General features: G+C 61.8%; 53 protein-coding genes and 2 pseudogenes. 25 read left to right on the plus strand and 30 right to left on the minus strand.

Features of this window, described 5'->3' with window-relative positions; genetic code table 11:
* The 3 genes from B6V72_RS17200 to B6V72_RS17210 form a co-directional block, all read right to left on the minus strand.
* On the minus strand, positions 1-278 hold a 278-nt coding region (locus B6V72_RS17200), incomplete at its 3' end, for a biotin carboxylase N-terminal domain-containing protein (RefSeq protein WP_146696213.1).
* 241 nt (positions 279-519) lie between these two features.
* On the minus strand, positions 520-858 hold the full coding sequence (locus B6V72_RS17205; protein WP_206185808.1) for a hypothetical protein: 339 nt from the start codon (positions 856-858) through the stop codon (positions 520-522).
* Position 859: 1 nt separating this feature from the next.
* The gene (locus B6V72_RS17210) at positions 860-2,212 is read right to left on the minus strand and encodes an acyclic terpene utilization AtuA family protein (protein ID WP_168173073.1); all 1,353 of its coding nucleotides are present in this window, start codon (positions 2,210-2,212) and stop codon (positions 860-862) included.
* 288 nt (positions 2,213-2,500) lie between these two features.
* Here B6V72_RS17210 and B6V72_RS17215 point away from each other — a divergent pair, with 288 nt between their 5' ends.
* The gene (locus tag B6V72_RS17215) at positions 2,501-3,205 is read left to right on the plus strand and encodes a GntR family transcriptional regulator (protein WP_088736124.1); all 705 of its coding nucleotides are present in this window, start codon (positions 2,501-2,503) and stop codon (positions 3,203-3,205) included.
* Between the two features lie 74 nt (positions 3,206-3,279).
* Here B6V72_RS17215 and B6V72_RS17220 read toward each other — a convergent pair whose 3' ends face one another.
* From B6V72_RS17220 to B6V72_RS17250, 7 genes and pseudogenes are all read right to left on the minus strand, one after another.
* A complete protein-coding gene (locus B6V72_RS17220) occupies positions 3,280-3,696 on the minus strand; it encodes a heme-binding protein (RefSeq protein ID WP_088736125.1) in 417 nt (138 codons plus the stop codon).
* Positions 3,697-3,816: 120 nt separating this feature from the next.
* A complete protein-coding gene (locus tag B6V72_RS17225; protein ID WP_146696214.1) occupies positions 3,817-5,430 on the minus strand; it encodes a GMC family oxidoreductase N-terminal domain-containing protein in 1,614 nt (537 codons plus the stop codon).
* 68 nt (positions 5,431-5,498) lie between these two features.
* A complete protein-coding gene (locus tag B6V72_RS17230) occupies positions 5,499-6,251 on the minus strand; it encodes an SDR family NAD(P)-dependent oxidoreductase (RefSeq protein WP_088736127.1) in 753 nt (250 codons plus the stop codon).
* 376 nt (positions 6,252-6,627) lie between these two features.
* Positions 6,628-8,154, minus strand: a complete 1,527-nt coding sequence (locus B6V72_RS17235; RefSeq protein ID WP_168173074.1) for a sugar ABC transporter ATP-binding protein — start codon at positions 8,152-8,154, stop codon at positions 6,628-6,630.
* On the minus strand, positions 8,151-9,158 hold the full coding sequence (locus B6V72_RS17240) for an ABC transporter permease (protein ID WP_088736129.1): 1,008 nt from the start codon (positions 9,156-9,158) through the stop codon (positions 8,151-8,153). Before B6V72_RS17240 ends, B6V72_RS17235 begins: the two co-directional genes overlap by 4 nt.
* A gap of 21 nt (positions 9,159-9,179) precedes the next feature.
* Positions 9,180-10,256 (minus strand): substrate-binding domain-containing protein, encoded by a 1,077-nt coding sequence (locus tag B6V72_RS17245; RefSeq protein WP_088736130.1) that lies wholly within the window; start codon positions 10,254-10,256, stop codon positions 9,180-9,182.
* 963 nt (positions 10,257-11,219) lie between these two features.
* Positions 11,220-11,390 (minus strand): annotated as a pseudogene (locus tag B6V72_RS17250) (ISL3 family transposase); the annotation flags it as partial.
* A 1,112-nt stretch (positions 11,391-12,502) separates the two neighbouring features.
* Here B6V72_RS17250 and B6V72_RS17255 point away from each other — a divergent pair.
* Positions 12,503-12,721, plus strand: a complete 219-nt coding sequence (locus tag B6V72_RS17255; protein WP_088736131.1) for a hypothetical protein — start codon at positions 12,503-12,505, stop codon at positions 12,719-12,721.
* Positions 12,722-12,729: 8 nt separating this feature from the next.
* On the opposite strand, the gene B6V72_RS17260 is transcribed toward B6V72_RS17255, so the two are convergent.
* The 7 genes from B6V72_RS17260 to B6V72_RS19020 form a co-directional block, all read right to left on the minus strand.
* The gene (locus B6V72_RS17260; RefSeq protein ID WP_088736132.1) at positions 12,730-13,005 is read right to left on the minus strand and encodes a hypothetical protein; all 276 of its coding nucleotides are present in this window, start codon (positions 13,003-13,005) and stop codon (positions 12,730-12,732) included.
* A gap of 313 nt (positions 13,006-13,318) precedes the next feature.
* Entirely contained in the window at positions 13,319-13,873 is a 555-nt protein-coding gene (locus tag B6V72_RS17265) for a hypothetical protein (RefSeq protein WP_088736133.1), read from the minus strand.
* A gap of 338 nt (positions 13,874-14,211) precedes the next feature.
* Entirely contained in the window at positions 14,212-14,628 is a 417-nt protein-coding gene (locus tag B6V72_RS17270) for a hypothetical protein (protein WP_088736134.1), read from the minus strand.
* 238 nt (positions 14,629-14,866) lie between these two features.
* On the minus strand, positions 14,867-15,454 hold the full coding sequence (locus B6V72_RS17275) for a hypothetical protein (protein ID WP_088736135.1): 588 nt from the start codon (positions 15,452-15,454) through the stop codon (positions 14,867-14,869).
* A gap of 981 nt (positions 15,455-16,435) precedes the next feature.
* A complete protein-coding gene (locus B6V72_RS17280) occupies positions 16,436-16,855 on the minus strand; it encodes a hypothetical protein (protein ID WP_088736136.1) in 420 nt (139 codons plus the stop codon).
* Positions 16,856-16,936: 81 nt separating this feature from the next.
* Positions 16,937-17,317 carry a hypothetical protein gene (locus tag B6V72_RS17285; RefSeq protein ID WP_088736137.1) on the minus strand — a complete coding sequence of 127 codons (381 nt, stop codon included), beginning with the start codon at positions 17,315-17,317 and terminating at the stop codon, positions 16,937-16,939.
* 192 nt (positions 17,318-17,509) lie between these two features.
* Entirely contained in the window at positions 17,510-17,998 is a 489-nt protein-coding gene (locus tag B6V72_RS19020) for a hypothetical protein (protein ID WP_146696216.1), read from the minus strand.
* A gap of 446 nt (positions 17,999-18,444) precedes the next feature.
* On the opposite strand from B6V72_RS19020, the gene B6V72_RS17295 reads away from it, so the two are divergent.
* From B6V72_RS17295 to B6V72_RS19415, 3 genes and pseudogenes are all read left to right on the plus strand, one after another.
* Positions 18,445-19,869, plus strand: a complete 1,425-nt coding sequence (locus tag B6V72_RS17295) for a hypothetical protein (RefSeq protein ID WP_088736139.1) — start codon at positions 18,445-18,447, stop codon at positions 19,867-19,869.
* A gap of 104 nt (positions 19,870-19,973) precedes the next feature.
* Positions 19,974-20,633, plus strand: a complete 660-nt coding sequence (locus B6V72_RS17300) for a hypothetical protein (protein ID WP_088736140.1) — start codon at positions 19,974-19,976, stop codon at positions 20,631-20,633.
* Positions 20,634-21,030: 397 nt separating this feature from the next.
* Positions 21,031-21,123: pseudogene (locus tag B6V72_RS19415) on the plus strand (amino acid ABC transporter ATP-binding protein); the annotation flags it as partial.
* Here B6V72_RS19415 and B6V72_RS17305 read toward each other — a convergent pair.
* The 4 genes from B6V72_RS17305 to B6V72_RS17320 form a co-directional block, all read right to left on the minus strand.
* Entirely contained in the window at positions 21,124-22,239 is a 1,116-nt protein-coding gene (locus tag B6V72_RS17305) for a LacI family DNA-binding transcriptional regulator (protein WP_240497753.1), read from the minus strand.
* Between the two features lie 47 nt (positions 22,240-22,286).
* Complete coding sequence (locus tag B6V72_RS17310) at positions 22,287-23,804, minus strand: tripartite tricarboxylate transporter permease (RefSeq protein ID WP_088736141.1); 1,518 nt, start codon at positions 23,802-23,804, stop codon at positions 22,287-22,289.
* A 12-nt stretch (positions 23,805-23,816) separates the two neighbouring features.
* Positions 23,817-24,236 carry a tripartite tricarboxylate transporter TctB family protein gene (locus tag B6V72_RS17315; protein ID WP_088736142.1) on the minus strand — a complete coding sequence of 140 codons (420 nt, stop codon included), beginning with the start codon at positions 24,234-24,236 and terminating at the stop codon, positions 23,817-23,819.
* Between the two features lie 78 nt (positions 24,237-24,314).
* Positions 24,315-25,364, minus strand: a complete 1,050-nt coding sequence (locus tag B6V72_RS17320; RefSeq protein ID WP_088736143.1) for an ABC transporter substrate-binding protein — start codon at positions 25,362-25,364, stop codon at positions 24,315-24,317.
* A gap of 242 nt (positions 25,365-25,606) precedes the next feature.
* Here B6V72_RS17320 and araD point away from each other — a divergent pair, with 242 nt between their 5' ends.
* The 5 genes from araD to B6V72_RS17345 are packed head-to-tail and all read left to right on the plus strand — an operon-like array spanning position 25,607 to position 31,261.
* Complete coding sequence (araD, locus tag B6V72_RS17325; protein WP_088736144.1) at positions 25,607-27,349, plus strand: L-arabinonate dehydratase; 1,743 nt, start codon at positions 25,607-25,609, stop codon at positions 27,347-27,349.
* 10 nt (positions 27,350-27,359) lie between these two features.
* On the plus strand, positions 27,360-28,259 hold the full coding sequence (locus B6V72_RS17330) for a dihydrodipicolinate synthase family protein (RefSeq protein WP_088736145.1): 900 nt from the start codon (positions 27,360-27,362) through the stop codon (positions 28,257-28,259).
* On the plus strand, positions 28,259-28,999 hold the full coding sequence (locus tag B6V72_RS17335; RefSeq protein ID WP_088736146.1) for an SDR family oxidoreductase: 741 nt from the start codon (positions 28,259-28,261) through the stop codon (positions 28,997-28,999). Before B6V72_RS17330 ends, B6V72_RS17335 begins: the two co-directional genes overlap by 1 nt.
* Before the next feature lie 22 nt (positions 29,000-29,021).
* Positions 29,022-30,536: an aldehyde dehydrogenase (NADP(+)) gene (locus tag B6V72_RS17340; RefSeq protein WP_088736147.1), complete on the plus strand. Its 1,515-nt coding sequence runs from the start codon at positions 29,022-29,024 to the stop codon at positions 30,534-30,536.
* Positions 30,537-30,550: 14 nt separating this feature from the next.
* On the plus strand, positions 30,551-31,261 hold the full coding sequence (locus B6V72_RS17345; RefSeq protein ID WP_088736148.1) for a ribonuclease activity regulator RraA: 711 nt from the start codon (positions 30,551-30,553) through the stop codon (positions 31,259-31,261).
* Between the two features lie 22 nt (positions 31,262-31,283).
* Here the strand turns inward: B6V72_RS17345 and B6V72_RS17350 are convergent, their stop codons facing one another.
* Positions 31,284-32,210 carry a LysR substrate-binding domain-containing protein gene (locus B6V72_RS17350; protein ID WP_078602679.1) on the minus strand — a complete coding sequence of 309 codons (927 nt, stop codon included), beginning with the start codon at positions 32,208-32,210 and terminating at the stop codon, positions 31,284-31,286.
* Between the two features lie 179 nt (positions 32,211-32,389).
* Between B6V72_RS17350 and B6V72_RS17355 the strand changes: the two genes are divergently transcribed.
* The 14 genes from B6V72_RS17355 to B6V72_RS17420 all read left to right on the plus strand — a co-directional run bounded on the left by B6V72_RS17355 (position 32,390) and on the right by B6V72_RS17420 (position 47,405).
* Positions 32,390-33,283 carry a DMT family transporter gene (locus tag B6V72_RS17355; RefSeq protein WP_078602678.1) on the plus strand — a complete coding sequence of 298 codons (894 nt, stop codon included), beginning with the start codon at positions 32,390-32,392 and terminating at the stop codon, positions 33,281-33,283.
* 198 nt (positions 33,284-33,481) lie between these two features.
* On the plus strand, positions 33,482-34,984 hold the full coding sequence (locus tag B6V72_RS17360; protein WP_088736149.1) for an ABC transporter substrate-binding protein: 1,503 nt from the start codon (positions 33,482-33,484) through the stop codon (positions 34,982-34,984).
* 118 nt (positions 34,985-35,102) lie between these two features.
* Positions 35,103-36,017 (plus strand): ABC transporter permease, encoded by a 915-nt coding sequence (locus B6V72_RS17365; protein ID WP_088736150.1) that lies wholly within the window; start codon positions 35,103-35,105, stop codon positions 36,015-36,017.
* 9 nt (positions 36,018-36,026) lie between these two features.
* Positions 36,027-36,962 (plus strand): ABC transporter permease, encoded by a 936-nt coding sequence (locus B6V72_RS17370; protein WP_240497754.1) that lies wholly within the window; start codon positions 36,027-36,029, stop codon positions 36,960-36,962.
* A complete protein-coding gene (locus tag B6V72_RS17375; protein ID WP_088736152.1) occupies positions 36,955-38,577 on the plus strand; it encodes an ABC transporter ATP-binding protein in 1,623 nt (540 codons plus the stop codon). The genes B6V72_RS17370 and B6V72_RS17375 overlap by 8 nt, the downstream gene beginning before the upstream one ends.
* Complete coding sequence (locus B6V72_RS17380) at positions 38,577-39,551, plus strand: 2-hydroxyacid dehydrogenase (RefSeq protein WP_088736153.1); 975 nt, start codon at positions 38,577-38,579, stop codon at positions 39,549-39,551. The genes B6V72_RS17375 and B6V72_RS17380 overlap by 1 nt, the downstream gene beginning before the upstream one ends.
* Before the next feature lies 1 nt (position 39,552).
* Positions 39,553-40,587, plus strand: a complete 1,035-nt coding sequence (locus B6V72_RS17385) for a DUF475 domain-containing protein (RefSeq protein ID WP_078602672.1) — start codon at positions 39,553-39,555, stop codon at positions 40,585-40,587.
* A 66-nt stretch (positions 40,588-40,653) separates the two neighbouring features.
* A complete protein-coding gene (locus B6V72_RS17390) occupies positions 40,654-41,352 on the plus strand; it encodes an SDR family oxidoreductase (RefSeq protein WP_088736154.1) in 699 nt (232 codons plus the stop codon).
* On the plus strand, positions 41,349-42,512 hold the full coding sequence (locus tag B6V72_RS17395; RefSeq protein ID WP_088736155.1) for a mandelate racemase/muconate lactonizing enzyme family protein: 1,164 nt from the start codon (positions 41,349-41,351) through the stop codon (positions 42,510-42,512). Before B6V72_RS17390 ends, B6V72_RS17395 begins: the two co-directional genes overlap by 4 nt.
* An 18-nt stretch (positions 42,513-42,530) precedes the next feature.
* The gene (locus B6V72_RS17400; RefSeq protein ID WP_206185811.1) at positions 42,531-43,433 is read left to right on the plus strand and encodes a 5-dehydro-4-deoxyglucarate dehydratase; all 903 of its coding nucleotides are present in this window, start codon (positions 42,531-42,533) and stop codon (positions 43,431-43,433) included.
* Complete coding sequence (locus B6V72_RS17405) at positions 43,433-44,368, plus strand: 2-hydroxyacid dehydrogenase (protein WP_088736157.1); 936 nt, start codon at positions 43,433-43,435, stop codon at positions 44,366-44,368. The genes B6V72_RS17400 and B6V72_RS17405 overlap by 1 nt, the downstream gene beginning before the upstream one ends.
* 4 nt (positions 44,369-44,372) lie before the next feature.
* The gene (locus B6V72_RS17410; protein ID WP_088736158.1) at positions 44,373-45,428 is read left to right on the plus strand and encodes a four-carbon acid sugar kinase family protein; all 1,056 of its coding nucleotides are present in this window, start codon (positions 44,373-44,375) and stop codon (positions 45,426-45,428) included.
* A gap of 7 nt (positions 45,429-45,435) precedes the next feature.
* Positions 45,436-46,155, plus strand: coding sequence for a FadR/GntR family transcriptional regulator (locus B6V72_RS17415; protein ID WP_088736159.1), 720 nt, complete (start codon positions 45,436-45,438; stop codon positions 46,153-46,155).
* Positions 46,156-46,232: 77 nt separating this feature from the next.
* Positions 46,233-47,405: an exo-alpha-sialidase gene (locus tag B6V72_RS17420; protein WP_088736160.1), complete on the plus strand. Its 1,173-nt coding sequence runs from the start codon at positions 46,233-46,235 to the stop codon at positions 47,403-47,405.
* A gap of 7 nt (positions 47,406-47,412) precedes the next feature.
* Here B6V72_RS17420 and pdxA read toward each other — a convergent pair whose 3' ends face one another.
* A complete protein-coding gene (pdxA, locus tag B6V72_RS17425; protein WP_088736161.1) occupies positions 47,413-48,372 on the minus strand; it encodes a 4-hydroxythreonine-4-phosphate dehydrogenase PdxA in 960 nt (319 codons plus the stop codon).
* A 16-nt stretch (positions 48,373-48,388) separates the two neighbouring features.
* Positions 48,389-49,270 carry a dihydrodipicolinate synthase family protein gene (locus tag B6V72_RS17430; protein WP_088736162.1) on the minus strand — a complete coding sequence of 294 codons (882 nt, stop codon included), beginning with the start codon at positions 49,268-49,270 and terminating at the stop codon, positions 48,389-48,391.
* A 282-nt stretch (positions 49,271-49,552) separates the two neighbouring features.
* On the opposite strand from B6V72_RS17430, the gene B6V72_RS17435 reads away from it, so the two are divergent.
* Positions 49,553-50,671, plus strand: coding sequence for an iron-containing alcohol dehydrogenase (locus B6V72_RS17435; RefSeq protein WP_088736163.1), 1,119 nt, complete (start codon positions 49,553-49,555; stop codon positions 50,669-50,671).
* Between the two features lie 756 nt (positions 50,672-51,427).
* On the opposite strand, the gene B6V72_RS17445 is transcribed toward B6V72_RS17435, so the two are convergent.
* The 6 genes from B6V72_RS17445 to B6V72_RS17470 all read right to left on the minus strand — a co-directional run bounded on the left by B6V72_RS17445 (position 51,428) and on the right by B6V72_RS17470 (position 57,011).
* Positions 51,428-52,423, minus strand: coding sequence for a TRAP transporter substrate-binding protein (locus tag B6V72_RS17445; protein WP_088736164.1), 996 nt, complete (start codon positions 52,421-52,423; stop codon positions 51,428-51,430).
* Positions 52,424-52,450: 27 nt separating this feature from the next.
* The gene (locus tag B6V72_RS17450) at positions 52,451-53,773 is read right to left on the minus strand and encodes a TRAP transporter large permease subunit (protein WP_088736165.1); all 1,323 of its coding nucleotides are present in this window, start codon (positions 53,771-53,773) and stop codon (positions 52,451-52,453) included.
* Positions 53,770-54,303: a TRAP transporter small permease gene (locus B6V72_RS17455; protein ID WP_088736166.1), complete on the minus strand. Its 534-nt coding sequence runs from the start codon at positions 54,301-54,303 to the stop codon at positions 53,770-53,772. The genes B6V72_RS17450 and B6V72_RS17455 overlap by 4 nt, the downstream gene beginning before the upstream one ends.
* A 40-nt stretch (positions 54,304-54,343) precedes the next feature.
* Positions 54,344-55,264, minus strand: a complete 921-nt coding sequence (locus tag B6V72_RS17460) for an SMP-30/gluconolactonase/LRE family protein (protein ID WP_088736167.1) — start codon at positions 55,262-55,264, stop codon at positions 54,344-54,346.
* 117 nt (positions 55,265-55,381) lie between these two features.
* Positions 55,382-56,116, minus strand: coding sequence for a GntR family transcriptional regulator (locus tag B6V72_RS17465; RefSeq protein WP_088736168.1), 735 nt, complete (start codon positions 56,114-56,116; stop codon positions 55,382-55,384).
* Positions 56,117-56,120: 4 nt separating this feature from the next.
* Positions 56,121-57,011, minus strand: a complete 891-nt coding sequence (locus tag B6V72_RS17470) for a GntR family transcriptional regulator (protein WP_088736169.1) — start codon at positions 57,009-57,011, stop codon at positions 56,121-56,123.
* Positions 57,012-57,031 lie beyond the last annotated feature (20 nt).

The raw sequence follows: 57,031 nt of genomic DNA on the forward strand, positions 1-57,031 counted from the left end.
TCGGGGTTCTCCGACAGCAGGCCATAGCCCGGGTGGATCGCGTCGGCGCCGCTTTCCTTGGCGACGCGGATGATTTCGGGGATCGAGAGATAGGCGGCAACAGGGCCCATGCCCTCACCGATTTTATAGGCTTCGTCCGCCTTGAAACGGTGCAGCCCCAGCTTGTCCTCTTCCGCATAGACCGCAACGGTCTTCTTCCCTAGCTCGTTGCAGGCCCGCAGAATGCGGATCGCAATCTCGCCCCGGTTTGCAACGAGAATTTTGTTGAAGTCTTGCATCTGTCCTACTGCTTTGGAGTAACTTTCAAGGCTCGACTGAGTAATGAGCCGCGGCGGCGCATGAAATGTCGCCGCACGCGGTCCACCATGGCCCGGACCGGCTCAAGGGCAGTCCGAAAGAGGCGTGTCCATCTCGAGAACGACCTCTGCGCCAAGGCGTGATCTGGTGTCCGACAGGGTCGATCTGGCACGGAAGCGTTTGCCTCCTGGGCCGTTGCCCGGTGACCATGATGCGCACAGGTTACGCCGGGATCGACACGACCCCATCGAGAATGAGCGATTGCATTGCCTTGCCATGCCCGTCGACGCGAAGGGACACGGAGATGCCGCCGCCAAGCCCACGACGCATGACGAAATTCAGGGCATGCGTTCCCGGCAACTCGAAGCGTTCGATCTCCCCCGCCACCACACCGTCGTAGAGACGCTGGACCATATCGACCGTGACTTGCTCCCGGATCACCTCCCAATGCTCGGGCCGGTATGCAATCAGGGATACGTTGACGATATCGCCCTTGTCTCCCGAGCGCGAGAAAGCGATCTCACGCAAAGACACTTCCTTGGTTTTAAGATCTGTTGCCATCTCAGGTCTCCATGTAGGTGATGCGGGTGCTGATCTGTTCTACCGGAATATAGACCGGATAGACGCCCAGTACGGGTTCCACGCGCCGCGACACCCCACCCCCACCTGCGGGCCCTTCGAGGAAGAGCCGTTCAACTTCGAGCGAAATTGTTTCGGCCGCTTTCTGTGTGGCGCAGCGCGCCGCGACACGCAGACGAACCTCGACCGGGTCGCTGTCGTTCTTGGCGCGGAAATGATCGCCGACCATCGTGTTTACACCATGCATGTCTATGCGGTGCTCCTGAACGACTTCGCCCATCTTCGTGATCCGCTCCCGAATGACCCCTTCGGCCAGTTCGGCGCGCACGAGACTCCCGCTCGCGGCGTACGAAATCTCGGCGACAACCTTGTATCCCATGTCCACGGCGACGAGGACCTTCGCAAGATCCGGACGCGGCTTGCCGCGCGCACCCTTGACCTCGACCCGATCCGGTCCGACGACCTTTGCGGTCACCTGCGTGAAATCGGCGACGATATCGGGGTTGGTATAGGCTGCGGGATCATGCACTTCGTACGACACTTGAGCCGCGACGATTTGTTCGTCGACACGCCCCCCGGTCCCTTCGAGCTTGGTGATGATCGCCGTTTTGTCACGCACCTCAGCGTAGGGGAACGGGAGGTTGCCAAGTCCTTCGACCACCCGGTACGGCGGATCAGCGAAGTATCCTCCCGTGACATGCGTCGAACATTCAAGCAGATGCCCGACCAGCGTCGCGTGGGCGACCCGATCCCAATCATCCAACGACCAGCCGAGCGCATGACAGATCGGACCGACATAAAGCGCCGGATCACAAAGCCTGCCACCAACGATCCAGTTCGCGCCGTTTTGAAGTGCTTCAAGCACTTCTTTTGATCCAAGATAGGCATTGGCGGAGTTCACCCGCCCGCCAAGTTCACTGACATGCTTTCCAAGTTCGGCAATGTAGGGGTCAGCGCTGCGCACCTGCTCAAGCACATCATCCCCCTGAATTGCCGCGACCTTCAGGCCGTGGTAACCCATCTCGCCCAGCCTCTCGTGGACGATTTTCGCCCCGGCCTCGACGTTCGCGGCACCGAAACTTCCGACGATTTTCAGACCGTTCGCGACGTATGGCGCAAATTTTTCGAGCAGCTCATCGAGCCGGTCATCATACCCTTTGCTCGAGTCAGCGCGGCGTCTGAGGTGCGCGAATGCCAAGGTGCGCTCAGCCAGCGCGTCGAAGCCGAGATAATCGACCTTGCCACTGCGGGCGAGTTCGAGAGCGGGCTCGAGCCGATCCATAGCAAAGCCGGATCCGCATCCGACCCGAGCTACCTTTTCAGCAGATTTGTCCAACACGGCAAAGCCCTCCTCTGTGCACCTGTGTGACCCGCCACCCTTCAGCCAGGCCCCTGCATTGCATGCCAACACTCGGCTCAATGCATGCGATCCTTGGAAAATAGCCGAGTAAATGGCAGCTTCAGCCCAATATTGCATACGATTATGTACAGATCAAGCGATTTTTTGGCCATTGATCGACAAACAAAGTCGAAATCGTATGCTATTTGTAAATTAAAGCGATAGAAGCTTCCGAAAAGCTTCGATATACTGAACCTAGATCAGACAGTGAAAAACGAGCAGCGAATGAACCGTGAAGAAATGACGTCCGACCAAGGGGCAACGAGTGTTGATCAGATTGTTGGCGATGCCCGTTCAGGCGCTCAGCAACTGTACGAGAACATCCGCAGCGCGATCCTTCGGGGCGAGTATTCCTCGGGTCAGCACCTGACGGAATCCTACCTTGCTCGCCACTTCGGCGTCAGCCGGACGCCGGTCCGCGTCGCGCTCGCCCGTCTCGAAGGCGACGGTCTGATCGAAACCATTCCGAACAAGGGCGCCTTTGTCACCGGGTGGACCGAAGCCGATCTTGCTGAAGTCTATGCGATCAGGATCAGGCTCGAACCTCTTGCCTGCAGGATGGCTGTCGGACGGATTGATGAAGCAACGCTCGATCGCCTGGACGAGATCGCTCTGGAAATGCTGCGTCGACTCGACGAGGCTGAACCGGGCTGGATTGAAGCCTGCACGGAACTCAACGCCACGTTTCACGACGAGATCTTGCAGGCGTCCGGTGCAACCCGGCTGATCGGAATCCTAGGTTCACTGACGGAAGTACTCATCGTACGCCGTACGATCAGCCGGTATCCCCGCGAAGCACTGAAACTGAACTTCACACAGCACATCCAGATCGTGCAGGCGCTCAGACAGGGCGACGCGGATTGGGCTGAAGCCCTGATGGCCGCACATATACTAGGTGGCCGTCAGGCCATTCTCGATAAGACGACCTGAGTTTCAGACCGACCCGGCAATCGTCTGGCGCGACTCTCATACCGCGCCCCGATGGCGCGATGTGCTGCCGTGGATCAGCCCATAAGTTCCGAAATGCGGTTGGCAATCATTGTGGCGATCCGCTCATCTTGCTCCAGCGGTCCGCCTGAGACTCCCACCCCACCAGAGAGCTTTCCACCAGAAAACACCGGCATACCGCCCTTGAAGAGAACGAGGGGTTTCGACTGACTCGTTTCGAGCCCGTAAAGCGGCTGCCCTGGGGCGACCAAAGGCAAATATTCGTCCGATGGCGCCTCCAGGGAGACAGCGGAGTAGGCCTTGCCCGAAGAGGCCTCGATGCTGACGATCCGCGCACCATCGAGCTTCGCAAACGCTACCAAGTTCCGGCCTGCATCCAGGACCGTGACAGTATAGGGATCCTCTTCCCCCGCGAGCCACTGATCATGCGCCTCGGCAATCGCCTGAGCGGCGCACTTGTACGGAATATTCATTGTGGTCTCCTCTCATATTCCTAACTGGTAAGCCGGATCGATCATCTTTGTCGGGCCGATCGGCGCCAGAACACTTTTCTTGCAACATCGACGTTGGCCATACCGACGGTCGAGGCGATTTCAGCGCGCTACGTTGTAATCCTCTTTGATAAGATCGGCACATTTTTCCCCGATCATGATCGATGACGCATTTGTATTAGCAGATGTGATGTTCGGCATGATCGACGCGTCGGCAACGCGAAGCCCCATAATGCCGTGAACCTTCAGACGCGGATCAACGACCGTGCTGGCGTCGTCTTCCGGTCCCATCCGGCATGTGCCGCAGTTATGGTAGGCCGATACGCCGGTCTCGCGGATATGATGCATGACCTCGTCGTCGGTCTCGCATTCCTTGCCGGGGAAGGTCTCGGAGACGATGTATTTTCTGAGTACATCGGTGCGGAATATCTCGCGCATGTACCGGAAGCCGGCCAGCGCGACATCTTGATCTGTTTGCGTCGAAAGGTAGTTCGCGCGGATGGCAGGCATCGCCAACGGATCCGCGCTCGTGATGTGAACGTAGCCTGTGCTCTCAGGCCTGTGCTGGTTCGAGATCATTTGGACGCCCGGGAACTTCTCAAGGCTTCCGGTCGAAACGTCGTTCGAGAATGGCCCCATATGGATCTGGACATCTGGCCGGTCGAGATCGGGCCGAGTCTTGACGTTGGCCCCAACCGAGAAGGGGGGCCATGCGAGCGGCCCTTTGCGATCGATGAGGTAGCGCGCCATGGCAAGCGCCTGCTGATGCGTCCGACCGAGTTGGTCATTGAGCGTGATCGGCCGCTTCACCCGGTGAACCACCTTGGAGCACATGTGATCCTGAAGGTTTTCGCCCACGCCCTTGCGGTCGACCCGCACATCGATGCCGAACGACCGGAGCCGATCTGCGTCGCCAATCCCGGAAAGCTCGAGGAGTTGCGGTGATTTGACCGCGCCGGCGCTCAGGATCGTTTCATGCCCCTTGGCCAGACGCTCGACCGATCCCTGCTTGTAACGGATGCCGATCGCTCGGCCGTTCTGAATTGCCACACCGAGAACATTAGCTTTCGTGACGATGTGCAGATTCTGTCGGCTTCGGTGCGGCTTCAGGTATGCCGTCGAGGTCGATACCCGTCTGCCATCACTGCACGAGACGTCATAGTAGCCAATGCCGTATTGCTCGGCGCCGTTGAACCCATCGTTGCGCGGAAGCCCAAGCTGAAGCCCTGCCTCGATCACCGCGTCGTTCAACTCGTTAGGCCAGCGATTGGAGCGGATCTGCATTGGGCCGCTCCGACCCCGGTACTCCGGATCGCCCCTGTCGTAGGACTCGAGCTTTTTCATGAAGGGCAGTAGATCCGCATATCCCCAGCCAGGATTGCCTGCGTCACGCCAGTCGTCGAAATCCTGCCGGTGTCCGCGAATGAAGACCATCCCGTTGATCGAACTGCTCCCGCCAAGCGTCATACCGCGGGGAACATAAGCTCTCCGCCCGTTCATCCCCGGCTCCTCCTCCCCATTATACATCCAATTGTACTTGGGGTTCTGAAAGAGTTTGACGAAACCCACCGGCATCGACAGGAAGATGCTTTTGTCCTGCGGTCCTGCTTCGAGCAGAAGGACCTTCCACTTCGGATTCTCGCTCAGACGTGTCGCAACGACCGCGCCAGATGATCCTGCCCCCACTACGATGAAATCGTATTCTACCTGATCCACTGCGAATCCCTCCTCGTGCCTCGGGTCTGCGCGATCGCGGTGCAATGTGCACCGCGGCTTCCGTTCGATCAGATGAGACCGCCGTCGACGACGATGGACTGACCTGTGACGTAGCTCGACTCGTCAGACGCCAGATGCACGTTGACCTGCGCAATCTCGCGAGGATGGGCCTGCCGCTGCAATGGGACCGACACCTTGAGCATTGAGTCCCTTGCGTCGACACCGCCAAGCGTTTCGATCACGGGACCGTTGAATGCGGTATCGGTCCAGCCCGGACAAACCACGTTGACGCGGATCTTGTTTTTACCGAGCTCCATGGCCAAGGCTCGACCGAAGGCCACCATAGCGCCTTTTGATGCGGAGTAAGCGGTCATCTCGGGCCCGCCACGCAGCCCGGCTGTCGAGGCGATGATGACGATCGACCCTTTTCCGGCTTTACGCATGTACGGAATGGCGTGCTTTGCCGTAAGAAAGGCGCCACCGGCGTTCACCGCCATGATACGGTTCCAATCGTCCAAAGCCAGCGCATCAGCCTCACCGGAAATCTGCATCCCAGCGCAATTGACCATTGCGTCGACCTGGCCGCCAAATTCGCCTGCCTGAGCATACAGTGCTCTGACGTCGTCCTCCGACGACACATCGCATTTCTGAAAACAGATCGAGTCCTGGAACATGTCTGAGAGTTTTGCACCGGCTTCGACGTTCAGATCACCGACGGTGACTAGCGCGCCCTCTTCGATGAGCAGCTTCACCGTCTCGAAACCAATTCCAGTTGCGCCGCCAAACACTACAACGCGCTTTCCATCAAGTCTACTCGGCATCACATCCTCCTCCGATCTGAACGATATTCCGACCTCCCACGCGAACACGTTGCGCTCGACCGCTGGTCTTGCCACTCTTATTGCATGCAATTTCTCTAAAATCAAGCGAGAAATCGCGTAATATTAGCGTAACGTCACCGTTATCGCATACGATACGGGCGGATGTATCTGAAGGATGTCGGGATTTTTCACAGGCTGCGCTCAGGAACGTCTCACCTGCTTCCAACGATCAGCGTCTTGGCGAAATCGACCCAACGCGATGTCCGGCGCGATAGCGGCCCGTCAGGTCGACTTAGAGCCAACTGGGCCTCGCCCTAGAACGCATCAAGCGTTGGAGGGCGGCGCGAGGCGATGTGCCCGCGCCGCCCTGTATCGGTCAGGCAGTAGCGACAACCTCGAAGGCACCGACTTTTCCGGAAGTGGTCGCAGCACGTACGAGTGCTTCGCTGGTGATCTCCGAACCCGTCAACTCGGCGACGATTGTACCGCGGTTCATCACCAGAACCCGGTCAGCCACCGAAAGAAGCTCCTCGGGCTCGCTGACCGCGACAATCACAGCACGCCCCTGATCGGCGAAGCGCCCCAGCAGTTCATGAATGTCTGCACGGGCGCGAACATCGACACCCACCGTGGGGTCATCAAGGACGACGACGCGCGCGTCCGCAAGAAGACACCGCCCGAGCAACACTTTCTGGCGATTCCCCCCCGACAGCGCCCGCAAGGGCTCATGCGCGCGGTGTGCGAGGCCGAGATTTGACAGGACGGAATTGGAAAACGCGTCCTCCATTTCTTGGGTGACGAAACCGAGCCGGCTGATCTGGGGAAGGCTCGCCGTGACCAAGTTCGCGCGTATGCTCATATCGACCATCCCGGCTTTCGCTCGCTCGACCGGCAGGTAGGTCACGCCGCGCTTCAATGCCTCGGCCGGACTGTCGAAACGCATTTCTTGTCCAGCGGCCCTCAACTGCCCACTCACCGGGCTCCGGACGCCACCGAGAAACTCCATTACTTCATTGACGCCAGAGCCGGCCAACCCGCAGAACCCGAGGATCTCACCAGGCCGGACCGAGAAGCTGATGTCGCTAAGGATACGTCCACTGACATTGCGCATCTCAATGGCCGGGGTGGCATTGGGCTGGGCCGGTTTCTCACGCAGCACGCGCTCAGAGAGAGCGCTGTCCTGAACGACCGCCGCGACCAGTTCATCCTGCCGGCAGCGTTCCTTTGATAGTCGGTCCACGGTCATGCCGTCGCGCAAGATCGTTACTTCGTCGCAAAGCTCCTCGACCTCGTTGAAGCGGTGAGAAATATATACGACGGAGTACCCGCTTTCCCGTAACCCACTGACGACCCGAAGAAAAACCTCGGCCTGCGCCGCATTCAAGGCGGCTGTTGGCTCATCCAAGATCAATGTATGTGCGCCGGTATGCAGGGCGCGGGCGAGCATTACGATCCGCTGTTCAGCAGGCTCGATCTCGCCCGCAGTCCGCGCCACGTCGAGCGAAACACCCATCTCACGGAGGAGTTTTCTCGCGATGACCCGCGATCGGCGAGTGGTGGTGAAGCCAAGTACGGAAGGCTCCCGCCCCATGGTGATGTTTTCGGCCACGGACTGATCCGGAACGATTGTGAGCTCTTGCGGCATGGCGACGATGCCTGCCGCGAGAGCGTCGGGAACCGACCTGAGATCTGTTTCCATGCCATTGACGAGGATGCTGCCACCATCGCGGCGCACAACGCCCGACGCAATCTTGATAAGCGTCGACTTCCCCGCCCCGTTAGCGCCGACGACGCCGTGGATCGTGGCCTTCGCAATCCGCAGGTTGCCTTCGCGAAGCGCCGCAACACCTCCGTACGACTTGGTGACGTTCCTGAGTTCGAGTGCTATCGGATTACTGTTCACGCTTTCCGCGCCGCCCGCGCCAGTAAGACCGCCGAAACTAGAACGGCACCTTGGATAAGATCCTCGACCCAGCTGGGAACCTGAAGGATAATAAGTCCGGTCGACAAGGTTCCCATGAAGATCACGCCAAAATAGGTGTATGCGGGGTAGAAACGGCTTGCACCAGCGGCGCTCCACCCAAGGAAGCAGGCAGCGAACGCAGGGAGCAGCAAACTCGTACCAGAACGCGGGTAATATGACGCCGCCTGCGAGGAAAGCAGGATACCCGCAAAGGCTGCAACGACACCCATCAGGACGAAGGTCAGCACACGGACCCTGTTGGTTCTGATCCCAGCAATTCTTGCTGCTTCGTCGCTGCCGCCGACGGCGTAGATACGACGTCCAAAGACCGTGAAGCTGCTCATAAGGCTAAGGGCAAGCACAATCAGGATCGAGATGACGACGAGTGACGGGAACCCCAGGACCTTCGTTCCCGCGATACCGATGAACGCCGAGGGAATGCCGTCATAAATCGTCTTGTCGTCCCAGATCGACCGTTCGAGCCCGAGCGCCATCGAACCGACGGCGAGGGTCGCGATCAGCGCAGGAACACGACCGAAGGCAACAGTGATCCCGTTGAGGAGACCGAACAAGACACCCGCGCCGAGTGCGAGCAGGATCGAGATGGGCACGGGAAGGCCCATTTCTTTCAGACCGAACACGGCAACAGCCCCTGCGAGGCCCGCGATGTTGCCAAAGGAGAGATCGAACTCTCCGATGGCAATCACCAAGGTCAATGCCGCAGCTACGACGCCGAGAACGGCTGCGTCGGCAAGAATGGCCTGCAATGTACCCATCTGCAGGAAGACACCCGGCCTGAGTACGGAGAACGCTATGACCATGAGAACGAACACGGCAAAAACGCCGTATCGCATCATGAATCCCAAGGAAAAGATGGTCCGTTTGTTCCGAGGAACCGCCGTCCGGTTCGCACGGGACGTGCTTGAGTTTTCATTGCTAGCCATTCTACTTACGTATCCAGTTGGTTAGTTATTCGAGAACGCCGTTGCCCAATCGGCAACGTATTCGTCAAGGTAAGGCTGGACGTCATAGGGCGTCAGGAATTCGTCGCTTTCTTCCGGCAGGTTCTCCTTCGTGAAGATCTCATAGGAAATTTTGTGCCGCGGTGCGGCGCTGTCGAAGGGCTCATCGCTTTCGAAATGGCGAACCAGTTGATCGACCGCCATCAGGCTGACGATCTCCACGGGGCCATCTGCGACCGCGACGAGACGCGAGTTTTCGGCCCACATGTAAGGAACGTTCACTGCATCCGCGAAGAACGAATAGACGACGGTATCTTCCGCACCAGCGCTTTGGATCGCATTGCCGGCGGCGGGAGCAAAGAAGTCGTAGACTGCGATCACAGCCGCGAGATCCGGGTTCGCCGTCAGATAGGTCGAGACCGTCTTGCGCGTATCGCCCACTGCGTCGGTCAGGCTGACGGAGCGCTCGCCCACGATCTCAAGCTCCTTGCCCTCGAGCCCGGCCTTCAAGCCATTGCCGCGGATTTCACCGGCAAGAATGGTTGTGTCGCCAAGGATACCGACCTTTGCACCGTCGCCGAGCTCGGCTGCCACGAATTTCCCAAGCGCCTGCCCGATCGCATGATCGTCGATCGGCAGAGACAGGTCCCATGCGGCTTCGTCTGACATCGGGCACCCGATCTGTACGGTCGGAATACCCTTCTCCTTCGCGAGCTGAAGAGCCGGACGCATCGGCGCGGAATCTGCGCAAGACGTGACGAGCGCATCGATTCCTTGGTTGAGCAGACTGATTGCCGCGGTGTTTGCCTTCGTCGGATCGCCGGCGGCGTCCTGAAGTTCAACGTCCCAGCCAAGAGCCTCGGCCCCGGCGACGAAATAGCTGTAATACCTGCGCTGCATGGCCCCCGCAGCGATCAGGTCAACATATCCGATCTTCTGTGGCTTGACGCTCAAGGTATTCGCTTGCGCCAATGCAGGCTGCGCCGTCAGCGTCGCCAAAACTACGCCGGACCCGAGCAAGCTCATCCGCGAAGTGCGGTAAAAAATAGATTTCATACTTTTCCTCCCATTGGTTTTCATTCGGCCACATAACCATCGATCTAGACAGAGCCCTCCGAACACCGGCGCAGTCAAATCAAGGAAGCCCGCAAATTACGCGACCTCGCGCGTTGGCGGTCCCTCCAAGTCGTTGAGCGTTGCACAGCATTCCGAAAGCGGTTTCCCCACACGCCATAGGGGACCCAGATCGATCTCCTCACAGTCCATCTAGCTTGGCAGAAGATTGCACGCACTTTTTGCTGAAAGCAAGCAAAACTTCGCGTTTTATACGTTTTTTTTTAAATATTGTATTCAATAAGGTGTTCCGCGCCCATGACGTAAAGCAATCAGGCCTGATTGCCCCTCATTGAAGTGGGCCGTCGCCATGTCAGAGAAATCTTTGGACCGTATTGGTTACAAACGTCACGTGCACGACGACACTATCACGCCGGCGGAACGGATTGAGGTCATGGCGGACAACCGCCGGAAGTCGTCACCCGTCAAAGGCTTTCGGCCGCAAGACATGTCAAACGGCCCTTTAATTGCGGTTCTGCGTCAAGCCTGCTTTTCTGTCCGTGCCTGGGTCATGGTCCTTTTCGAGGTCATGGCCTCATGTTGATGTTCGGGTCGGGTGCCTTCAACGTAACCAACGCAGGTGCCTTGCTGGCCTGCAGCCGATTGAACGAGGTCACCGCAACCACCGTCCCGGCGGGACATCACAGGCTTGGTGTCAGACCTGTAATCTCGGGGTCGGGTCAAGCGTCGGTCATGCAGGCAGCTCGTTCCCCCATTCAAAGACTGTCCCGTCGACTCAGATGCAGTGGAGGATCACAGCCAACTTCCGGGCGACAGCGACCTGCGCCTTCTTCATTCCGTTGCGCTTGGCGAGGCGCAGTCCCCATGCTTTCAGTGCGCACCATTTCTTAGTCCAGTGTAGCAGGACACTGGCCGCCTCGATGTGAACAGGCATGCAATTTTGGCTCTGACTCAATTTCTGTGGCGCGGTCATGCCGAATGCTGAAGGCGCGCTAGAAGAAGGTCGATACCTGCAGCGCCATACATCTGCCGTTTCAACATCTTCAGCCTGTTGATCTGGCCTTCTGTCTGGCCGTTGGACCAAGGCTCGCGCAGCGCCGCCGCAACCGCGTCCAGATCGGCGGAGAGTCCGCGCGCAAAGGCTGCCAGTCCGGAGGTCTTTGCTTGATCCAACTGACCCGCCATGGGTCTTTCATCCAGCCACGACCGGAGACCGGTTGTGTTGCTCTTGCCTACGTTTTCTAGCCCACCGGACGTCGGAGTTTCCGACCTTTGTCACGATGGGGGGCTGGCTGCGCCAAAGCACGGACACCCGAACCTTGCGGTCCGGGTGTGCCTATTCCCCGCACATGCGGGGGACGCGCCATGCCTTACGACGAGGATAGTCGCTGAGTTCGGGTTCGGGTCATCCCTGCACATGCAGGAAACTCATTCAGGCTGGCGATGGCCTCCGTTGACCGGAGGCGGGCTGAGCGGGATTTTCCGCGGCTCTTACTCTTAAAATAGGTTCGGCGACTCTCCTGCGGAAACCCAATCCGATCCGGCAAGGTCATTTTTTGTTATCACCTAACGTCAACTCTCGTCGGGTCACCGCCTATTCGCTTACTAACTATCCTTCATTGCTTTTGGTGGCGAGAGGCGACGATAACCGCCTCTCCCATGTGACATGGGTCGCTTCATGCGTGGACGGAAATGAAAATTTGGCTCGCGCCGCATTTTTTTCCGTCGTTGCTCCGGCAGTGACCTGCCGAATGAAGCCTGACCCCCACCACCTGTTCGGCGGTCATCCTCGGGTCAGTCCCAGTTTCTTCTCAGCTGCCTATTCGGCGGCCAACGTTATCCCTCATGGGGATGGGGGAGACGACGACAACCGCCTCTCCCATGTGACATGGGTCGCTTCATGCGTGGACGGAAATGAAAATTTGGCTCGCGCCGCATTTTTTCCGTCGTTGCTCCGGCAGTGACCTGCCGAACTAAGCCTGCCCCCTACTTTCGAGATCGGTGATGGACAGGGTTTCAAGTGCCGAAGTTTCTTTGAGGTTGTCGTCCATGTTTTATATCCGTCACCAAGTTCAGCGGTGCGCCCGTTGGATTTATGACGAAGCCGATGTCGTCGGTTCGTTGCATTTCAACTCGATCGCGGCCTGTCGCTCTCGGAATGCGCGAACAAGAATTGGACGGAACCGGTCGGGCCGCCTATCCTGATAGCCACGCATCTGCGGTGGTGCCGCAAGGAATCCGGAAGGCTCAAGATGACGAGACACCCGCACGATACCGGAGCCGAGGCGCGTTCTGTCTCTGAACACAGCGGCGGCGTTGAGAGTGCGTGGCTGGACGCATTTACCGAAGCGATGTCCAAACCGACGGCTCAGGAGATTGCTTTCTTCGAGAGGCGGCGCGCGCTCGGGCTGGGCGTCGGATTGGATGAGAACGGCGATCTTGTTTACGCCCGCCAGTCTTCTCGCGAATAACCCGAACGTTATTGGAAGCCATAAAGGTTGTCGCGGATCTCATCCTCGAATAGGTCCAGTCCGATCAGATCGGCGAATTCCGCGCCTGCATCCGCTGAAATATCCATGAACTCGACAGGTCCATTTTTCAGATCGGTGAGCATTCCGGCGTATGTTCTGTAGCCGAGGCCGCGCGCGGCGAGTTCCATCCTCAGGCTTGGACCGAGTTCTGGGAGGGCCAATGCAAGATGGCGCTTGAAGCGGCGGATGTCAGACATGCCGAGTGCGATGGTGGCGGGTTGCATGGTCTCTCCTTGAGCATGGGGTTCAGGTTGGCCTTTTGGGGGTTGCCGGGGATATGGGACCTGCGCGCGGTTACGGAAAAAAGTTCGCGCGTTTGCGCGAAAAAGTTGGTGAGTGATCGCGCGGGGCGTTGGTGACGACGCAATTTGGCTCGGTAGGTTCAGCGCCACCGTCGGGGGGCGGGCTGGGACGACCACTGACCACGCAGGGGGCCGTGCAAGTTCGAGAGATTTTGTTGGGAGACGGCTGCAAGGCATGACGCAAGTATGCGCACCGACCTACTGAGTTCTTGACCGGGAAGGCGTAAGCTTCGGCCTAGCGCCAATGATAGGCGATCTCGACGAGCAGGCCGTGGTCGCCGGGGTCGCGGGTTTCGCGGAGGTCGATTGCCTGATCGACTTCTTCTTTAACAAAGCTATTCCACCCAAGAAACCCTGGCGCCGTCCCGGAATTCAGCGACGACAGGGCGTCGGCGCGTCTGCTGAGGACGCCATAGTTTTCGTTGCGCAGGTCGTCGAACATCATTTTTTTCAGGACCGGTCCGGCGGATTCGGGATCGCTGCAAATTTTACTGGCAGTGGCTTCGTCCAGCGAAAGACGTTCGGCGGTAATCCTTACCAGAGTTTGGTCCCAGTTCAGCTCTTTGTGGAGCCACTTGGGCGTGGCGTCGCTGTGATCCGCGCACCAGCTCTTGTCCTCGCGCTGCGAACACACACCGATGACTTCGAGGGAGGGGCGTTCAGACTCGCCGAACTGCATTTCGACATAGTCGTAAAGGTGGATTTCAAGGTCCGCCACACTGACGGCCTCACCCAGATCGAGGTCGGCTTCAGTGATGAGCAGGCTCTTATTGCCGTAATGTGAACTCATGATCAGTTTCCTTTTTCTTGCGGCGGTTGCGCGTGGGAGGGGCAGCCGCGCTAAACGTGTTCCGGAGATGGCTAGCCGCACGATCCCGTTTTGGCCACGCTCTGGACTTGGTTTGACCTCTTTTGCGACGGGTTTTTGGAGAGAGGAGCAGGCGCGGTGTTTGCGCGCCTGCAGTGCCGCGAATTTGTCTTCACGACGACGCGGACGGGGTCCGGCTCGATAGGGTGAACCACAGGACCTCAGTGCGACCCTGCCATCATGAACGCTTCGATTGCCGATGGAGAGCCCCGCGCTAACGTCGTCGCATAACGCGTTTCAGGCAGCCGCGCGGGAGCCGATCAGGCGTAGCTATTCGCGACCGGTGAAGGCGCCGGACGAGACCTCTGCATCGGAGCCTTGCATTGGGCCGAGAGCCGCAACTCCTCCTCAAGGGCAGGGCGATGCTCATCGACGAGGCCCATCAAAGCTGCGACCTTCTCGCTATCCGCTTTTTCACGGAAGCTCAGCTGCAGATAGACGTCGGCGTTGGCACAGTAGGCCTTGATGACCAGTGGGCTGAGCTTCGGGTGCTTGGCCTTCCTGGAAGGGGCGCGAACCCTGAGGTCGAGATAGGAGCCCGCGCGGTCGGAAAAGCGGAAGGTGATCCCCCCGCTGCATGTCCGGGACAGGACCCGCAAAATCGGGGCGTCGAAAAGTTTCAAGAGATCAAAAACCGCGAGAAGGTCGGCGTCGTCGAAAGCTTCAAATGAAGACATGCGTAAGTTCCTTTTCAGTGTTGGTGCGGAGGGGGAAGAGGAAGGAGCGCCGATGATCCGACTTGCGCGGGACCTGTCGGTCTCAGAGTTGAAGACTGGGGCGACTTGCTAGCGCCCATGCGGGAACGCGTCCGAACTCGCGTGGCGCGGGCGGAGGTGTTGCCTGCCGACTGAATCTGCAGCAGGCTTTGCGATACCGCGTGAGGTTCTCGTAAATTCGGATGACGTCAGGGTGATGCTACCGAGGAAACGGAGTGCGTTTCCCCGGAACCTGTTTTGCGATGATCAACCTGAATGCGATGCCGCCCCTGTCCGACGCGACTTCAAGGGCGGTTTGCCAGTTTGAATAGTCGCGACGGAAAGTCTCATTGGGATGCTCTTGCGCGAGCTTCGCGTGCGTTTCAAAATCCCTCGCGAGCTTCTTGGCCGTGCTCACCCCCAACGTGCCGCTGCAGGCCGCGAGCTCGATGAGTTGAGAAAATGGCCACAGAGGCCGAATGTGGCACGATTCAAAATATTGAGAGCTGGCATCCGACTTCTCGTCGTTGCTGCCGTATTCGAATTCCTTCTTCGCGATCGCCAGCTTTGCAAGCTCCCTCAAAAAGTCGTTGTTGTAGCAATAGGAGCCGGCTTCGAAGTGGTAATGTTTTTCGAATTTGTAGAATTTGTCGTGTTCGAGATCCAAAGCATAATGTGCGAAATCAGGATCGATCGCGGGAACAAAAGCATCGATTGATTTGCCGGTGCCCATTTCGATCGCCTTATCGCCGTAGGCGAAGGCGTCGACGCGGCGAAGGTTACTAAAAGCGTGAACGGTAAGACCCATGGTGTTTCTCCAGATAATATTGGGTGTTGATTTCGAGAATTTTCTCGATGGGGGGTAGATTTGGACAAGCTGTATCGATCTGGCTCCGTGCAAATCGCGAAGCTCAGCGGCAGATTTTTGAATATCTGCCAATATTGTAAGGCAAGGGGAAAGGGGGAGGCGCCTTGCGTCAGGATATGGCTATAAGAAGCTCTGTCTCCAAAACGAAGATATTACGTCAAAGAGAGAAGCGTTTATATTTGAAACCATACCGGCACATGACTGAAGTGGCCGTTTCTTCGAACGCGAGTCTGGTTTTCCGGCGATCAAAGATGGTTAGTGAGGCTAGTTCATTTTTAGTTTACCTTTCAGTTTGGGAGGATAATTTCCGAGCGAATAGGTTGCGGTTCAGTTGATATTGGTAGTGGCTACCGGTTGCGTTTTCGATTGGCCACAAAAAAATATCTGGTTTGACCTCTCTCTTATCAACGCCCAGGGGCCGGTTAAAAAGGATGGTAACGGGGTAAAGGAGCGACATGATGGGCAGGCGAGGCACGCGCTCCAGCTGCTGTCTGATGGGGTTTGTGATGTCCGGCTGTGGATTCGTAGGCTGCGGTGAAGGTAGCGTGAGCGCTACGGCGGGGTGTTTCTTCATTCATTGGTTTATCTTTTTAGGTTCGGGGCGTTAAACAACATGCCGCGCGGTGTGGTTCGGGTGGTGACGGCGCTCGGAAAATGCCCTGCGCCGAGGGAAGAGATATCGCCGAAAATCGTTTTCGAGAAGATTTTGAGAATGGTTTGACCTCTTTTTTTGGTGACGGCAGGTGACGCCACCTTGGGTGGGACGAAGGGTGCGGCGCGCGTAGCGAACTCTTTTCGCCGCATCCGGATGTGAGGTGGGCCTGGTCGGAGGCCGCGGAAGGAAAAATCTGCAGAAATTTGAAATTTCCTCGACGACGAAGAAGCGCCAGGCCGGGAGATCCCGGCCTGGCGCTCTTTTTATTAAGCTTGGATGCGGCGCCGAAGCGCGGACACCTGACGCTCGGCGGTCAGCTGATCTAGCACCGTTTGACGGAGGTGGCGAAAGCGGCGAAGTTGCTCCCAGAGCCGCCGGATCGCCTCGAGCTCCGGGTCGAGGAAGGCAAAGTCGTCGGTATCGGAGTTCAGCGCGATCTCGCGGTAGCCCGGAACGCGGCTCGCAAGCGTGTCGAGCACCCGGGTTTGCAGCAGGTCCAGAGTGGCCTCATCGCCATCGCGATAAAACTCGCCTGTGAGAAGCGCCTCAAGCAGGGCGCGGATGCGCGGTGCGTCCTGCTTTAGGTCGAGGGGACTCTCTTCAAGAGCAGTCTGGAGGGCGCGCGCCGCCTCGATCGCCGCGCGAGCTGTGGTTTCAATGTTGGGCTGGATTTGTGTAATGGTCATGAGAGACTCCTGTTTCGATCTGCTGGAGCGCAGATCGTTCAAGGTCGCGCCGCCAACTGGTGGGGGCGGCGCGAGGTGCGGTCAGGCCGCTTGCTGGCGTCCGCGCGTGTCCGCGCGCTCTTCCGCCTGCAGATCCGCGAGGCGATCGGTATATTGGTCGGTGAGAAGGCAGATTTCTGCGACGACGGGGTCGTTGGGGTCGAGGTCGGCGAAATATCCCGCCTCGAGGCTGTTGAAGTCGTCCACGAGCTCGAGCGTAAGCAGGTCCGAGACCCACTGGAGCTGCCGCCACAGCGTCCGGGAAATCGGGGTAGGCTTCGCCAGATCGCGCGTGAGGGCTGCTACGCGATGCGCGGCCTGGGGACCGCCGAGGCGCGTGGCGGCGTCGCGAAGCGCTTCACGATTTTCGGTGAGGAACTCGGACATCAAGATGCGTGCAACGGGAATGTGGTGATGGTGCATGGGACAGATCCTTCTGTCGTGCCCGACGGATTTTCCGCGGGCTTCAAGAACGGCCCCGCTAGGGAGCCATTTCGATTGGGTCAGACTGGTGAAACGTGACGCAGCTCAACGGAGGCGAGGTTCGCTTTGACTGGCTGAAAGAGCCGCTGGGGCCGTGTGATGGCGCTTCGCTTCGAGAGCGCCATCGACGGGTCAGGGGCTTAGAGGCGTTTGTTCCTCAAGCGGGGCTTTTTCAGCGGCCGTATGCTGGGCGAGCAGACGTTTTTGAACCAAGAGCATCCGTTCGAACGCCCGGCCTCTCAGAGCGCCAAGCACTGGGGTGCGCAGGTCCGGGCAAACGCAGAGCGCGGGGTCGTTGGTTCGGATCACGCGCGTGCGCGAACCGAGGAAACCGGTCGCGCGGTCGAGGCCGCAAGCCATTGCGGCGTTGAGCGCCAGCGCGATCCCGAGCGGGGTGCGGGCTTTTTTGCGGCTTGACGTTCCGTAGGCAATACAGAGCCAGCGCTGACCGTGCTGGTGTGAGACGGCAAGCACGAGACACGGACGGGGCTTTGGGCGCTCCTCTGTCGCCCCCTCTCGTAGCGGGAAACGATAGGAGATGATGTCGCCCGCTTTGATGGTTTCAGACCAAGGTTTCGGGCGCGGCTGTTTGGCAGGGGGCGTCTTGGAGGTATCAAGCATGTGTCAGTCCTTAGTGTCGGAATGACGCACGAGGTTCGAAGGAGCCGTAATTGGCTTTTCTGTCGCGCGTCACACCGAGCGCGCGACAGAAAAGCCAATCGCAGGCTACTTCTCTATTACTCTCTGAGTTTGCTGCCTGTTCGTGGGTCGCCGTAGTCATGGTCCCATACGGCACGGTGCGGAGGCGGACCGATCAGCACAGCTGATTTTGGCCCGCTAGAACCTTGGCCCGGTGCCCCTCCGCAGGGCGCGTTCAGGCCGATCCGCCGCCATCCTGCGCATCCGTTTCTTTTCGCCAGTCTTCGCACCACGTTTGTCGTTCCGGGGGCCGATTTGATCGATGAAAGGTGTCGATGAAAATTTTTTCGAATTTTTTTTTCATCTTTCGATTTTTGTTTTTCCGCGACCGCTCGACTTCCCCTTCACAACAAACAGGAGAAGTCCTCATGACCATTCACGCCCCCTTCGATAAGCCGACCTGCAAAGTCTCTTCCGCGCTCGATCAGTTCTTCACGCGACCCGAGATTGCCAAAGCCTGTTACGGCCGCCTTGCGGAGCTCTATCCCGTCCAGGCCAGTGATCTCTGGATCGAACCGTCTGCGGGCTCTGGTGCGTTTCTCGATCTGATGCCGAAGACGAGTATCGGGCTCGACCTCGCTCCCGCCGCAGATGGCATCACCTACGCAGACTATCTCGAGTGGACGCCGCCGCGCGGGTTTCAGCGTCATCTGGTTGTCGGCAATCCGCCGTTCGGTCGGAACACGAGCACAGCGGTCGCCTTCTTCAACCGGGCCGCGGAGCATGCGCAGGTGATCGCGATGATCCTGCCCCGCTCGGTGCGCAAACCTTCGGTGCGGCGCAGGCTCGACGCGATGTTCCATCTCGTCGATGAAACCCTTCTGCCGAGCGGGGCTTTCTTGCACGAGGGGAAATCCGCCTCCGTTCGCACGGTGTTTCAGATCTGGGAACGCCGCGACCACCCGCGTGTCGAGGCGCCGGTCTGCACCAGCCATCCGGACTTCGTCTTCTGCGATGCCGCTGAGGCGGAGTTCGCCATCCGCCGCGTGGGCAGCGTCGCGGGCCGGATTTTCGACGATCCTGCGCATCGCTCGCCGAACTCACATCTCTTTGTGAAAGCGGCCGACGGTGTCAGTGCGGAACGGCTGCGCGACCGCTTCGCGCAGCTGGATTTCAGCGAGGTGCGCGAAGATTCTGTCGCGCATTACTCGGTCGCAAAGAGTGACGTCGTTGCGCTCTATGAGGCGCTGGTCGCCGCAAAAGGGCAGACTGCGAGCAGTTTGCTCGATGGCAGTGACCGCGACGCCAAGGACGCGTCTCGCGAGGATCGCCCGAAAGGCGTCGAGAATAAGGCAAGTTGCCAAGCGCGGTGCGAAGCGCAGCGCTCGGAGCCCAAGCTGCGGTCCATCAGCGAGAAAGCGTCGCCCGATGTTCCCCCGCAAAATTCGAGTCAAACCACTCCGGAAACCTCGCCCCGCCTCGCGCGGCCCGCTAGGACCCCGGCTGTGCGCACCTATCACTTTATCAAAACAGGACAAAATATCATGCAAGGCAAAACTAGGGTCTCTGAACTGAAGACTGCAAATCTCTCGGTGCGGAATTTCGAACTCTACGCTCATACCGAGGATCTGCTCTTCCTCGAAGCGGAACTCGTGTTTGAGCTTGCCGCTACGCGCGTGCAGGTCGTCGCGGAGATCACCATCACTGGCGAGAATGTCTCTGTGCACGCCGAACGCATCGAGGACGAAAAGGGCCTGCCTGTCGTGGGAGAGCACTTGCTGGCGGTCGTTATCGCCAATCGCCGGGAGGAGATCGCCGATCTCGTGCGGGCTGCGGTCATGACGCGTGCTTGATGACGAAGGCCTTGCGAGTCCATCGGGTTCGCAAGGCTCCTCACCGGAGGCGCGAGACAACGCTCTGCTTCTCCGATTTCCTGATACCAAACCAAAGGCAATCAATGCTTCAGTATCCCATCACCAACTGTCTTCTGCTTCCCGAAGACACTATCGATGAAGGTCAATTTGACATCGATCCCGTCGAACGGCGTGACGATCGCTGCTACGACGCAGAAGAACTCGAAGATTTTCGTTACGAGATCGAGTTCCACCTCAATATCCTTCTCGACAACAAGGCAGGCTACTGCTGTGTGCTCGGCTTCGCCTCGGAATGGCTCGATATCTCATTCGTGGAGCCGCCTCCCGCCTATTGCTCCCACATCCCCGTCGCTCCGAAATTCATCAAAACCGGAGAAACCTGGGACGAGACGATGAACGCTGTCGATGCATATTTCGGTGCAGATCCTCAGTGCGGCGCGAAAACCTTGGAAGAATACGAGCGACAGACGCGCGAATTTCGTGAGGAGCAGAAAAAGCTGGACCGGGCCATCGCGCATCTTCGCATCGATGAAGAATGGGAAGAGGCGAAACGTCTCGAAAGGAAATGTCGAGAGTTGGCCGAGCCGGTTCGGCCGGGGTTTCATCGGCTCGACGCCTTCACGGGGGACCCGGTCGAATGGGCGATCGATTTCGGCACCGTCTATTCACGCGAGCGGCTCCTTCTCGAGGTCACCTTCGAAGATTGGCCGGTACTGAACTCTGCTCAAGTCGCTGGCCGCTGAGAAGAGAAAGTGTCGCCTGCGGCTCAGGGCGTTGAGAGCTAACGCACTGACGCAGGCGGCGACTCTGACAGAAGAGTTCCGGAATGCGTATCGAGTGGTGGATCGCTGCTCAGCATCGGGTTCAGAGCTGCGAGAGGCGAGTTTCAGGGGATGCGGTGCGCTGAACCGATATGCGTATGAGTTGCGCAGGGCTACGCCGACTTACAGGACTTCAACCAGCTGCACGGTACTGGTCCTGCACATTTTTCAGAGTGCGCGGTGGCCCTCGCCCCTCCGGCGATGCCGAATTTTCGTTATCGAAAGCATGAGTTACGCGGTTGTTCGGGCGGCGTATATCCTCATGTTGCGGCGGATCAGGCCAACGCGACGCGGCATCTTGAAAGTTGATAGACCTCAGCTGCGCCAGGATGTCGGCATCGTGTTTCAGTCCTACAACTTCTTCCCGCATATGACTGCAGCGGAAAACTTGATACTGGCGCTGCGCAGGGTCTTATCCGCGCTTCGACGCGGTTTGTTTCGACGCGTCCAGACGGTCGTCCCGGTTCGCCTCGTGGCCCGTCTGAAAAGATTGGCGCTCGATGATCTCGAACCCCAGATCGCGCACGGCGGGGCGTGGGTCCTGACCTTCGAAACGTGCCAGCAAGGCCTCTGCGGCGGTGCGGCCGAGAAGATCGCGATCGACCCGCACCGTGGTGAGCGACGGGGCGATATCGGCGGCGAAATCTTGATCGCCGAAGCCGATGACCGAGAGCGTGCCGGGCACGTCGATCCCGCGCACCCGCGCTTCGATCAAGACGCCGTGGGCCAGCAGGTCCGAACTGCAGAAGATCACGCCGGAGCGGAAGCCGTGAATGTCGATAGCCTCCGCAAGCGCAGCGCGTCCGGCGGCAAGGCTTGCCGGGCCGGGGCAATCGACCCGCGTTACCGGCTCGCCGCCGTCGGCCTCGAATTCACGGGTGAACGCCTCGCGGCGACGATGCGCGCGCGAGTCATTCGCGGTGACCGTTGCAGCGCGCTGACTGCCAGCACTGCGCACGAAGCCGGCCACGGCCCGCCCGGCTTCGGGGTGGCTGAAGCCCACGCAGATATCGATCGGAGTGTCGGTGATGTCCCAGACCTCGACCACGGGAATATCGGCGCCGATCAGCATCCGCTTCGATTGCGCGGAGTGGTGGATGCCCGTCAGCAGCACCGCGTCGGGGCGGCGCGAGAGGTGGGTCGCGATCAGCGCCTCTTCGATTTCGGGCGCGAACCCGGTTTCTGACAGCAGGATTTCGTAGCCATTCGCGCGCAACGTCGCGCTGAACGATTGCAGCAGCGACGAATAGACGATGTTGGTGAGCGACGGCACCAGAGCCGTCACCAGTTTCGAGCGGCTCGAGGCAAGTGCGCCCGCCACGGCGTTGGGCACGAAGCCGGTGGTGCGGATCGCCTCGCGGATTTTCTCGAGTGTCGCGGGCGAGACCTTGGACGGGTCCGAGAGTGCGCGCGAGACCGTGACCTGCGACACGCCGGCAATCCTGCCCACGGTCGCCATGGTCACGCCGCCGCCGCCGCGACCGCCGGGGCCGCGCTTTCGGCTTTGCTCGGGATCCGTATCCATCATGCCCATCGTTTTTCCCGATCTGCGCGATTTGCGCAACCATTCCGCGCTTAGCCGGGCTGCGACGGATTGGCCGTCTCCGCGTCCCGCTTTGCGCGGCGCGACAGGTAGATCGAGCCGGCAACCGACCCCACGATCAAGAGCCAAAGAACGACCGCGATCCAGCTCTTGGTGAAGAAAATCGTGACCGAGCCGAAGCTCTCCAGCGTCTTGACGAAATAGACTTCGGCGGACGGCCCCAGAATGAAGCCGATGATGAAGGGCGCGACTTCGAGGCGCAGCTTGGTCATCAGCCAGCCGAAGAAGCCGAAGATCGCCAGTGTCCAGACATCGAACATGATCCCGTAATTGATCGTATAGGCACCGATCACGCACATCATAAGGATGACCGGGAACAGGATGTGTTTCGGGATCGCGACGGCGAGGGCGAGGTAGCGGATCGCGAAATACATTGCCACGAACATGGCGATATTCGCGAGCAGCATGCCAAAAATCATCATGTCCCACGTCGCGGGGTTGTCGGTGATGAAGAGCGGCCCGACCTGCACCCCTTGCAAGGTGAAGGCCCCGATCAGCAGCGCGGTTGTGGAGTCGCCCGGGATGCCAAGCGACAGAAGCGGCACCAGCGCGCCGCCGGTCAGGCCGTTATTGCCCGACTCCGACGCGATGATGCCCGCAGGCTCGCCCTTGCCGAAACGCTCGGGGTGGCGCGAGAAGGTCTTGGCGTTCGTATAACTCAGGATCGACGCGGCCGAGCCGCCAACGCCAGGCAGGATTCCCACGAAGGTGCCGATCCCGGAGGAGCGGATCAGGTTCACGATCTGGCCTTTGAAGACGCCGAACGAGAAGCGCGAATGCGCGCCGACCTTGATGTCGCTCAGCGACTGGCCCTTGGGCACGCCATACTCGGCCTCCTGCAGGATCGCCGCCAGACCGAAGAGGCCGATCAGCACCGGCAGCAACGAGAACCCGTCCTGCAGCCAGTATTCGGTGCCGGGCGGGATCAGGCGCTCCTTGCCATTGCCGCCATTCGAGACGTCATACGTGCCGATCAGGCTGATGAAGATGCCCAGCACGCCCGAGAAAATACCCAGCAGCATGTCAGACGACAGCGCGGCCATCACGGTGAGCGCGAAGAAAATGATCAGGAACTTCTCGACATAGGAGAACTTGATCGCGAAGTCGGCGAGAACCGGTGCGAACAGGAACAGCGCCAGAAGGCTGAGAATGCCGCCCACGAAAGACGACACGATGCCAATCTTGAGCGCCTTTTCTCCTTCGCCGCGCAACGCCATCGGGTGGCCGTCGAAGGTGGTTGTGATCGAGCTTGGCGTGCCCGGAATGCCCAGCAGGATTGCCGGCACCAGCCCCCCCGATATGCCGCCCACATAGAGGCCGAGCAGTAGGCCGAGGCCGTTCACCAGCCCCAGCGAATAGGTCAGCGGGAGGCAGACTGCGACCGCCATCGTGGCGGTCAGGCCCGGGATCGATCCGAAGATGATGCCGACGACCGTCCCCGAGACGGTAAGCAGCAGGAAGAGCGGCGTGATCTGGTCGAGAAATTCCATGATGCGGTCCGATCAGGGCAGGGTGAGGTAGAACAGATCGCCGAACAGCCACCACACGAAAGTGGGCGCGATCAGCGCGGTCAAAGCGAGTGGCCAGACCTGCCGCCAGCCGCGCTGGTGCAGGAACAGAAGCCCGTTCAGGAAGACGAAGGGGATCGAGCAGAGCAGGAAACCCATGCCCGTATTGGGCCAGATATTGCCCACTGGCTCCATCGCCGAAAAATATATCAGCAGCAGAACGAGCGTGCCGAAGAAGCGCAGCTTGTCCATCTGCGCGAAGATGCCGCGCCAATGCGCCCCCGAGGCGAGGATCGCGCGGCGATGCGTGATCGCGATTGCGATTCCCAGCAGGGCGAGAATGCATGCGATGATGGTCGGAAAGATCAGATGCGAGCTGTCGAAATCGATCTTGATATGGGTCAGGCTGCCCATGCGGCCTCCGCGAGATTACGGTGCGCGAGAAAATAGCCCGGCCGAACGGGTCGGCCGGGCCTCCGAAAACGGAGCGGATCAGCTCGAGGTGATGTCCTCGATCACCTTCTTATAGGTGTCCGCTTTTTCTTTCAGATGGGACTGGGCTTCGTCGGTCGGCAGGTAGTTCGGGATGAAGAACGCGGCCTTCTGACGTTTCTGGATCTCGCCGTCCTTGTAGATCTCGGCGAGCGCGTCGGAGACCTTCTTGCTGATAGCCGGGTCCATGTCCTTGTTGAACAGGAAGAAGAACTCCTTGTCGAAAGTGAAGTCTTGCTTGCCGTCGAGCGTGACGTTCGTCTCGGGGCTGGCGTATTTCAGCAGATCGGCGCGGGTCGTCTTGCCCATGCCTTCCTCGGGCGCCTGTTCGAGTGTCTTCTCGCGGGCCGTGATCCAGACGAATCGCATCGCTTTCTGGTCATCGGCGGGAAGCTGGGTGAACTGCTCGTTGGCCTGGATCGAGCCGTTGATCACGTCGGCCAGCCCGTCCCACATCGCCTGGTTCTTGTCCGATTGCGAGCCGGTATTGACCGCGACGATGTTCTTCTCCGAGCCCGGGTTCATCACCTTCGCGGCATTCTTCATTGCCGAGAAACCGATCTCCGAGACGCCGCCCGGCTGGATCGCGACGCGGATCTTGGTGCCGTCGGCCGCCGCTCTGAAGATGTCGTCCATCGATTTGTAGGGCGAGTCCTTCGGGACGAGATAGGCGTTGCCCGGGTTGATCGCGACGGTCGGTCCGATCGCGTAGGTGTCGAATGGGTTCTCGTAGCCGGTCTGGCCATAGAGCCAGCCGAGGTAGGACTGGTCGTGGAAGATCATCCAGGTGGTGCCGCGGTTGTCGCGATCGAGCGCTTTGAAGGCCGCAGATGCGCCGACCGCGTCGACCTTCACGTTGATTCCAAGCTTCTTGGCCAGCGCGTCGGCCACGATGGCGGAGTTCTGATAGGTGTCGCCGCCGGTCGATTTCGAGCCTATCACGAGGCGGACGTTCGGCGGCAGTTTCGTTTCGGCCATCGCTGCAAGCGGGCTGGTGGCAGCCGCGGCGATCAGGCCGGTAACGAGTAGAGTTCTACGATTTATGGACATGGTTTCCTCCCAGTGAGCCGCATGACGCGGAAATTTCTCTCGGGCCCTCGCTCCTTCGGCCCGGCGTATGAATACGCATACATAATTTATCAGCACAGCAAGTCGATGCTGTCAATCGCCAGTATTGTAGAAATTCGTATAAATCGAAAATCAGTAGTTATTGCGGTCTTTCCTTCGCGCAATCGTGTTGACAGTCTAAAATGAATGCGCATACACAAAACGAGAAGATACGGGAGGAACACATGACCGAGTCGATCCGCAAGCAGCCTTCCGAGCTGCGTAGCGCCCGCTGGTATGCGCCCGATGACCTGCGCAGTTTCGGGCATCGGTCGCGGATGATGCAGTTGGGCTATTCCGAAGAAGATTATCGCGACAAACCTGTGATCGGCGTGCTCTCGACATGGTCGGAGCTGAACTCGTGCCACAGCCATTTCCCCGAACGGGTGCAGGACGTGAAGCGAGGTGTAGCGCAGGCAGGCGGCTTCGCCGTCGAAATGCCGACGCTCAGCGTCGACGAGAGCTTCACCAAACCAACCTCGATGCTCTATCGCAACATGCTCGCGATGGAGACCGAAGAGATGATCCGATCGCACCCGCTCGATGGCGTGGTTCTGATGGGTGGGTGCGACAAGACCACACCGGGCCTTGTGATGGGCGCGATCAGCGCAGGTGTTCCGATGATCTTCCTGCCAGCCGGGGCGATGCTGCGCGGCCATTACGCGGGCAAGATCCTCGGCTCTGGCTCGGATGCGTGGAAGTTCTGGGACGAGCGCCGCGCCGGCAATATCACAGACGAGGAGTGGCTCGGCGTGCAGGGCGGCATCGCGCGCTCGGCGGGTACGTGCATGACGATGGGCACGGCGGCGACGATGATGTCGATCACCGATGCGCTGGGTCTCACGCTGCCCGGTGCCTCGTCTATCCCGGCGGTGGATTCGGGCCATAACCGGATGGCCGCCACGTGCGGACGTCGCATCGTCGACATGGTCTGGGAAGACCTCACGCCCGACCGGATCGTCACCGACGCGGCAGTGCGGAACGCCGCTCTCGTCGCGATGGCCACGGGCTGCTCGACCAATGCCGTCGTCCACCTGATCGCAATGGCGCGGCGGGCCGGGATTAACCTGACGCTCGATGATCTCGACCAGCTGGGTCGCACCACGCCGCTCGTCGCCAATGTCCGGCCGTCGGGCAAGGACTATCTGATGGAGGACTTCTTCTACGCGGGCGGTCTGCGCGCGCTGATGAAGCAGATGCAGGATCGGCTCGACACCTCGTGTCTGACGGTGACGGGAAAGACTGTCGGTGAGAACCTCGAAGGCGCGGAAGTCTATAATGACGACGTGATCCGGCCGCTGTCGAACCCGGTCTATCACGAGGGGTCGCTCGCGGTGCTGAAGGGCAATCTCTGCCCGAACGGCGCGGTGATCAAACCCGCCGCCTGCGATCCGAAATACTACAATCACGAAGGTCCGGCACTGGTCTTCGACAGCTACCCCGAGATGAAGAAAGCGGTCGATGACGAGAACCTCGACGTCACGCCCGACACGGTCATGGTGCTGCGCAACGCAGGCCCGCTGGGCGGTCCGGGGATGCCCGAATGGGGCATGCTGCCAATCCCGAAGGCGCTGATCAAGCAGGGCCATCGCGACATGCTGCGGATCTCAGATTCGCGGATGTCGGGCACGTCTTACGGTGCCTGCGTGCTGCATGTCGCCCCGGAATCTTTTGTCGGCGGCCCGCTCGCGCTGCTGAAGACGGGCGATATCGTCCGCCTCGATCTGGCGAACCGGCGGCTCGACATGCTCGTCGACGAAGACGAGATTGCGCGTCGCCGTGCTGCGTGGACGCCGCCGGAGCCGCGCTTCGAGCGGGGCTGGGGCTGGATGTATTCGCGCCACGTGACGCAAGCCGACAAGGGCTGCGACTTCGACTTCCTGCAGGCCGATTTCGGTCAAGCTGCAGGCGAACCAGACATTTTCTAAGGAGGGCTCCATGGGTTTCGATCTCGAAAAAGCCTTGGGCGGTATCTCAGGGATTCTCGTGACGCCCTACGGCGAAGACGGCAATCTCGCGCCCGATCGGTTGAGCCCAATCATCGACCGCGCACTGGGAGCGGGGATGCATATCCCCGTCGTCAACGGCAATACCGGCGAGTTCTATGCGCTCACCACCGACGAGGCCTGCACGATGGTCGCGGAAGTCACCGCGATGGTGGATGGCCGCGCACCGGTTCTCGCGGGCGTCGGGCGGGGCATCCGCGATGCGTGCAAGCTGGCCGAGGCTTCCGCGAAGGCGGGCGCGTCGGCGCTGATGGTGCATCAACCGCCGGATCCCTTCGTCTCGCCGCGCGGCACTGTGGATTATGTGCGTCAGGTTTCCGAGGCCGGGGGCGGGTTGCCGCTGATGCTCTATCTGCGCAACGACGCGATCGGCACCGACGGGATCAAGGCGCTGTGTGAACTGCCCGGGGTGAAGGGCGTGAAATGGGCGACGCCGAACCCGCAGAAACTGGCCGATGCGATTGCCGCCTGCGATCCCTCGATCACCTGGGTCGGCGGTTTGGCGGAGGTCTGGGCGCCCGCGCTCTACGCCGTCGGCGCGCGCGGCTTCACCTCGGGGCTGATCAACATCTGGCCCGAGCGGTCGATGGCGATCCACGCCGCGCTCGAGGCGAGCGACTACGTTACGGCCAACGCGCTGATCCGCGAAATGAAACCCTTCGAGGACATCCGTGCAGAGGAGTTGAACGGCACCAATGTGACCGGCGTGAAAGCAGCGCTGATCGCGACGGGCCACGATTGCGGGCCCACGCGTCCGCCCTCCGCCTGGCCGCTGACCGAGACGCAGCAGACGAAGATGCAAAGCTTTCTGCGCGCGAACGGACTCGTTTGATGCGTGATCGCACGATCATCGTCACCGGAGCCTCGGGCGGGATCGGTCGCGCCACTGCGCGGGCCTTCCTCGCTGCGGGCTGGCGTGTCGGTCTGATCGGACGGCGCGAAGAGGCGCTCAACGAAGCGGGGCAGGGCGACGCCAAGGCATTGGCGCTGCCCTGCGACGTGACCGATGAGGCCTCGGTAGAGGCAGCTTTCGACCGCGCGATGACGGAATGGGGCCATATCGATGCGCTCTTCAACAATGCAGGCGTCGGGCTGAAATCGGTCCGCGTCGATGAGGTGAGCCTCGAACAGTGGCGCCGTGTGATCGACACCAATGTGACCGGGATGTTCCTCTGCGCGCGCGCCGCATTCTCACGGATGGCGGCGCAGGTGCCGCAGGGCGGGCGGATCATCAATAACGGTTCGATCTCGGCGCAGGTGCCGCGGCCGGGTTCGATCGCCTACACGGCCTCGAAACACGCGGTCACGGGCATGACGCGCAGCCTCTCGCTCGACGGGCGGGCGGTGAACGTCGCCTGCGGCCAGATCGACATCGGCAATGCGCGCACCGACATGGCCGCAAGTCAGGCCAAGGGCGTGCCGCAGGCCGACGGGCGTATCGCAGTCGAGCCGATGATCGACGTCGACCATGTCGCCGCTTCGGTTCTGCACATGGCGCAGCTGCCGCTCGAGGCGAACGTTCAATTCATGACGGTGATGGCCACGGCCATGCCTTACATCGGGCGCGGATGACGCCCAGCGAAAAGGAGACATCATGACCTTCACCCCGCACGGAAAACACCTGATTGCCGGCGAATGGATCGGCACCGACAAGACCGTCGCCTCCGACCCCGCGCATGGGCCGAGCCATGAGTTCTGCGTCGGCACGGTCGAGATGGTGAACGCCGCCTGCGAGGCAGCCGAGGAAGCGTTCTGGGAGTATGGCTATTCGAGCCGCGAGACCCGCGCCAAATTCCTCGAGGCCATTGCCGACGAGATCGACGCGCGTGGCGAGGCGATCACCGAGATCGGCACGCAGGAAAGCGGGCTGCCCGAGGCGCGTCTGAACGGCGAGCGCGGGCGCACCGTGGGCCAGCTGCGGCTCTTCGCCGATCATATCCGGAAAGGCGACTATCTCGATCGGCGTCACGACGAAGCGCTCCCCGATCGCCAGCCGCTGCCGCGCCCCGATCTGCGGATGATGCAGCGTCCGATCGGTCCGGTCGCGGTCTTCGGCGCGTCGAACTTCCCGCTGGCGTTTTCGACGGCGGGCGGCGACACCGCCGCCGCGCTGGCCGCAGGCTGCCCGGTCGTGGTGAAGGGCCACTCCGCCCATCCCGGCACCGGCGAAATCGTGGCCGAGGCGATCAAGGCCGCAGTCGAGAAGACCGGCATGCCCAAAGGCGTCTTCAGTCTGATCCAGGGCGGACGCCGTGACGTGGGGCAAGGGCTCGTGCAGCATCCGCTGATCAAGGCGGTGGGCTTCACCGGCTCGCTCAGTGGTGGCCGCGCGCTCTTCGATCTGTGCGCGCAGCGCCCCGAGCCGATCCCCTTCTTCGGTGAACTCGGTTCGGTCAACCCGATGTTCCTGCTGCCCGAGGCCGCGAAGGCGCGCGGCGCCGAGATCGGCACCGGCTGGGCAGGCTCGCTGACGATGGGCGCGGGCCAGTTCTGCACCAACCCGGGCATCGCCGTGGTCGAGGACGGCCCGGCAGGCGACGCCTTCGTTGCCGCCGCGAAAGAGGCGCTGTCGGCCTCCGGCCCGCAGGTCATGCTGACAGACGGCATCGCGCAGGCTTATCGCGACGGCAAGGACCGGTTCGATACCCGCAATTCCGTGACCCCGGTGCTGACGACCGAGCAGGAAGGCCGCAACGCCTCCCCGAACCTCTACGAGACGAGCGCCGAGAACTACCTGCAGGACCATGCGCTTGGCGAGGAAGTCTTCGGGCCGCTCGGTCTTGTCGTCCGGGTCTCGGACCCGGCGCAGATGGTCGATCTTGCGAAGGGCTTCGAGGGTCAGCTGACCGCCACGATGCATCTCGATGACGGCGATGCGGAGCTTGCCCGCAAGCTGCTGCCGGTGCTCGAGCGCAAGGCGGGCCGCGTGATGGCGAACGGCTTCCCGACCGGCGTGGAGGTCAGCGATGCGATGGTCCATGGCGGGCCGTACCCTGCGTCCACGAACTTCGGCGCGACCTCGGTCGGCACCCTTTCGATCCGGCGGTTCCTGCGGCCGGTCTGCTACCAGAACATCCCCGAGGGCGTGCTGCCCGCGGACCTTGCGTGAGGGAGGATACGCAAATGAAGGAAGAGACCCGTAACAAGCTGATGGGCGTCTCGGTCGCCACGCTGGCTACCGCGCTGTTCAAGCGTGGGCTGCGCAATCAGGTGATCCAGGGCGTGCAGCCGCTGGGCTGGAAGGGCAAGAACATGGTCGGTCCGGCCTTCACCCTGCGCTACATTCCGGCGCGCGAGGATCGCAACGGCATCGCGGTGTTCCGCAACGCCGATCACCCGCAGCGCGTCGCGGTCGAGACCTGCCCGGAAGGTTCGGTGCTGGTGATGGACAGCCGCAAGCAGGCAATGGCGGCCTCGGCCGGGGACATCCTGATTACGCGGCTGATGAAGCGCGGCGGGGCGGGCGTCGTCACCGATGGCGGATTCCGCGATGCGCGCACCATCGCCGAGCTGGAAATCCCGGCCTATCACACGCGCCCTTCGAGCCCGACCAACCTGACCAATAACGAGGCGATTGCGATCAATGAGCCGATCGGCTGCGGCGACGCGCCGGTCTTCCCGGGCGATGTGATCGTGGGCGATGGCGACAATGTCATCGTGATCCCGGCGGAGATCGCGGATGAGATCGCGGACGAGGCGGTCGAGATGACGGCCTACGAGGATTTCGTGGTCGAGAAGGTCAAGGAAGGCCAGACGATCATCGGTCTCTACCCCTGCACCAAGGACGAGAACCGCGAGGCGTTCGAGGCTTGGCGCAAGGCGAATGATCGCTGAGGTCTCCTTGGGCCACGGCCCTTCATTTCCGGCGGGGCAGGATCTCGCCGGAAAGTTCATCGCGGATGATCTGCGCGATCACCGCGATCACCGGTTCCGGTTCGGTCGGGCGCATCGCCAGATAGAGGTCGGAATGCAGCTCGTCCGGATCGAGCCCGATATCGTGGAATACGAGGTTCGGCAGCCCGATCAGCGAGCTCGAGCGCGGCACCAGCGCCGCCCCGAACCCTTCGTTCACCAGCCCCAGAACGGTATGGCGCTGCGCCACCGCGAAAAGTTCGCGTGGGATCACACCGCGCGCCTTGAGATAGCCGTTCACCACTTCGGCGAGAAAGCCCCCGCGCTCGGTCGAGTAACCGATGAAGTCGTGTCCATGCAGATCTTCGACTTTGAGGTCGGGCTTGTCGCGCAGCGGATCGTCCTTATGCGTGACCAGCATGAAGGGCTCGGACCAGACCTTTTCCATCGGCAGCGAATAGGTCTCGCGCGGCAGGCGGATCAGCCCGAAATCGAGGCTGCCCGAGCCGAGAGATTCAATCGCCTCATAGGTCATCACCTCGTTGAGGGTGATCGTCACTTCCGGCATCTCGTTCCGGATGCGGCGGGCGAGCCGGGGGATCACCTCGACGCAGGCCGAGGGCACGAAACCGATCTCGACCGAACCCGCCGCGCCGCGCGCGGCTTGGCGCGCGGTCAGAACCGCGCTTTCGGTGCGGGTGAGAATGTCGGTCGCGTCGCGCAACAGGCGTTTGCCGGCCGCCGTCAATCGGACCGAGCGGTTGGTTCGATCGAAAAGCGGCGTGCCAAGCGTATGTTCGAGCAGCGCGATATGTCGCGAGAGAGGCGGTTGCGTCATGTTCAACCGCTTCGCCGCGCGGCGGAAGTTCAACTCTTCAGCCACGGCCACGAAATAGCGCAGCTGGTTGAGTTCGATGGTCTGTCCGCTCATCGCCAATCCTCACAACTCGACGTCCCACATGAGACGAGTCGGCATCAACATTTACATGTCCGATCGGAAATTCCTAGTGCTCGCTATATCAAGTGGCTGATTAGGAAGGAAGATTTACCAGTATAATACATGTTTACATGTTTGCTGAAGTAACGCAGTCTTGACGCAAGGGAGGCGCCATGATTGATGCACGGGCTTTGCTAGGAATGACACTGATGGCTGTGGTCGCGGTGGGGGCAGCGCTGGACGCGGTCATCGTGCGCCATCTCGCGGGCGCGGTGCATCCGTTTCAGATGGGCTTCACTCGGGTCCTCTTCGGGTTGATCGCGGTTCTGCCGCTTATCGTACGCAGACCGGGTGTCCTGCGCAGCGAGGCGCGTACGGCGCATCTGGTGCGTGCGGCGCTGAAGCTCGGCGCGCTGGTCACGCTGTTCGCGGCGTTGCAGGCCGCGCCAATCGCCACCGTCACAGCGATCACCTTCGCCGCTCCGCTTTTCGTCACGCTGGGCGCGTGGCTATTGCTGTCCGAGCGGCCCGGACGACTGCGCATCAGTGGGCTCGGCGTCGGGTTCGCCGGGATCGTCGTGATCCTCGGTCCGGCGATGGGGTTGGGGGCAGGGCAGGCGCTTCTCTTGGCGCTCTTGTCGGCGCTGCTGACCGCAGCGATCCAACTCATCCTGAAGACGATGGGGCGCCGCGACGGGGCGGATACGCTGGTCGTCTGGAACCTGATCCTGTCGGTGCCGCTGGCGCTGATCCCGGCGGTTGCCGTCTGGTCTTGGCCCACGCCCGAACAATGGGCGCTTCTGGCGTTGCAGGGCGTAATCGGAGCCTATTCGCAACTTGGGGTAACACGGGCGTTGCAACTGGCCGACGCCTCGCTGGTCGCCCCAATCGACTTTCTCAAATTGCCGCTCGTCGCAGTCGCGGGCTGGTTGTTTTTCGCTGAAGTGCCGCGATTCGAAAGCTGGATCGGAGCGGGGTTCATCCTCGTCTCGATCCTTCTTCTCGCGGCGAGTTCGCGCAAGCGCGCGCATCATTTCGTGCCTACGTCGGATGGAAAGGGGGGGTGATACTGCGGGGCTGATGAATGATACCGAGATTGGATCATTGTGCGTCAATTTGGCGTGGACTGAAGCCCGGCCTTGCATAGACTCGTTAATGATCCAGGAGGAGCGACGGACCTGATCGTCGTGGATCACCAAAGCTTCGGCGAATGCGGCGGGCGCCGGATACAAACAATCGCGCCGTGAAATTTGGGAGGAATTCTAATGAATTGCAAGAACACCCTGCTTAGCGGGGCGGTCCTGTTGTGCCTGGCGGCACCTGCATTCGCCGCCGACACGGACGTAAAAATCGTCCTTAACGAAGAGCTCGAAAACGTCGAACCCTGTATGGCGTCGCAGTCCAATATCGGGCGCGTCATCCTGCAGAACATCTCGGAGACGATGACCGAGCTGAACGTCAAGAACGGCGATCTGATGCCGCGTCTGGCGACCAGCTGGGAGGATCAGGGCGACGGCACGTGGCGCTTCCATCTGCGTGAGGGCGTGAAGTTCTCTGACGGGTCGGACTTCACCGCCGAGGACGTGAAGCACTCGATCGAACGCACCCTGTCCAAGGACATGACCTGCGAGATCGGGGCCAAGTATTTCGGTGGCATGACCATCACGCCGACGATCGTCGACGACCACACGATCGACATCAAGTCGGACCCGGCGCAGCCGATCCTGCCACTGCTGATGTCGACCCTGACCATCGTGCCGAAATCGACGCCGATGGAGTTCACCCGCGAGCCCATCGGAACCGGCCCCTACGTTCTGGCGAACTGGGATCCCGGTCAATCGATCGAGCTCGACCGTCGCGACGACTACTGGGGCGACGAGCCCGCAGTGACCAAAGCCACCTATCTGTTCCGTTCGGATGACGCCGTGCGTGCGGCGATGGTGCAGACCGGGGAGGCCGATATTGCGCCGCTGATCAGTCAGACCGACGCGACGAACCCCGAGACCGACTTCTCCTATCCGAACTCGGAAACCACTTATCTGCGCCTCGACACGTCGATCGCGCCGCTCGACGACGTGCGTGTGCGCAAGGCCCTGAACATGGCCGTCGACCGCGAAGCCTTCCTGGGCACTCTGATCCCGGACACGGCTGAAGTGGCGACCCATATGACCGTGCCGACGACGCTTGGCGCGGACGAGGATCTGGGTGTGCCGCCCTATGATCCCGATCAGGCCAAGAAGCTGATCGCTGAGGCCAAGGCCGATGGCGTTCCGGTCGACAAGGAAATCCTGATGATCGGTCGCCGGGGCAACTTCCCGAACGTGACCGAGGTGATGGAAGCCCTGCAGCAGATGTTTGGCGATGTCGGCCTCAACGTGAAGTTGCAGATGGTCGATGTGGCGGAATGGGTGAAATACTACTCCAAGCCCTTCGCCGCCAAGCCCGAGCCTTCGATCGTCGAGGCAATGCACGATAACAACCGCGGCGACCCCGTCTTCTCGATGTATTTCAAGTACGCTTGTGACGGTCTGCAGTCGGGGATCTGCAACGAGGAGCTCGATCAGGAGATCGCCGATGCAACCGGCACCTCCGGTGAAGGTCGCGGCGACGCGTGGCGCAAGGTCTTCCGCAAGGTGGCCGAACTGAGCCCGGATGTCTTCCTGTTCCACATGGTTGGCTATTCGCGCGTCTCGCCGCGTCTCGATTTCACGCCGACGATTGCGACGAACTCCGAGCTGCAGCTTTCGCAGATCAAGTTCAAAAACTGATCTCGGAAAACTGATCCAGGTCGGGGCGCCGCCATCCGGCGCCCCGCACGCCAGAGCCCACGGATAGAGGGGCTCCGATTTCCCCATGGCGCACGCGCCGTTCCAACGGAGAGAACCGATGCAGAAATTCCTCGCGAAACGCGCGGTTTCCAGTGCGATCTCCTTGATCTTCTTGATCATTGCCGTCTTCTTTCTGTCGCGCCTGACAGGTGACCCGACGGATCTTTACCTTCCGGTCGATGCCAGCCAAGCCGCGCGCGACCAGTTCCGCGAAATCCATGGCCTCAACGATCCGCTGATCGTGCAGTTCGGCCGCTATGTCTGGGATCTCGTGCATCTCAATTTCGGCGAGTCGATCCGCCGCGCCGAACCCGCGCTGCCCGTCGTGCTGCAAGCCTTCGGCTGGACCTTCCGCCTCGCACTGATCACGATGGCGATCGTGACCGTCGCTGCGATCACGCTGGGCGCACTGGCCGCCTTCCGCGTCGGTGGCGTCTTCGACCGCATCGCCACCTTCTTCTCGCTAATCGGGGCGTCCGCGCCCGATTTCTGGATCGCGATCGTCGCGATCGTCGTCTTCGCCGTGGGTTTGGGCTGGGTGCCGACCTCCGGAGTGGGCGGGCCGCAATACTGGATCCTGCCGGTCGCGGTACTCTTCATCCGACCCTTCGGTCTGATCCTGCAAGTTGTGCGGGGCTCGATGATCAACGCGCTCGGCTCGGCCTATGTGAAAACCGCCCGCGCCAAGGGTGTCGCGCCGAAGAAGACGATCTTCGTCCATGCCCTGCGCAACGCGATGCTGCCGGTGATCACCGTGATGGGCGATCAGGCGGCCGCGCTTCTGAACGGCGCCGTGGTGGTCGAGACAATCTTCGGTTTCCCCGGCGTCGGCAAGCTGATGATCGACTCGATCCTCAACCGCGACTTCACCGTCGTGCTGGCGGCCATCATGGTCACCGCATTGGCGATTTTCATCATGAACATCCTGATCGACATCGCCTACGCGATCCTCGATCCGCGTATCCGGTATTGAGAAATGACCATGTCCGACACTCGAACCCCGGCAACCTCCGTCAAAGCGGAGACGCCCGAACCCGGCAAGGCGCGTAAGATGCTCCAGCTTCTGCTGGCGGATAAAACCGCGACCATCGCCGCAATCTTCCTGATCGTCATCATCGCCTGCGCGATCCTCGGCCCCTTGCTGCTCGATCAGCTGGCGACACGGCAAAACCTGCGCGGACGCAATGCGCCGCCCTTCGATCTTGCCCGTGGCTTCTTCTGGATCCTCGGCGGCGATCAGCTGGGCCGCCCGTTGCTCGCCCGGATCATCGTCGCCGCAGGTAACACGATGGCCGTGGCCACTGGTGCGGTTATCGCCTCTATGACGATCGGCTCTGCCTTGGGGCTCGTCGCGGGCTACTCGCGCGGCAAGCTGGGCGACATCGTCCCGCGGATTGCGGACGTGATCATGTCCTTCCCGTCGCTCCTGCTCGCGGTGATCGTGCTCTACATGCTCGAGCCTTCAGTGAGCAACATCGTCATCGTGCTCGCGATCACCCGTATCCCGGTCTATCTGCGCACGACCCGCGCCGAAGTGCTGGAGGGGCGCGAGCGGATGTTCGTGCAGGCCGCGATCGTGATGGGGGCCTCTCATGTGCGCATCATCTTCCGGCATATCCTTCCGGTCATCCTGCCGACCCTGCTGACCATCGCGACGCTCGACTTTGCCTTCGTGATGCTGGCGGAAAGCTCGCTCTCGTTCCTCGGCATCGGCATCCAGCCGCCCGAAATCACATGGGGCCTGATGGTGAGCCAAGGCCGTCCCTACCTGACCTCGGCCTGGTGGCTGTCGTTCTGGCCGGGCCTCGTGATCATCCTTACAACCCTGTCGCTCAACCTGCTGTCGAACTGGATGCGCGTCGCGCTCGATCCGACGCAGCGCTGGCGGCTCGAAATCGGAGGCAAGAAGAATGGCTGATCCGCTTCTTCAAGTCCGCAATCTCTCGGTCACGTTCCAGACCGCTCGCGGCCCGGTCCATGCCGTCCAGAACGTAAGCTGGCAGATCGACCGGGGCGAAGTGCTCGCGATCCTCGGGGAATCCGGCTCGGGTAAATCGGTATCGGCGTCCGCAGTGATGGACCTCATCGACTGCCCCCCGGGCGAGATCACCAGCGGCGAGATCTTCTACGAAGGCCGCGACCTGCTGACCATGAGCCGCGCTAAGCGCCGTGCGATCAACGGCAAGAAGATCGCGATGATCTTTCAGGATCCGTTGGCGCACCTGAACCCGGTCTACACCGTGGGATGGCAGATCGAAGAGACCATGGTGATCCATGGTACCTCGGCTGCCGAGGCGAAGGCCGAGACGATCAATCTGCTGCGCAAGGTCGGCATCCCGAACCCGGAGGACTCGGCCCAGAAATACCCGCACCAGTTCTCGGGCGGGCAGCGGCAGCGCCTGATGATCGCGATGGCACTGGCGCTCAAGCCCGACGTGCTGATCGCGGACGAGCCGACCACCGCGCTCGACGTGACGGTCCAGGCGCAGATCCTTCAGCTTCTCGAGGATCTGCAGAAGGAAACCGGCATGGCGCTTCTGATCATCACGCATGATCTGGGCGTCGTGGCCGAGATTGCGCATCGCGTAGTAGTGATGAACCACGGCGAGATCGTCGAGCAAGGCTCGGCGCGCGAGATCTACGCCAACCCGCAGCACCCCTACACCAAGCGCCTGATTTCCTGCGCGCCAGGACAGGGCGAAATCCATGACAAGGTGCCCGAAACCGAACCGCTTCTGAAAGTGCGTGAGGCCAAAAAGCTTTACGGTGCGTTCGAGGCGCTCAGCGGTGTCAGCTTCGACCTGCATGAAGGCGAGACCCTGGCCATCGTCGGCGAAAGCGGCTCGGGCAAATCGACGACGGCGCGCATCCTGCTGCGTCTCGAAGAGGCCTCCGGTGGCACGGCGCATTACAAGGGCAAGGATTTGTTCTCGATCTCGGCGAAGGAGATGTTCGCGATGCGTCGCGACATCCAGATGGTGTTTCAGGACCCGACGCAGAGCCTCAATCCCCGGATGACCGTCTACGAGCTGATCTCCGAGGCTTGGGCGATCCACCCGGAAATCCTGCCGAAAGCGCAATGGAAGGCGCGGGTGGCGGATCTGCTCGAACATGTCGGTCTGCAACCCGAACACGTGCATCGCTACCCGCACCAGTTTTCGGGCGGGCAGCGGCAGCGGATCGCGATCGCCCGGGCGCTTGCGCTCGAGCCGCGCATCATCGTCTGCGACGAGGCGGTCTCCGCGCTCGACGTGCAGGTGCAGGGGCAGGTGATCGCGCTTCTGGACCGGCTGAAGGCCGAATACGGCCTGAGCTATATCTTCATCGCTCACGATCTGCCGGTGGTCCGCGATTTCGCGGATCGGGTGATTGTGATGCAGGGCGGGCGGATCGTCGAGCAGGGGCCAGTGCGCCAGATCTTCGACTTCCCGCGCGAAACCTATACCCGAAATCTGCTTGCCGCCTCGCTGGACCCCGATCCCGAGGTGCAGGCCCGGCGGCGCGCCGAGCGGCGGGCCAAGGAGGCCGTGTAATGACCAAACCCGACGTAATGATGCTTTTCCCGCAACGCCCGGTGGCGATGGCGCAGCTCGAAGAGGCCTATACGCTGCACCGCTGGGATCTTGCGGAGGATAAGGCGGCGTTCCTGACCGAGCATGGCCCGAAATGCCGCACGATCGCGACCAACGGCCATGCGCCGCTCGACGCGGCGATGATCGAGGCGATGCCGAATTTGGAGTTGGTCTCCTGTTCTTCTGCAGGCTTCGAGAGCTTCGACCTCGCGGCGCTCGCAAAACGCGGCATTGCGCTGACCAACACCTCGCAGGCGCTGTGTGACGATGTGGCCGACACCGCGATCATGCTGATGCTCGCCGCGCGCCGCTCGCTGGTGGCAGCCGACGCCTACACCCGCTCGGGTGATTGGGCGACGCAAGGTCCGTTCCCGCTGCAGCGCAGCCTCAAGGGGCGCAAGCTGGGCATTGTCGGACTTGGCACCATCGGACAGGCGATTGCTCATCGCGGCGAGGCGATGGGGCTGCAGGTCAGCTACTGGAACCGCCGCAAGAAGGACGCGCCGTGGCGCTTCGTGCCTGATCTGGTCGAGCTTGCGCGCGAGAGCGACAATCTGATCGTGATCGTCGCGGGCGGCGAGGGGACCCGCGGCCTGATCTCGGCCGAGGTGATGGAGGCGCTTGGCCCCGAGGGGCTGCTGGTCAACGTGGCGCGCGGCTCCGTCGTGGACGAACCCGCGATGATCGCGGCGCTGTCTTCGGGCAAACTTGGCCATGCGGCGCTCGATGTCTACGCCTCCGAACCAAATCCCGATCCGGCGTTGACCGCGCTGCCCAATACTACGCTCTTCCCGCATCACGCCTCGGGCACGGTGGAGACGCGCGACGCGATGGCGCAGCTTCTGGTCGACAATCTCAAGGCGCATTACGCGGGTAAACCGCTTCTCAGCCCCGTCGATCTGCGCGCCTATCTGCCCGGAACGGTAGAGGCCTGATATGTTACGCTATTTTCTCTGGGCCTACATTGTAACCGCAGCCGGTCTGGTCGGGGCGTTCGCCCTCGGCTGGAGCTATTCCGGCACCCTGCATGGCGCGATCAGCTTCGGTCTGATCGGGGCGGTGCTGGCGGTGCTCGAAATCTCTCTCAGCTTCGACAATGCCATTGTCAATGCCAACAAGCTGGAGGCCATGACCCCGGTCTGGCGGCATCGCTTCCTTACCTGGGGCATCCTGATCGCGGTCTTTGGCATGCGGATCATCTTCCCGCTGCTGGTCGTCGTTATCGCCGCCCATATTGGCCCGATCGAAGCGATCCGCCTCGCTGCGACCGATCCGGCGCGCTATGCCGCGATCATCGGCTCTGCGCATCTGTCGATCGCGGCCTTTGGCGGAGCCTTCCTGATGATGGTGGCGCTGAGCTACTTCATCGACGACGGCAAGGAAGTGGATTGGATCTCGTGGCTCGAGCGCAAGCTGCGCCGCTTCGGCTCGGTGCGCGGCACGGAAATCGCGCTGGTGCTGCTTATGATGCTCGGCTTCTCCTCGCTGCTGGAGATCGAGGATCGCGGGACCTTCCTTTACGCCGCGAGCTTCGGTCTGATCACCTTCCTCGGTGTCGAACTGCTGGGCCATGTGCTCGACCGCTCGGATGCCGCGATGACGGTGGCCAAAGGTGGCTTGGGCGCGTTCCTCTATCTCGAAGTTCTGGATGCGTCCTTCAGCTTCGACGGGGTGATCGGGGCCTTTGCGCTGACGCAGAACCTGTTCCTGATCGCGATCGGGTTGGGGATCGGTGCGATGTATGTGCGCTCGATGACCCTGATGCTGGTGGAGCGCGGCACGCTTGCCGAGTTCCGCTACCTCGAACACGGGGCCTTCTGGTCGATCTTCGTCCTCTCGGTGATCATGTTCGCGCAAGCTCTTTTCCATATTCCCGAGGTGATTACCGGCCTGCTCGGCGCGGGATTTATCGGGCTCGCGCTGCTTTCGTCTCTGCGTCACAACCGCCTCGCCGGAGAGGACCGGACCTAAGATGACCGACCGTTTCAGCTGTCTACGCACGCCACTTGCGGCAGTGCGCCGGGGGAGGAGTGCCTGATGGCCGCGCTCGACAGAGATACGCCGCGCCATGCGCTCGTGACCGGGACGAGTTCCGGGATCGGGCAGGCGGTGGCGGCCCGGCTGCTGACTGACGGTTGGCGGGTCACCGGGATCGCCCGGCGCGCCCCACAGGCGCTGGAAGGCGACTACATGCATCTTCCCTGTGATCTGAGCGATCCCGAGGCACTGGCCTCGACAGTCGCGCAGGCCGGGCCCGTCGATGCGCTGGTCCATGCAGCGGGTCTGCTGCGTGTGGGCCCGATCGAGACGGCGGATTTCAACGACGGTGCCGCGATGTGGCAACTGCATGTCGATGTTGCAGCCCGGCTGATCTCGCTCTGCGCGCCCGACATGCCCGAGGGCGGCCGGATCGTCCTGATCGGCAGCCGCGTTGCCCGTGGCGCGGCGGGCCGCGCGCTTTACGCTGCCAGCAAAGCCGCGCTCAGCGGGCTTGCGCGCTCGGTAGCATTGGAACACGCGCCGCGCCGGATCACCGTCAACATCGTGGCGCCCGGCGCCACCGACACACCGATGCTGCGCGATCCCGCGCGAGCGTCCGAACCGCCCCGCATGCCGCCTTTCGGTCGCCTCGTGCGCCCGGAAGAGGTCGCGGGTACGACCGCTTTCCTGCTCTCGCCCGATGCGGGCGCCATGACCGGGCAGGAACTCATCATTTGCGCAGGAGGATCGCTATGAGCGCCACCCATAACCACGACACGATTTCCGGACTCAAGCTGAGCCATCTGGTGGTGCCGATCGCGAAGCCGGTCTCGGACGCGAAGGTCGCAACCGGGGTGCAGACGCCGCTGGCCGCAGTCGATCTGCTGCTGGTGGAGGTCGCCACCGATGCCGGGCTGACGGGCTTCGGCTTCACGTACACGCTGCGCGCGGGCGGCACGGCACTGATGGCGCTGGCGCGCGAGATTGCGCCCGCACTGATCGGCGAGGACCCGAACCGCATCTCCTATCTCTGGTCGCGGCTTGCGTGGCGCACGAACAGCCTGGGCGAGGGCGGCGCGGCCGCTCAATGTAGCGCCGCCTTCGACAGCGCGCTGTGGGATCTCAAGGCCAAGCGCGCGGAGCTGCCGCTGGCCCATCTGATCGGCGCGCGGCGCGAGGGCGTGCCGGTCTATAACACGTCGGGCCAATATCTGCAGGCGACGATCCCTGAGATGCGCGACGGGGCCGAGGCCGGGATCGCGCGCGGCATCGGCGGCATCAAGATGAAGGTCGGGCAGCCCGACGTGGCCGAGGATATGCGCCGTATCGCCGCCCTGCGCGAGGTGACCGAGGGCCGCGTCGCGTTAATGATCGACGCCAACCAGCAATGGACGCGCCCCGCTGCGCGGGCCTTCTGCCGCAGCGTGGATGAGTTCGGCCTGAGCTTCATCGAAGAGCCGCTGGCCGCGCGCGATCACGAAGGTCACGGCGCGTTGGCCGCGCAACTCGCGACCCCCATCGCCACTGGCGAGATGCTGACCTCGGTCGCCGAGCACCGCGCGCTGATCAGCGCGGGCGGGGCCGGGTTCTGCCAGGTCGACGCGCCCCGCATCGGGGGCATCACCCCGTTCCTGAAGGTAATGGCGATGGCCGAGGAGTCCCGCATCGGCCTCGCGCCCCATTTCGTGATGGAGCAACACCTGCACCTCGCCGCCGCCTTCGACGGCCCCGTCTGGGTCGAGCATTTCGATTGGTTCGAGCCGCTCTTCAAAGAACGGCTGGAAATCCGCGACGGCCAGATCTGGCTACCGCGCGCGCCGGGCTTCGGCCTGACCCTGTCGGGGGCCGCGCGCAGCATGACCAAAGACACGCATAGCCTTGGGCAACTGCCTGCGGCGCTTCAGAAAACCGCTTGAGGGAGGAGACCCCAGATGATCGACAACAAGGACCTGCAGGAGCGCATTCGCGAGGGGCTGCTTTCATTCCCGGTGACGCCGTTCGACGGTGACGACAATTTCGCGCCGAAGCCTTTCGCGGCGCATCTCGAATGGCTGTCCGACTACCCGGTCGCGGGACTGATCGTCGCGGGCGGCACGGGCGAGCTGTTCTCGCTCACGCCTGCCGAGGTGGTCGCCGTGGTCAAGACCGCGAAGGCGTCTCAACCCGGCCAGCCCATCATCGCGGGTTGTGGTTACGGCACCAAGATGGCCTGCGAGATGGCACAGGCGATCGAGGCGGCAGGCGGCGACGGGATTCTGCTGCTGCCGCATTACCTGATCGGCGCGCCGCAGGATGGCATCGCGGATCGCATCCGGGCCGTCTGCAAATCGACGAAGATGGCGGTAATCGCCTACAATCGGGGCCAAGCCCGCGTGACGGCCGATACGCTCGAAGCGCTGGCCGAGGAATGCCCGAACCTGATCGGCTTCAAGGACGGCACCGGCGATATCGACACGGTGCGCCGGGTCACGCTGCGCATGGGCGACCGACTGAGCTATATCGGCGGCATGCCCACGCATGAGCTGTTCGCGCAGGCCTATCGCGGCGCGGGGATGCCGACCTATTCCTCGGCTGTGTTCAACTTCGTGCCCGCGACGGCGCTTGAATTCCACCGTGCCTTTACCTCGGGCGACGACGCGACCTGCGAGCGGTTGCTGACCGAATTCTACTATCCCTTCGCGAAGATCCGCGACCGCAAGACCGGTTACGCAGTCTCGGCGATCAAGGCGGGTGTCAAGCTGCGCGGGTTCGAGACCGGCCCGGTGCGAGCGCCGCTGACCGATCTGACCGGCGAAGAGGTGGAGATGATGCAAGCCCTGATCGACGGGCGGTCGTGATGGTGAAAGTCGCCCTACTCGAATATTTCGAACCCGAGATTCGGCCCAAGCTGCAAGAGCTCGCCGGGGCGGATCTCGATCTGATCTTCTGCGAAAGCAACGACGATGCGGATCGTGCACAGGCACTGGCGGAAGCGGAATATGCGCTCGTGCGCTCGATCCCGATGCCAGCGGCGCTGCTCGATGCGGGGTCGAAACTGAAGATGATCCACCAATGGGGCACAGGGACGGACGGTATCCCGATTGCCGAGGCGAAGGCGCGCGGTCTCACCATCGCGCGCTCGCCGGGGGTGAATGCGCCCTCGGTCGCGGACCTCACCGTGGCGCTGATGCTGGCCTGCTTGCGGCGGGTCGTGGTCGGGGACGCCCGCATCCGTGCAGGCAACTGGGCGGAACCGAACCTCTACGAGATCGGGCGCGACCTCACCGGAGCGCGTGTTGGGCTTGTTGGCTACGGCGCGATCGCGCGTGAGGTGGAGAAGCGGCTCAAGGGCTTCGACTGCGAGGTTCTGCATAGCCGCGCCTCGGGCGGGGCCGGATCGACGCCGTTCGAGGAGCTGCTGGGGCAGATCGATGTTCTCTCGCTGCACGCTCCCGCGACGCCCGAGACCCGGCATATGATCAACGCAGGAAGCCTTGCGCGAATGAAGCCCGGTGCCGTGCTTATCAACATGGCGCGCGGCGAGCTTGTCGACGAGGCGGCATTGGCCGAGGCGCTGAAATCCGGCCAGCTCGGCGGCGCAGGCCTCGATGCCTTCTCTCCAGAACCGCTGCCTGCCGATGCGCCGATCCGCTCCGCGCCGAACGTGGTCCTCTCGGCGCATTCGGGCGGGCGCACGCGCGAGAATTTCGCGCGGCTGGTGCGCCACTGGGCGGGCAATATCCGCGCCCATGCCGCAGGTGAGCCGATCGACCCGTCCTGTCTGGTAAGCTGAGCCTATGGCGCGCGTGCTGATCATCGCCGACGACCTGACGGGCGCGCTCGATAGTGCGGTCGCCTTCACGATGCATGGCGCGCGCGCGCAGGTAGCGTTGCAGGCGGGTGTTCTGCCTCGGATGATTTCGGACCCGACGTTCGACGTGGTGGCGCTTGCGACGGGAACGCGCGACGGGACCGAAGAGGCCGCACGCGCGGCTATCTCAGCTCTCGCGCCGGTCTTGCAAAGCTGGTCCGGCATCATCCTGAAAAAGATCGACAGTAGGATGAAAGGTCATGTCGCGGCGGAACTGGCTGAACTGACGCGGCTGCTTCCCCGGTCCGTTCTGGCCTGTCCCGCGCTGCCGCGGCTTGGTCGCGTCGTCACGGAAGGCGCGGTCACCGGGGCAGGGGTCGCGGCCCCGATCCCGGTTGCGCCTGTGTTGGGACGGCCAGCGCAGGTGGTTGATGCGACGCGCCCCGAGGATATCGCGGCGGCGCTGCCTGCGCGGCTCGACGAGTGGCTCTATCTAGGGGCAGGTGGCCTCGCCGAAGCGTTGGCAGAGCGGCTGTTTTCAGGGGCGCGCCCGGCGCCGAAGCCTCTGGAAACGCCCGCGCTTTTCGCCATCGGCTCTCGCGACCCGGTGACCTTGGCGCAGATCGATGTGCTCGATCTGCCAGTAACCCTCGCGCCGAACGGAGCTGTGCCGGACTTCGCGGCAGGACCCTTTTCGCTGCTGCAGATGGTTGCTGGGCCTTCGGATTGCGATCCGGGAGAGGCTGGCACTCGCTTTGCCGAGGGCGTCGCGCGCGCGATCAAGACCGGGTCGATCCGCACCATTCTGGCCTGCGGCGGCGAAAGCGCCCACGCCATCCTGCGCGCAGCCGGTTGTCATCGCCTGGAGATCGAAGCGGAGCTCTTCGCGGGACTGCCGCTCTCACGCTGCACCGCGACGGGCCTGCGTGTTTTGACCAAATCCGGCGGCTTCGGCTCCTGCGACCTTTTGCGCCAAGTTGTAAACAGGTTTGCCAATCCTGTGTCACAAGATGTATCAGGGGAGAGTAGCCACCGCCGATGAGGGTTCGATGCAGGAGCAAGCGGCCAAGCCCCGCATGACGCTGACCGACAAGGTTTATCACCGCCTGCATGGGCGGATCAGCAATGGCGATTACCCACCCAATCACAAGTTGCCCGCCGAGAACACGCTGAGCCAAGAATTCGGTGTGTCGCGCCCGGTGCTGCGCGCAGCCCTCGATCGGCTCCGCGACGAAGGGTTGATCTATTCACGTCAGGGCGCGGGCAGTTTCGTGCGCGTGCTGGTCTCGCCCCCTGTCGGGTTCCAGAGGGTCGAGACGCTGAGCGACATCCAGCGCTGTTACGAGTTCCGGATGGTGATCGAGGTCGAGGCGGCCGAGCTTGCCGCCGAGCGTCACAACGTTCAGGCGCTGGCTGAAATCGATGCGGCATTGGGGCTGATGCGCGACGCGACCGTGTCGATGGAGCATCGCGAAGATGCCGATTTCGCGTTCCACCTCGCCATCGCGCAGGCGTCGAACAATCAGTATTTCCTAGCGACGATGCGAGCGCTCCGCGACCACATCAATGTCGGCATGAAAATGCATGGCCAGTCGCTGATGCCCGACGGGGCGGAGGCGCTGCGCGAAGTGCTCTCGGAACATTGCGCGATCCACGACGCGATTGCAGCGCGTGACGCGAAGAGCGCGGGCGCGCTGATGCGGTCCCACTTGGAGCACTCGCGCGACAGGCTGTTCGGTGGCGGTCTGATCGACCTGCGCATGAAGTAGACAAGAGTATTACAAGTTTACTTATATCTTGACATGTCGAGCATGCTGTGACCTTCTGCCGGCGGGGAGGAACGTGCATGATTGTAAAGCAGATCGAAGCCGGGATGACCGGATGGCTGGCGATGGTGGCGCCGGGGATCGAGGCGAGCTTATTGCCGTCGCCGATGGTGCAGAACCACGCGAGTTTTCTGGCTGAACTTCCCGACGGCGCGGTGATCTGCGCATGGTTCGGTGGCTCGCTGGAGGGAAAATCCGACATTGCGATCCGCGCGGCGGTGCTGCTGCCTGGGGCCGATCGCTGGGGGCCGACGGTGACGTTGAGCCGTGATCCCGACCGGTCCGAGCAGAACCCGGTCATCTTCGTGGACGGGGAAGAGATTTACCTCATACACACCGCACAACCATCTGGAAATCAAGACGAATGCGAAATCCGCATGGCGCGGATCGCGCGCGACGGAGAAAACCTGCGCGTCACGTCCGAGCGCTATCTCGACTTGCCGCGCGGCTGCTTCGTGCGCGCGCCGATGCGCGTGCTCGATGAGGGCGGTTGGCTGCTGCCGCTCTTCCGCTGCGTATCGCGCCCCGGTCAGAAGTGGACCGGAAGCCACGATGTCGCGGCGGTCGCGATCAGCCATAACCGCGGCTCGACATGGGACTACCGAGAGGTGCCGGGCTCGGTCGGGTCTGTTCATATGTGCCCGGTGCCGAGTGCGGATGGTATGGTCGCCTTCTACCGCAGGCGGCAGGCCGATGAGGTCCACCGCTCGGAAAGCGCGTATGGGGTGACATGGTCCGCGCCAGCTCCCACGGATCTGCCGAACAACAACTCCTCAATCGCGGCGCAGCGACTGTCCTCTGGCGAGGTCGCGCTGATCTGCAACCCGGTCAATGCGACGATGTCGGGGGCGCGGCGCGCCTCGCTCTACGACGAGTTGGGCGAGGACGATGCGCGCCCCGATGCCGATCCTGAGGGTGGTTGCATGCCGATCTGGGGGGTAGAGCGCGCGCCGGTCGCGCTCTGCCTGTCACAAGACGACGGGCGCAGTTTCCCCGAGCGATATCTGATCGAAGACGGACCGGGCACCTGCCTGTCGAACAACTCGATCGATGGGAAAAATCACGAGCTGTCCTACCCGTGGCTTTTAGAGACGCGCGACGGTGCACTGCATCTCAGTTACACCTACCATCGTCGTGCAATCAAACACTTACGGCTTGCGCCCGGCTGGCGAGACCGCCTGCCCAAGCTTTGAGCGGGGCCTAGCGCCCCGCCGCCAGCTTGCCTGCATAATCGAGCGCGCAGAGCATGTTCGCGTGGTTCGCTTTGCCAGTCCCGGCGATGTCGAACGCAGTCCCGTGATCGACAGAGGCGCGGTCGATCGGCAGACCTAGCGAGACATTCACCGCCGTATCGAAGGCGATCAGCTTGATCGGGATATGGCCCTGATCGTGATACTGCGCGACCACGAGGTCGAAATCCCCCCGATGCGCGCGGAAATAGACCGTATCGGCCGGGATCGGACCGACCACGTCGATGCCTTCGGCGCGGGTGGCAGCGACGGCGGGGGCAACCTGATCGTCATCCTCGCGCCCGAAAAGGCCGTTCTCTCCGCAATGCGGGTTGATCCCCGCCACCGCGATGCGCGGCGCGTTGATGCCCATCCGTTGCAGATGGCGGTGACCGGTGCGGATCGTCTCGGCCACGCGCTCGGGCGTGGCGCGGGTGATCGCGTCGCGCAGCGCGACATGGGTCGAGACATGGATGACGTTGAGCGTCGCGGAGGCAAGCAGCATCCAGGACGACTGGCTGCCCGTGAGATGCGCGAGCATCCCCGTGTGCCCGTCGTAGTGATGCCCTGCGGTGTTCAGTGCCTCCTTGTTGATTGGCGCAGTAACGATGCCCGCAGCGTCACCCGCAAGCGTCATTTGAACGGCTTTTTCGATGTACCGGAACGCCGCCTCGCCACAGGCCGGGGAGAGCTCGCCGAAGCGATCGGGCAGGCCCTTCACAGACACCTCGATCAGACGCGGGGCGTCGGGGCCGTCGAAAGGAAGATTAACGCCGCTCGCCGCAATTGCGCGCTTCAAGACATCGCGGTCGCCGATCACGGCATAGCGCGCGCGCTCGGGGCCGGAGAGGTTCGCGAGGGCTTTGACGGTGACCTCGGCGCCGACGCCGGAAGGGTCGCCCATGGTTATGACGATCGGTGCTTGGGACATTGCGGGTCTCCGAGGTTTAGGCGAGGGCGTGATCGGCGAGTATTGCGCGGATGGCAGCGTCCTGATCGGGGTCGGGCAACAGCGCGGGCTGCCGCGAGAGGCCCACCGACGGGTCCATCATGTAGAGCGCACGCTTTACCATCGCCGGCGGAAAACCAAGCGCATAGAGTTCCTTGCGAAGCGAAGCGAAGGTAGACTGTGCAGCCTCTGCTGCCTCGGTGTCGCCCGCGTTGAATGCGCGCAGGATCTCTGCGAGCACACCAGGCGCGACATTCCCGAGCCCCGAAATTACGCCGGCGCAGCCCTGCTGCAGGCCCCAGTGAACGAGGTGATCGGGTGCACAATAGACCTCGAAGCCCGGCACGTCGCGCGCCACGGCGAGATAGTCCAGCACCGTCTCGGTCGAGCCACCAGAATCCTTGATCCCCGCGATGTTGGGATGCGCCGCAAGTGCGCGCGCGGTTTCGGGTTCAATGTGGTTCTGGGTGCGCGGTGGAATGTCATAAAGGTAAACGGGGCGCGTCACTGCATCGGCGACAGTCGAGAAGTGGCGGATGAGTCCGTCCTGCGTGCAGGTGATGAAATAGGGGGTGATCACTGCGATCCCGTGCACGCCCATCGCATCGAAGCCGCGCGCGAGTTGTAGGGTCTCGTAGGTCGCAGGGCAGCCCGCGTTGACGATCACCTTCACCCGGCCTGCGACCTCGTCCATCACCGCTTCGCAAAGCGCGAGCTTTTCGTCATGGGTCAGCGCCGAGAAGTCGCCATTCGTTCCGCAGCACATGATGTCGTTTCCAGCCGCGACCTGCCGGCGCACCTGCGCACGGGTGGCGTCGAAATTGATGGTCTCGTCTTCGTTGAAGCATGTCACGAGAGCGACATAGGCGGAGCGTGTCATTCGATCTCCTGTGTGGCGGGCATCCGGCCGGGGTGGCGGTGCTGCTGGCGCGAGATTGCTCACAACCATCATACATGTCAACGATGTTGCGTAGTTAATTTCCAGTTTTTCGGAAAGAGAAGGGCTTCCCAGCCCTCCAAATCCCAAAATATTTCTTTTATAACTGGTGAAAGCGCCGATTTCTGAATTCTGATGGGCGTGTGCAGTGATGTATATTACAAGGTGACAACATGTTCGGTGCGCGCAAGGCTCCTGTCAGGCCCGGAATCGAGGAGGAACCCCATGACCGATCTGTCGCACGCGATCGAATTGCTGCGCCCGCCGCAGGTGCTGTTCGGAGTGGGGATGCTGGAGCGGCTGCCCGATTGGGTCGCTTCCAGAGGCTTTGCGCGGCCCGTCGTTATCGCGGATCCGGTCAATGCGGCGCGGCTCGAGCGGCTGGGCCTGGGCGACGTCACCTGTTTCGCACAGGTCGTAGCGGAGCCCGACATCGAGAACCTCGAGGTCGCCCGCGCGGCGGCGGCTGGGGCAGATCTGATCATCGGCTTCGGCGGCGGTTCGGCGATGGATTTGGCGAAGCTGGTCGCGGTGATGATCGGGCACGATATGCCGCTGTCGGATATCTCGGGGCCGGGCAGGGCGCCTGCGCGCAAAGTCGGGCTGGTGCAGATCGCGACAACTGCCGGGACGGGCTCCGAGGTCGGCACCCGCGCGCTGGTCACCGATCCGGAGACTGGGGCGAAAGTCGCGACCGAAAGTCCGCATATGCTGGCCGATCTCGCCATCCTCGATCCGGAGCTGACTGTCTCGGTGCCGCCTCACGTGACGGCGGCGACCGGAATCGACGCGATGGCTCATTGCGTCGAAGCCTATACGTCGAAGCGGGCGCATCCAGTCATCGACCATTATGCGCTCGAAGGGATCCGGCTTGTCGAGCGTTACCTCGCGCGCGCTGTCGCTGACGGCACGGATCGTGAGGCCCGCGCCGGGCTGACGCTTGCCGCGTTCTATGGCGGAGTTTGTCTGGGACCGGTTAACACCACGGCGGGACATGCGGTTTCCTATCCGCTCGGCACGCGCTGGAAGCTCGCCCATGGGCTCGCGAATGCGCTGATCTTTCCGCATGTGCTTGCGGTCAATGCGCCGGCCTGTCCAGAGAAGACGCGAGCGATCTGCGCTGCTCTTGGGATCGCCGATGACGCGCCCGAACGAATTCGAGACGGTGCGAAAGAATTCTGCGGAAATCTTGGTCTCGATATGCGGCTCTCTGAGCATGGCGTCGATGCGGAGAGCCTGCCAGTGATGGCAGCGGAGGCACACCGAATTCGGCGTTTGCTCGATTGGAATCCGGTCGATCTGACCAAAGACCAGATATTGCAGATTTATAATGAAGCGTTTTGAACGCCCGCGCGCATGGATGGTCGGCCGCGAACACCCGACCCGGATAGCGAGCGCGCTCTGACTCAGGTCCGCGCTGCGCCGCCGTTTCGCAGCGCCGGGCCGACAGCCACACCCACGCATGCGAGCCGATCCCGCCGCGGCCGGTTTCTAGATTGCGTAGGGCCGGGATGCTGATGTCCGCTGATGAGACGGCAGCGTCCTGAGTGAGGCCGAGTGCGCGGCAGTGGCGCGCGGATGGAGGGCAGGGGTGTCAAACTATGTTTCTGAAATTGGCGCTGGAGATGGAACGATAGTTTTTCATGGATCTAGGGCTGTGGGCGAGATCGGAAATTCGAGGTGGGGACTGAGTTGTAATAATTGCCGTTGAGCAGACCGATTGGACGAGATGGCTTTCGGCCCATTGCGGCCGTTCGGGGTCGCTCGAATGCTGCGGCGCGGCTTCCCTGAATCGGCCTTTCAGCATCTTCCCCTGGCGCCCACGCAGAAGTCGACGACGGTGCCGTTTCCATTGGTCGCCGGCTTTTCGTCGAACGACTTGGCCACAGTGAAGGCAAAACTCTCTCCGATCCAGGTGATCAAGGCTCCAAGGGCGACCTGCTCTGGAACCCCGCGCCTCAAAGTAGTTAAGGGTGACGATCCAACGCTGGGCACACACAGATAAAGATGAATAGAAGACAGGCGGTCATCAATTCTTCTTTCGATAAATTGTCTTGAGAAATGCGGGACTCGAACTATTCTGAGCCCCGCCCGTAGGCGTCAGTTTGTCTTCGAAATCTCGAGGAGGCGCTTCATCCCGTCCTCGCCGATCACGTCGGTGCCATACTTGTCCCAGACCGGAACCATGGCGTCTTTCCATGCGGCTTGCTGCTCGTCGGTCAGCCGATGGATTTTCTTGCCTTCGGAGGCGAAGAACTCGAGGTCGCGGGCGTTGATCTGGTCTGCTTGCTCCGCGTTCCATGCCGTTGCTGCGTCCAGCGCGGACTGGAGACCTGCGCGTTGCTCATCCGAAAGGCCGTCCCACCACATCTTGTTCGCGCCGACGATCCACGCGGTGTAGATGTGCTCGGTAAGGGTGATTTGATCGATCATCTGCCACATGCCCGACCCGCGCCATGCGTTCGGGGTGGGTTCTGCCCCATCGATAACGCCCTGTTCAAGCGCCGTCGGGGTTTCCGACCAGCTGACGCCGACCGGGTTTGAGCCGATCGCTTCGAAGGGCGCGACATAGATCGGTGCGGATTGGACGCGGATTTTCAGACCCTGCGCGTCCTCGGGTAGAAGGACCGCTTTGTCGCCACGATAGCCAAGATCGCGCGGGCCGTTCATCCAGATTGCGATGGGCTCGATGCCTTTGGCCTGCAGCTTCGGCACCCAAAGGGCGCGCAACTCTTCGTCCTTGAAGGCCGCCTGAATCTTGGCAGGGCTCGAGAGCAGGAAGGGCAGTTCGAACATGTTCACTTCCGGAACGAGCTGCGAATAGATGCCGATCGCCGGTGCGATGATCTGGGCTTCGCCAAGCTGCGTGCCAACAACCTGGCTATTCTGATCGAAGAGCGTGCCGCCATGATGCATCTCGGCGGTCAGATCGTCGCCAAGGGCCTCCTTGGCCTTCTCGACGAAGTAGTCGAAGGTCTGTCCTTTCAGGCCCTTGGCGTTGTTATCGTTCGACAACACCATGGTTAGCGGCTGGGCCGTGGCCAGGATCGGCATCGCCGCGACAAGAAGTCCGGCGAGGGTTGCAGTCAGTTTCATGGTTTCCTCCCTAATTGAAACTGTGGATCAGAGGCCGGTCGGCCCCGGCAGCCAGAGCGAGACGGCTGGAATGAAGGTGACGATCATCAGGGCGACCAGTGTCGCGAGCATCCAGGGGATCGTGGCGCGGAAGACGTCAAAGACGGACATTCCCGAGATCCCGGATGCAACAAAGAGGTTCATGCCGACGGGCGGCGTGATCATGCCCATTTCGATATTGACGATCATGATGATCGCGAAATGCACCGGGTCGATCCCGAGGCTTTGCGCTGCCGGCTGCAGGAGCGGGGCAAAGATCAGGATGGTCGGCACCGCCTCAAGGAAGAACCCGACGACCAGCAACAGCAGATTGACGCAGAGCAGGAAGACGATCGGCGACAGGTTGATGTGCAGGACGGCTTGAGCGAGCTGCGCGGGCAGGCCAATCTTCGTGATGAAATACCCGAAGATCAGAGCGTTGGTGGTGATCCAGAAGATCATGCCCACCCGCGGCCCGACCGCGATCACCACCCGGGGGATATCGCGGAGTTTCAACTCCCGATAGGCCAGAAGACCGATGGCAATGGCGAGCACCGCAGAGACGGCCGCCGCCTCGGTCGGGGTGAAGATCGCGCCGCCATCATAGCTAAAGGAGCCAAGGTCGAAGGCGGGCAGGCCGTAGATGCCGACCACGATGAACACCGGCAGCATGAGGGCCGGGATCGCCGATTTCACGGTCGACCCCGCCTCGGCGACGGTCGCTTTGCGGCGGACCGTGATGGGTTCCTTGCGTGCGAGGAACCGCGCGGTGAAAAGCAAAAGCGCGCCGTAGATGATGCCGGGCACGATACCGGCGAGGAAAAGCGCGGGAATCGGGGTCTCGGTGACGAAGCCATAAAGGATCAGCGGAATCGACGGCGGGAGCAGAATCCCGATCGCGCCTGCAGTCGCCAGGGCTCCGATGGCATAACGCTCCGAGTAACCTTCCTCGCGAAGGGCAGGGAACATGATGTTGCCGACGGCTGCGACGGTGGCGGGACTCGAGCCCGAGATCGCAGCGAAGAAGATGCAGGTCAGCACGGCCGTCATGCCCAGCCCGGCCTTCAGGTGGCCGACGAATACGCGCGCTACGCCGATCAGGCGGTGGACCAGGCCGCCGGTCTCCATGAACTCGGCCGCTAGGAAGAAGAAGGGCACGGCCATCAAAGTGTAGTGGTTGATGTTTCCGAAGAGCTTTTGCCCGAAGATCCCGTCCGGGATCGGCGCGAAGGCCAGAGAGGACAGCACTGCAGAGCCGCCAAGGGCCACCGCGATCGGCGCGCCGATTACGATCAGGACGAAGAAGGTGACGATGAGGAATGCGACGGTCATTTGTGCACCTTCGGCTCAGCGGAGCCGACACGCCGGAGAAACGCATCCTCCGGGTCGGAGCGCAGATCCGTCCACATCGCGATAATCAACATCAGATAGCGAAGGAGAAAGAAGGTGAGGATGACCGGCAGAATGGCAAAAGGCAGCGCGAGGTTGCCGCCGAATTCCGGGTGTGTGACGCCCATCCCCCAGACGAAGCGCGCATAGCTCACCGCATCCGCGAGGTAGAAAGTCACGAGCAAAAGAGCTGCCCCGAAGGCGAGCGTGTTCAGCGCTGCCCGCGCGCGCAGGGGAAGGGCGTGCATCAGGAGATCGACGCGCGGGTGGGTGCCGGTGCGCACAGCGCGGCTCGCCCCCATGAGCATCGCCCAGACCAGCGCGGTGACGGAGCCAGCTTCGAGCCAGTGGATGCCCGTGCTGAAGACATATCGAAGGACGACCTGCAGCACCGCCAGCCCCAGCCCCAACAAGGAGCCGATCAGAATTATGGAAACCTCGACGGCTGACAGCAGCCGATCTAATGCTTTCATGATTTTCCTCCCACGGCGCTCTCCTCGCCGGATCGTAATTTCAGCTATGTGCGAACATCGGCTTGCCGGCGAAGGGCAGTTCGGCGCGCAGAATTGAGGCGGTCGACGCCTCGGTGATGTAGAGATTCCGGTTCTCGGGACCGCCAAAGGCGATGTTGGCCGTGAGCAAGCCTTCCGGAACCCGGATGCGGAACATCGGCTCTCCGAGACGCGTCATGACCCAGACGGTCCCGAGGCCCATGTGACCGATCACGAGCTCCCCACCCGCGCCGAGGGCCAGACCGTCCGGCCCGGCGAGGCCGCCCGAAAGTTGAATGAAGGTGCCGGATTTTGCGACCGTCCTACCATCGGGTAGAAACCGGACGCGCCAGACCGCGTTCGCACGCGTCACGGCGAGGAAAAGCTGGCTTTCGTCCTCGTTCATGCACAGGCCGTTCGGGCTCGGGATGTTGTCGATGACGCAGTCCAGCGCCCCGTCGGCAGTCAGCCGGAACAGTCGGCCATAGGGGGCGTGCAGCCCGCTCTGCCCTTGATCGGTGAACCAGAGATCCCCGTTCATTGCGAAGTGCAGGTCGTTGAGCCCGTGGAACCGCTCGAGACCCGGCCGCGTCAGGAAGGGTTCGACCTTCCCCGAGATCGGGTCCATCACCATCAGCCCATGCGCGTGATCGGCGATGAAGATGCGCCCGTCGCGATGGATTTTCAGGCCGTTGGGTTCGCCCTCATACTCGGCGGCGATGGTGACGTCGCCTGCCGGGTCGAAACGAAGGATCCGGCCGTGGCAGATGTCGACGCAGTAGAGGTTTCCGTCCCGGTCGAACGAGGGGCCTTCGAGAAACGCCCGGAATGTCTTTCCCGGATGCTGGACGCTTGCCCAGCCCGAGGTCTCATTCGGCCTGAGGTCGTCGGGGACAGTGGCGAAGACTTCGGCGGTCAGCTCTGGCGGCGGGGCGAAAAACATTTGTGACTCACTTTGGCTTTTAGTAAGCGTAAAGCCAAAGTTGCTTTCGGCGCAAGGAAAATGATTGCGCTAAATACAAATGCTTACTCATTTAGATCTGAAGGGGGATCGGCGCGGTCAGGCCTGAAAACCAGCCGAGTAGCGAAAGGCGAATGGTTCCACGTAGAGCGCTTCACCATAGAGGATCTTGCTGTCCTCCGGAGTCAGCAGGACATGCGCACGCATCAAAAGAGGGGCACCTTCCTCGATGCCCAATTCGCTGGCCTCTTGGGCCGAGGCGACCACCGCACGAAGGGCGGCGTCGATGCGTCCGATCTCAAGGCCAAGCCGGTCCCTGATCAGCGCGTGGACGCCTTCGGTCGCCAAGGCCTGTGCCGACATCGACATGGCCAGATCCGGATGGAACCACCGGGTTTCACTGCCGATGCATTCGCCGGCGACGAAACGAAGTCGGCGCAGGCAGAACACCTCAAGGCCCGGCGCGAGATCGAGCTTTCTTGCGGCGCGGTCGGGCAGGGGGCTCGGAGCGAAACTCAGGAGCCGGAAGCTGACGGTTTCGCCAGTCAGGGCCACCTCGTCCTCGAAGGACTGGATGTTGTGGATGTCGAGCCCGACCCGGATCTGCATGTCGTCGTCGCGGCGGCACGCGAAGGTGCCACGCCCGGCCTGACGCCGCACGAGCCCCTCTTGCATGAGGCGCGACATGACGACCTGCACCGTGGAGCGGCTGACATCGAACGTCATCGCGATTTCCGCTTCGGTCGGAAGCTGAGCACGAGGTGGAATTTCCCCGGACTGAAGCGCCGTGACGAAATGTTCGTAAATCTTTTGGCGAATGGAAGGTGGGCGCACAGGCTTAGCCTTCCACCCAGGCTCGCGCGTTCGGCGACTTCCGCTGACGCGCGTCTTCGAGGTGTCTGCGCAGACGCTCCGAAGCCTCGGGGATGCGCTCCTGTTCCAGCAGGGTCAGGATTTCGAGATGCTCGGTGCATTCGTTTGACAGACGGCCCCGGTCCACCCGAGCACGGTATTCCATAAGGCGGCGCATTCTGTTGACCCGCTCCAGCGCAATCAGGAAGAACGGGTTGCCGGACATTGCGACGATACTTTCGTGAAAGTCGGCCCCGTGTTGCAGGATGGTTTCGTTGGGCATCGTTGCAGGGTCTGCGTGGATCAGCTTCTCCTGCACTTCGCGCAGCTCGGCCAGCTTCGCGAAGTCGACCTTGAAGGTGGGCTCCAGCATTGCGATCGGCTCGTTCGCGATGCGGAAACGATAAATCTGGTCGAAGGCCTCCGGCGTTTTGGCGACCGGCAGAAACCGCCAGCCATAGCCTTCCTTGCGTTCGGCCCAGCCTTCGCGCTGTGCGCGTGCCAGCAGGTCTTGCGTGCGCGCCTTGGTCCAAGAATAGCGTTCCCGAAGTGCAAGTTCGGTCATCTCCTCAGGGATGCGATCCCGGATCCAATCTTCGGCGAGGTTCTGATATTCCCGCGTGATCTCGTCTTGATCGCTGGCACTCAAAGCGCCTTCCGGAATTGCGCTGCTGACGAAATAGCCGCGGTTCGGGACCTGTCTGAGAATCTCGCGATCTGCGAGAATGCTGAGAGCGGCGCGCACAGGGGTTCGGGACACACCGTAGCGATCCGCGATCGACTGGGTCGTCAAACGGTCTCCCGCATTGTAGTGACCTTCCGCGATTTCGCGGATCACCCGATGCGATATCTTTTCGGCCAAATCAGCGCTGCGCATTCTGGTCCTCCTTGCACAAA

Source organism: Thioclava sp. F34-6 (genome assembly GCF_002213235.1).
GTDB lineage: Bacteria > Pseudomonadota > Alphaproteobacteria > Rhodobacterales > Rhodobacteraceae > Thioclava > Thioclava nitratireducens.

Bases quoted from the DNA above. Each gene is read 5' to 3' on its own strand.
- B6V72_RS17260 (WP_088736132.1), bottom strand. From the start codon at position 13,005: ATGCAACCCGCCACCATCGCACTCGGCATGTCTGACATCCGCCGCTTC.
- B6V72_RS17375 (WP_088736152.1), top strand. From the start codon at position 36,955: ATGGCTGATCCGCTTCTTCAAGTCCGCAATCTCTCGGTCACGTTCCAG.
- B6V72_RS17315 (WP_088736142.1), bottom strand. From the start codon at position 24,236: ATGGGCAGCCTGACCCATATCAAGATCGATTTCGACAGCTCGCATCTG.
- B6V72_RS17270 (WP_088736134.1), bottom strand. From the start codon at position 14,628: ATGTCTTCATTTGAAGCTTTCGACGACGCCGACCTTCTCGCGGTTTTT.
- B6V72_RS17275 (WP_088736135.1), bottom strand. From the start codon at position 15,454: ATGGGTCTTACCGTTCACGCTTTTAGTAACCTTCGCCGCGTCGACGCC.
- B6V72_RS17365 (WP_088736150.1), top strand. From the start codon at position 35,103: ATGCAGAAATTCCTCGCGAAACGCGCGGTTTCCAGTGCGATCTCCTTG.
- B6V72_RS17410 (WP_088736158.1), top strand. From the start codon at position 44,373: ATGGCGCGCGTGCTGATCATCGCCGACGACCTGACGGGCGCGCTCGAT.
- B6V72_RS17445 (WP_088736164.1), bottom strand. From the start codon at position 52,423: ATGAAACTGACTGCAACCCTCGCCGGACTTCTTGTCGCGGCGATGCCG.
- B6V72_RS17280 (WP_088736136.1), bottom strand. From the start codon at position 16,855: ATGACCATTACACAAATCCAGCCCAACATTGAAACCACAGCTCGCGCG.
- B6V72_RS17255 (WP_088736131.1), top strand. From the start codon at position 12,503: ATGACGAGACACCCGCACGATACCGGAGCCGAGGCGCGTTCTGTCTCT.
- B6V72_RS17335 (WP_088736146.1), top strand. From the start codon at position 28,259: ATGCGTGATCGCACGATCATCGTCACCGGAGCCTCGGGCGGGATCGGT.
- B6V72_RS17380 (WP_088736153.1), top strand. From the start codon at position 38,577: ATGACCAAACCCGACGTAATGATGCTTTTCCCGCAACGCCCGGTGGCG.
- araD (WP_088736144.1), top strand. From the start codon at position 25,607: ATGACCGAGTCGATCCGCAAGCAGCCTTCCGAGCTGCGTAGCGCCCGC.
- B6V72_RS17430 (WP_088736162.1), bottom strand. From the start codon at position 49,270: ATGACACGCTCCGCCTATGTCGCTCTCGTGACATGCTTCAACGAAGAC.
- B6V72_RS17340 (WP_088736147.1), top strand. From the start codon at position 29,022: ATGACCTTCACCCCGCACGGAAAACACCTGATTGCCGGCGAATGGATC.
- B6V72_RS17230 (WP_088736127.1), bottom strand. From the start codon at position 6,251: ATGCCGAGTAGACTTGATGGAAAGCGCGTTGTAGTGTTTGGCGGCGCA.
- B6V72_RS17330 (WP_088736145.1), top strand. From the start codon at position 27,360: ATGGGTTTCGATCTCGAAAAAGCCTTGGGCGGTATCTCAGGGATTCTC.
- B6V72_RS17205 (WP_206185808.1), bottom strand. From the start codon at position 858: ATGGCAACAGATCTTAAAACCAAGGAAGTGTCTTTGCGTGAGATCGCT.
- B6V72_RS17390 (WP_088736154.1), top strand. From the start codon at position 40,654: ATGGCCGCGCTCGACAGAGATACGCCGCGCCATGCGCTCGTGACCGGG.
- B6V72_RS17285 (WP_088736137.1), bottom strand. From the start codon at position 17,317: ATGCACCATCACCACATTCCCGTTGCACGCATCTTGATGTCCGAGTTC.
- B6V72_RS17220 (WP_088736125.1), bottom strand. From the start codon at position 3,696: ATGAATATTCCGTACAAGTGCGCCGCTCAGGCGATTGCCGAGGCGCAT.
- B6V72_RS17265 (WP_088736133.1), bottom strand. From the start codon at position 13,873: ATGAGTTCACATTACGGCAATAAGAGCCTGCTCATCACTGAAGCCGAC.
- pdxA (WP_088736161.1), bottom strand. From the start codon at position 48,372: ATGTCCCAAGCACCGATCGTCATAACCATGGGCGACCCTTCCGGCGTC.
- B6V72_RS17470 (WP_088736169.1), bottom strand. From the start codon at position 57,011: ATGCGCAGCGCTGATTTGGCCGAAAAGATATCGCATCGGGTGATCCGC.
- B6V72_RS17420 (WP_088736160.1), top strand. From the start codon at position 46,233: ATGATTGTAAAGCAGATCGAAGCCGGGATGACCGGATGGCTGGCGATG.
- B6V72_RS17385 (WP_078602672.1), top strand. From the start codon at position 39,553: ATGTTACGCTATTTTCTCTGGGCCTACATTGTAACCGCAGCCGGTCTG.
- B6V72_RS17405 (WP_088736157.1), top strand. From the start codon at position 43,433: ATGGTGAAAGTCGCCCTACTCGAATATTTCGAACCCGAGATTCGGCCC.
- B6V72_RS17215 (WP_088736124.1), top strand. From the start codon at position 2,501: ATGAACCGTGAAGAAATGACGTCCGACCAAGGGGCAACGAGTGTTGAT.
- B6V72_RS17370 (WP_240497754.1), top strand. From the start codon at position 36,027: ATGTCCGACACTCGAACCCCGGCAACCTCCGTCAAAGCGGAGACGCCC.
- B6V72_RS17310 (WP_088736141.1), bottom strand. From the start codon at position 23,804: ATGGAATTTCTCGACCAGATCACGCCGCTCTTCCTGCTGCTTACCGTC.
- B6V72_RS17415 (WP_088736159.1), top strand. From the start codon at position 45,436: ATGCAGGAGCAAGCGGCCAAGCCCCGCATGACGCTGACCGACAAGGTT.
- B6V72_RS17295 (WP_088736139.1), top strand. From the start codon at position 18,445: ATGACCATTCACGCCCCCTTCGATAAGCCGACCTGCAAAGTCTCTTCC.
- B6V72_RS19020 (WP_146696216.1), bottom strand. From the start codon at position 17,998: ATGCTTGATACCTCCAAGACGCCCCCTGCCAAACAGCCGCGCCCGAAA.
- B6V72_RS17355 (WP_078602678.1), top strand. From the start codon at position 32,390: ATGATTGATGCACGGGCTTTGCTAGGAATGACACTGATGGCTGTGGTC.
- B6V72_RS17320 (WP_088736143.1), bottom strand. From the start codon at position 25,364: ATGTCCATAAATCGTAGAACTCTACTCGTTACCGGCCTGATCGCCGCG.
- B6V72_RS17240 (WP_088736129.1), bottom strand. From the start codon at position 9,158: ATGGCTAGCAATGAAAACTCAAGCACGTCCCGTGCGAACCGGACGGCG.
- B6V72_RS17450 (WP_088736165.1), bottom strand. From the start codon at position 53,773: ATGACCGTCGCATTCCTCATCGTCACCTTCTTCGTCCTGATCGTAATC.
- B6V72_RS17395 (WP_088736155.1), top strand. From the start codon at position 41,349: ATGAGCGCCACCCATAACCACGACACGATTTCCGGACTCAAGCTGAGC.
- B6V72_RS17305 (WP_240497753.1), bottom strand. From the start codon at position 22,239: ATGATGGATACGGATCCCGAGCAAAGCCGAAAGCGCGGCCCCGGCGGT.
- B6V72_RS17455 (WP_088736166.1), bottom strand. From the start codon at position 54,303: ATGAAAGCATTAGATCGGCTGCTGTCAGCCGTCGAGGTTTCCATAATT.
- B6V72_RS17245 (WP_088736130.1), bottom strand. From the start codon at position 10,256: ATGAAAACCAATGGGAGGAAAAGTATGAAATCTATTTTTTACCGCACT.
- B6V72_RS17345 (WP_088736148.1), top strand. From the start codon at position 30,551: ATGAAGGAAGAGACCCGTAACAAGCTGATGGGCGTCTCGGTCGCCACG.
- B6V72_RS17300 (WP_088736140.1), top strand. From the start codon at position 19,974: ATGCTTCAGTATCCCATCACCAACTGTCTTCTGCTTCCCGAAGACACT.
- B6V72_RS17460 (WP_088736167.1), bottom strand. From the start codon at position 55,264: ATGTTTTTCGCCCCGCCGCCAGAGCTGACCGCCGAAGTCTTCGCCACT.
- B6V72_RS17435 (WP_088736163.1), top strand. From the start codon at position 49,553: ATGACCGATCTGTCGCACGCGATCGAATTGCTGCGCCCGCCGCAGGTG.
- B6V72_RS17350 (WP_078602679.1), bottom strand. From the start codon at position 32,210: ATGAGCGGACAGACCATCGAACTCAACCAGCTGCGCTATTTCGTGGCC.
- B6V72_RS17360 (WP_088736149.1), top strand. From the start codon at position 33,482: ATGAATTGCAAGAACACCCTGCTTAGCGGGGCGGTCCTGTTGTGCCTG.